Source organism: Nostoc sp., from assembly GCF_036919615.1.
Taxonomy (GTDB): Bacteria; Cyanobacteriota; Cyanobacteriia; order Cyanobacteriales; family Nostocaceae; genus Nostoc.
Window position 1 is genome coordinate 57672 of the sequence record NZ_JBALCN010000084.1, and the last position, 57671, is coordinate 115342.

A 57671-nucleotide genomic window follows, 5' to 3' on the forward strand; every position below is an offset into this window, starting at 1 on the left:
ACTTGTTAGGAATGTACAACCTTACTAGTCTGATAGCTCGACGCATGGCCAGCCAAAGGCAAGGAACAATCGTCAATGTATCGAGTCTGATGGGGAAAGTTGCTGCACCGACGATGGCGACTTACTCAGCTACCAAGTTTGCGATCTTAGGATTTACCCAAGCCTTGCGCCAGGAACTAGCTGAACACAATATTCGAGTGATTGCATTACTACCTTCGCTGACAGACACAGACATGATGCACGACTTAAAATTATTTCGCTGGGTGATCCCCATGACTCCCCAGCAAGTGGCTAAAGCACTCGTCACCGGAATGCAAAATGATTCACCAGAAATTTTAGTTGGATGGCAAAGTCATTTAGCTGTATTGTGTCAACGCCTTGCTCCTTGGTTGCTAGAGCTAATTTTACGAATAGCAACTCCGCCAGCCTCAAGAAGACAACAGCCTCGTGAAAACCTGAGTTTTTTGGCTAAAATTCAGCGTTTTGGCGATTTGTTACTGTTCAGAAAAACTCAATGTCAGGTCAAGTCGCTATAACTATTTATCCCAGCGTTAACACCTTGGATGGTATATCTACCACCAACTGTTGATTTTTGAACGACTGAGAGTTCCTGTCCCACATGGACAGGAATATCAAAATCTTTTCCACCAACTCGTATTTTTCCTAAATAGATATCAAATTCAGATCATTTTTATTTAGGGAATACATTATTTTCTGGAAGTCCCTTAAGTCGTTTAGCTTTACCGTTTTGCAACAAAGTAACGCTCACAGTGCCAAGAAACGCTAATAAGCTGAAAGTCGAAGTAGATTCAGGAACAGACTTGGGATTTTCAATTTTGAGAACTTGTCCAAGTCCACGGCGATCGCCTCGGTTTGTCACATAAATAGCACCATCAGGACCAATAGTCAAAGCAGTAGGAGACTCTAGTCCATTGCCATTAAGAATAGTTGTGCGAGTTCCATCGGCCGCTATTTTAATCACAGAACCATCTAGATTACCTTTCCAGAGTGACTGATTAGCGTACTGCAAAGCATACAAATTACCCTCAGTATCAAAAGTTAAGTCAGTAAGTTGGGTAAAACCATCGCTATAGACTGTTGGTTTACCATCAGAACCAACTCGGTAGATTTTTGCTTTACCTTCAGGAAAAGGAAAACCAGTTAATTGGCTAATATAATAAGCACCATCTGGGCCTTTGGCGACATTTGTCGGTACTGCTTGGATTTGAAATGGCGATGACGATACACCTGTGGGAAAAACTGGATTAGTTAATGTCTGCCGGGGAATTGTGGCGATCGCCTTTAAATTACTCCCATCAGTCCTTACACGGAGTAACTCATTCGCACCCGCATCAACTGCAACAATATTATTTCCATCTAAAAGAAGAGAGAAGGGATTGCTAATTAGATCGCCTTGGTCAGGATTATTTGCAAGTTCATAATTAGCTAAATCAGCAACACTAGTCCAGGAATTTGTCTTAAAATTAGCAGTGATGATTTTTCCTAAATCAGTGTTACCTAATCTGGGGCGAAATGTGGGATTAGAACCATACCCAATCGCAATATAAGGCTTGCCAGTAGCATCAAATTTGATATCATGAGGCCCAGCAGTATCAGTACCATCTGGTAATGCTAAAGAAGGAAGTCCTGTAAGTATACGTTTTTGCATACCATTTGTAATTTTTGTCACTGCACCAGTTGTGCCATAACATAAAGATTGGTTTGCAACGCTCGGTGAAGGAACACAAGCTCCATTTCCGCCTGTTCCTGCCTCTGTGACGTAGAGACTCCCGTCAGGACCAAAAGTTAGACCGCGTGGATTATTAAGACCATCAGCAATTACCGAAAACGATGCCGCCTCTGCTGCTTTCATTCCCGAAAAAGCAGCAACACAAACACTCAAAAATGTAATCCCAAATTGCTTTAGTTTCATTAGACATCTCCAAAAGTTAAATTTGCGTAAAGATAAAGTTTGATATTTTATCTTGATAAATCCTAATATTTGCTGTATGTAGTTTCTGCGGATTTTACAGCATAATAAATCGTGTTGACGCTCAAAATTTAAAAATCCTATTTTTTCTCTCTAAACTATCATCAACTATGCTAAACCCTTATTGCTACGTTGAATGAAGACATATAGTCAACCTTTAAAACCCTTGTACAGACTGAGTTATAAAATTCTGGACAAGTCTATTTGTTGTAAGATTGGCTAATTAGAGAAGTTTGAGAATTTTTTAATTGGTTAAAACTTCTCAAACTTCTCTAAAAGAGGCCAACAGATTCAAACCCAGAGACCCAGATTAAATCTGAATTTCTTAATTTTGAGTTGTATCATACCATTTCCAATAATCTTTGCAACACATGAATCGGCTGTAGGGACGTACAGATAAGTATCTACTCAATGAACTCCAGCGTCTGGAAAAACCTGATCCCACCCTCCAGGGAAAACTCAATTTTCAGCAAGTTGAGGCGATTGACTTACTCAGCTACCAAGTTGGCCATCTTAGAGCTAATTTGTAAACTCAAGTAAAGTACTTGTCTAATAAAGGTTTCAGGAATTTAAGTCAATACAGCACTTATTCGCTGAAACTTAGACATAGCAATGAGTTGAGTACCCTTAAGATTTTCTTTACGAATCAGCTCTTAGGATTTACCCAAGCTTTGTGCCAAGAGCTATAGCATTCCTATCTGATTTCGTTCAAATTCGCGGTGTGCAGATCCCCGACTTTGTAAAAGTTGTCGGGGATCTAACTTTTCACGAATGATTTAGGATTGCTATGGATGAACACAATATCTGAGTGATTGCATTACTGCCTTCCCTGACAGACACATACATGGTGCGCGACTTAAAATTATTTCGCTGGGTGATCCCCATGACTCCCCAGCAAGTGGCTAAAGCACTCGTCACTGCAATGCAAAATGATTCAGTAGAAATTTTAGTCGGATGGCATCATTTAGCCATATGGTGTCAACGCCTTGCTCCTTGGTTGCTAGAGCTAATTTTACGAATAGCAACTCCGCCAGTACCAAGAAAACAACAGCCGAGTCAAAAACTAGTTTTTTAATAAGAATCCATCGTTTTAGTGATTTGTTCTTGTCAATAACATGATTTTTTGCGTGTCTGCGTGTAGTTTCTAAATTTTTTGAGGCTTCTTCGATCAATTGCTTTTATCTTAATGCACCTTGAATCGTTGATGGTGCGTTGCACTGCGCGACAACGCACCAAGGATTTAAATTTCTTAATATTAGCACCGACTTACTTACACTGAACCGTATTGTGTTAGAAACTTGTGCCAATAGGGAACTCTATTATTAGAGATCAATTGTTTGATTTATTTTTTTGTTTGGAATACTCATAAGAGGTAGTTGTTAATGATTAGTATAATTACACCAGTTTTTAACGGGGAGAGATTTATAGAATCTTGCCTTCAAGTTGTTATTGACCAAAACTGTTTAGAAGTGGAGCATATCATTGTAGATGGAGGTTCAAGTGACAAAACAGTAGACATTGTTAAGGATAAAGCCAATCAATATGCCCACATCCGCTGGATTAGTGAAAAGGATCGAGGACAATCTGATGCTATGAATAAAGGAATTGCTATGGCACAAGGACAGATTATTGGTGTTTTAAATGTAGATGATTTTTATGAAATAAATATTCTTAATCGCATCTGTGAAATTTTCAAAACTTTACCAGAGCCTAGCTTTATTGTTGGCAACTGTAATATTTTGAATCAGAAAGATAAATTAATTTCTATTAATAAACCTAACCGATTACGCACGATTGATTTACTCTTAGAAAGACGAGTTAATGATGATGGAATTATCGATGCTTCTTTTCCAGTAAATCCCTCTGCTTACTTCTATCATAAATCATTGCATCAGCAAATCGGACTCTATAAACTAGAAGAGCATTATGCAATGGATGTAGATTTCCTCTTGAAAGCGGTTTGTTCATCTCATGTTAAGTATTTCAATGAGACTTGGGGTAACTATAGATATTATCCAGGAACAAAAACATTTGATGATTCTGCAAGAGAAACCAGCACAGCGCGAATTAAATACTTATTTAATGATTATATTAAAACACTATCCTTGATGGAGCAATGGCAAATTTGGTTAGTTCAGAACATGAATTTTATTTTATTAAAAATCTTTTATTTTTATAAACATCCAGAACGATTGCCTGAATCGATTAGGCAGAGATTAACTAAATATAATCGAACCTAATAAAAAGGATTACAATAAAATTCAAAACTAGAATTTGTGACTACTTGCCCCTACCTGAAAATCTTTCTTTTCGGCTATTGTTTGCGTAAGTCCTGATTGTGTTAAATTTACTATTAAAAAGTCAGGAATCAATTCTACACATTGCTGCCGATAACTTGCCACAGACGCCCAGCTACTCTTGGCAACTTGTCTCTTCAGACATGGATAATCAGCATCCTAATCAACGCCAGCAGCATGGACTAAGTATATTTTGCCAAAAGGGCCAAATCATGCTGTTGTGAAATTTATGACTAAAATCTGACATATTAGCAGATGGTAAACAAACTTCATCAATCAGTAGAACATAAAGATGCGAATATCTGGGTAGACTGCACCGATAATTACTATAGCAATCCGATTTGATCAAATAGGATTGCTATAGACTTGCCTGAGTTCGCAGTTACTGAAAATCACCAAATTAAAAATGTTATGGCTCAAGGTATTTATTGTATTTATACTGAGTCAGGTGCTATTAGATACTCATGCAAGTTTTATAGATATAACTTATTTCGGAGCAATCAGAAATGCTTTCCTTCCCCACGACTCTTACTCCTTTGCCCGAAATCATTGATGGCTTGCCGAATATTTCTGGTTGGGAAACAGAGGTTATCTCTGTAGTTAACCATAATAAACCAGTATTTTTGCCAACAACAAATATCCACTTAGAGGATGTGAATGCTGTGTTTGCGATCGCCTTGCACATGCACCAGCCAACTATACCCGCTGGAAATGATGGTACACTCATCAGCAATCTGCAATATATGTTTGAACATCCTTATGAGGGGGATAACCACAATGCAGATCCTTTTGCTTATTGTTACAGCCGTATGGGAGACTTGATCCCCGAACTTGTAAATCAAGGTTGCAATCCGCGTGTGATGTTGGATTACTCTGGTAATCTTTTGTGGGGACTGCGGCAAATGGGACGCAGTGATGTTCTCGATAATCTCAAACGCATCACTTGCGATCGCACCTATCAACCTTATGTAGAGTGGCTGGGTACAATGTGGAGCCATGCAGTTATTCCTTCCACACCCATACCAGATATTAAATTGCATATCATCGCATGGCAACATCACTTTGCGGCAATTTTTGGCTGGGAAGCACTAGCGCGAGTCAAAGGATTTTCACCCCCAGAAATGCATCTACCAAATCACCCTGATGCTCTGTTTGAATTTGTGAAAGCGTTGAAAGAATGTGGATATCGCTGGCTACTCGTTCAAGAACATTCTGTAGAAACAATTAACGGTCAATCTCTTACTCATAAACATTTACCACATCGTCTGATTGCCCGCAATTCCCAAGGCGAAACAATTAGCATTACAGCCTTAATTAAAACACAAGGTTCGGATACTAAATTAGTCGCGCAAATGCAACCTTATTATGAAGCAAAAACTTTATCTAAACAACAAATTGGTAGTGTTTTTGTCCCACCAATAGTTAGCCAAATTGGCGATGGTGAAAATGGTGGTGTGATGATGAATGAATTTCCTAGCGCTTTTAAACAAGCTTGGTGGGATATGGTCAATAACGGTGGAGGAAAATCAGGTGTTGTTGGGATGTGTGGTACAGAATATTTAGAATTAATAGAAGCTGCTGGATGCAAACCTGAAGACTATCCAACTTGCCAGCCAGTGGGACAACATCAGATATGGGAGCGAGTTTCACTGGATAATTGTCAACCGGAAGCTGTAGAGAATGCGATTCAAGAATTAAAGCAAATAAACTCTAATTTTCACATGGATGGAGCCTCGTGGACAAATCATATTAGTTGGGTGAAAGGATATGAAAATGTGTTGTCTCCCATGTATCAACTAAGTAGTTTATTTCATCAAAAGATTGATCCATTACTGCAAACTGACTCAGCAGAACCTGTTACCAGACAATTTCACTACCGTAACGTTCTCCTACATAACCTTTTGCTGCAAACCAGTTGTTTTCGTTATTGGGGACAAGGTGCTTGGACTGACTATGCCCGGGAAATTTACCAACGTGGCGAAAGCTTGCTAAAAACGATATTTTAATAATAAAGAACCTAGGTGAGGGAATGAAACAGCCCTACTTTTTTAAGAGTGGGGCTGGGGGTATATTGTAGGGGAAAATATCATTAAATAAAGTATATTGTTTTCTAAATAGGCAATATAAATGAAAAATCTTTATGAAACTTTAGAAATGATGAGACCAAGACCACAAATGTTTTTAGGACAGCGTTCCTTAACTGCATTAAGTGGCTTTATTGGTGGCTATTTTTTTGCTATGGAGGAAAATGGGATCTTAATTGAAGAAGAGAATCCTCCCTTTAGCCAGTTCCACGACTGGGTAGCTCGATATTATAAATGGTACGAATCAACAGCAGGATGGAAAAATATTATTCTCCGAGAAGTTGGAGACGAAGCAAAGGCATGTGATGTATTCTTTGAACTCCTTGAATTATTCAAGCAAAGGTTTCCTGTACTCAAGTATCGTGTTTTCTTAAATCCAAACCATAAATCTACTGGAGCTATATATCGACGTATATGTATAGATGGGATATACAAAGACTTAGATCCACCTAAAGAAATTAGGATTGTGCAATATACAACAGATTCTGGCTTTTACCGTTTCGATGTATCACAAGCGGGAGAAATTTCAGAAATTGGCTATTTTGAGACAGAAAAGTTAGCTATGGAAGAAGTTAATAGAGAGTTTGAAGTTTCTTTAGATGAGTGGGAAAACTTAAATACTATCTAGACATCTTAAATTTATAAAAGAATAACTTCAACACGATTTCATGCTGATTTTACCTCGTTACCAGTCTCCGACTGGGAATGCTCGTCGTTGGGGCTGCCGCCTATTGGTGAATCTGAATTCTGTTTCGATAAAAAGTCAGGTGAATTGAGATTTAGTTCAAGTAAGTGGGAAATCTAAGTGTAGGTTGCTGGGTGTTGAGATCCCAATTGGATAATCTACCTGGTCTTTAAACTTACAATGGGGTAGTTGTGTTTCAAGTTGTTGTTGGTCACAGTGACGATCCTGATTCTCAAAATGCGATCGCTGAAGTTCTTCAAGAATGTAGCCGTTCTTTAGCAGGGTCAATTCCTCAGGCTGGACTTTTATTCACTGCTATAGACTTTGACCATGCGTTAATTTCGCAACGCATTCAAGATGCTTTCCCCGGAATTGAGTTGATTGGTGGAACTACAAATGGAGAAATCTCCTCAATTCTGGAGTTTCAGCAAGATTCTCTAACCTTAATGCTGTTTGCTACCGATGAAGTGGAAATTCAGGCAGGTATTGGACGAGGAGCATCTAAAAATCCAGCCCTTGCAGCCCAACAAGCGATCGCACAAGCAAAGGCAAAGAGTGCATCCTTACCGCAATTATGCCTCACCTTTCCCGATAGTCTAACCAGCAATGGGGTCTTGATTTTAGAGGGTTTAAAACAAAGTCTGGGAGAGCATGTTCCCATCATTGGAGGAATGGCTGCCGATGACTATACCTTTAATAAGACCTACCAATTCTTCCAGGGTGAAGTGTTGAGTGATTCAGTGCCAGTGCTGCTGTTCTCTGGACAACTATTATTTTCCCACGGAGTTGCCAGTGGTTGGACTCCTATCAGTCAACGTAGCCGTGTAACTAAAGTTAATGGCAATGTAGTCTATGAAATTGATGGACAGCGTGCCTTAGATTTCTACCAGCACTATCTCGGTGAAGAACGATTTGCGGCCAACTTTGCGATTCATGCCTTGGCGGTTTTTGAAGATCAAGACCATTTTTATATGCGGGCACCCAATGGTTACGATCAACAATCTGGTAGTATGACATTCTTCTCTGATATTCCTGAACAGGCAGTTGTGCAAATCACCGATGCTAGTCGTGACAATATTCTGTCAGCTTCTAAGGTATCCCTGAAGAATGCTCTTGCCGATTATCCCGGTGTCGAGCCAACAGCAGCGTTACTTATTTCCTGTGCAGCCCGTCGGCGAATTCTGGGAACTCTGACTAGACTTGAGTATCAGCTAGTCAAAACTCATTTACCACAGGCATTGCCTTGCTGTGGTTTCTACGCTTATGGTGAAATTGCTCCTTTGGTAAGCAAAGGTCAAACGCAATATCATAACAAAACATTTGTCACACTGCTAATGGGAACAAAATGAGTGGTGTATGGATAACCAAGACGATTCCATGCAGATCCAAGAGTTGGAAAAGACAAACCGTATCTTGCGAAAAAAGCTGGAACGCTGCGAAGCTGAACGCCGCCAGCTAGAAACTGACATTGGTACAAAGGAATTTTTACTAAAGAAAGTCATTTGTGAGTTAGAAGACTCTCGAACAGACTTGCAGTACAGAGGCCAAGAGTTAGAAGCTACGTTAGCTAGTTTGCATAAAATGCAAGCTCAAATGATTCAAAGCGAAAAGATGTCTGCTCTGGGTCAAATGGTGGCAGGCATTGCTCACGAAATCAACAATCCCGTTAGCTTTATTTACGGAAATCTCAGCCATATCAGGCAATACATCCATGACTTACTACAACTGGTCGAGCTTTATCACCATCATTTCCCTAACCCACCTACTGAAATTCAAACCGAACGCAAAACCGTCGATTTAGAGTTTCTAGAAAAAGACGCGATTATGGTATTGAACTCAATGAATATTGGGACGGAGCGTATCCGGGATATTGTGCTGTCACTACGTAACTTCTCGCGCCTAGATGAAAGTGAGTTTAAAGCGGTGGATATTCATGAAGGCATCGACAATACTTTGATGATTTTGCAGCACCGCTTCAAAGCCACTAACAAAAGCCCAGCAATTCAGATCATCAAAAACTACGGCAATTTATCCAATGTAGAATGCTGCGCCGGACAGATCAACCAGGTATTTATGAATATTCTAGTAAATGCGCTCGATGCGCTTGAAGAATTCAATACCAAACGGACTTATCAAGAAATCCGGGATAATCCCAGTCACATCACGATTCATACCTCTATCGTTGATTTGCAATGGGTAAAAATTGCGATCACTGACAATGGCTCTGGGATTCCCGAATCGATTCAAAAAGAGATTTTCAATCCCTTCTTTACAACAAAACCTGTCGGGAAGGGAACAGGAATGGGAATGGCTATCAGTTATCAAATCATCACCGAAAAACATGGTGGCAAGTTAGAATTTTTTTCGACATTTGGAAAAGGAACGCAGTTTGTAGTTCAAATTCCTATGAAGCAGCAAGTTTAGGAAGTAATCTAACGCAACGTTATGATGGGTATTCAAACTCCACCTAACCGAAAATAAATTATTCGTTTCAAGTCAAAGACTAAGAGCAAAATTTTATGAATCTCAAATAAGCCTTTGGGAATGGAGTTTTCTCAAACTAAAGGCAATAAAATTTCAAATTTTGTACCTATACCAATCTGTGAATGGAAATTTAATTTTCCACCATGTCTCACGGTGATAATTCGATAACTTACTGCTAAACTAGTATTCTTACTATTCTTTGTTTCCAGAGAAAAAGACTCCATAATTTGCTGTTGCAATTCTTGAGATATTCCAGAACTATTGTCAGCAATGCGAATTAAGATCCAGCGAGAATCTGGTGCATCTGGGTTGCTTGCTTCCTGGGAAATAACTTCTGTGGTAATCTCAATTCGGGGTTTTTGAACAGTCTTTGTATCATCTAGATGCAACTGCTGTCGGACTGCTTCATTGAGTAAAGTATCTACAACTTCGCTGAAAATATTCATCAAAACCTGATTTAATTGCCCCATAAAGCAATATACTGGAGGTAATTGACCGTAGTATTTTACGATTTCAATTTCTCCTTGAAGACGGCTATTAATTAACAAAATAATACTATCTATGCAGGCATGTAAATCTGCTGGTTTGGGATAAAGTTCATCGATATGACAGAAGTTTTGTAAGCTGGTGACGAGTTTTTTTAATCTTTCCGCTCCAGTGCGGATACTAGCAAGCGATCGCGACAAATCTTGTTCTAAAAAATCAAATTCAATCTCTTCTTTAAGAAGATTAATTGCCTGGGAAACTGATGGTAATTCTTTTTCATAAGCTGCTATCAGCTTGAGTAAATCTTGGCTGTAGTTTGAAACATAAGTTGTATTACCCCAAATAAAACCTACTGGGTCTAAAATTTCGTGCGCTATGCCGTCTACCAAACGTCCCAGATTTGCCATTTTATCATTTTGAATCATTTGGGCTTGGCTGCGTTCATACCGCACCAGATTGTCGATTCCCCGAATTTGCCAAGAAATAATATTCAATTCTTGTACATCTAACAATCTATAAGCACCAGATTCTGTATGTACTACAATTGGTTCTGCTAAGAATTCTGGCGATCGCTTTAAGCTAAGTTGCATCGCAGTTAAAATCGATGTTGTATCAGCAAGCAGCAACATCGGTATCCGCGCATAGCTGTAGAGAACAGCTAATGGTTGCTGAACAAATAACTCTTGTCCAAAGGGACGAATCAAAAATTCCAGCAGTCGTCGCCGCGAAATCATCCCAATAAAGTTTCCCTGTTCTACTAAAATTACTCCTGGTAACAAGGGATATTTTTCCAAAAAATTAGCCACTTCCATACCAGTGCGGTTGATTTCCACTGGGAAGTTGTACATTGGTAGTTCTTGGAGGGTTGACTCTACATCAAGATCGCGATCGCTACCAACAGACAAAAATGGCGGTGAGATTTGGTAACTGAATTCTTCTGGCACTAGACACCCTGATTATTACAAAGACAGGTAAACAATAAGTTAATATTTTACATTCTGCCACCCTCTAAATTCGGTTTCAGTTTAGGTATCTACTAAAACTTGCCTTTCAAGGTGAAAATCGTTTTTATATCTTGGACTAGGGCGTGTTTTTAAACTCAAAAAGTAGGTTGGGTAAAGCGTAGCGCAACCCAACAAAGCAACGCAACGCAACTGTTGGGTTTCGTTCCTCAAACGCCACTTGCTACCCTACAGGAACGCTAAGAGCGAACAAGTCGGGAAACCGCAAGGGCGCAGTGGTTCCCCAACATACATAGGACTTACGCAAACAACCTCTCAAACTCTTATTTTTCTGTGTCGCGCCAGTTGCTTCTCCTATCGGAGACGCTGCGCGAACAAGTCTCTTAACCCGCCCAACGCACTGGCTTCTCTGCGTCCCTTGCGCGTTTGATAGAGGGCGTCACGAGCATCATTAGGAATTACGTAGCTTGCTTCTCGCCGGAGGCGAGTATTACCAGTTAAAAAGGGCTGGTGTAAAAGAGTCATCTGTGGCTTAATTTGTTTAGACACAAATTTTACTGCTACCAGGGTAATCAGATGACAAATAGACCTCCTTCCGAACCAGAGTCATCCCAAAGAACTGCCCTTGGCTTTGATGAATTTATAGCCATTCTCGTTGCCTTCACCACCATCGGAGCGATTCTTTTTTGGTCATTGTCCCGCAGGGATTCTAGCTGGAACTTAAACGGGCTACTGTCACCTTCCTCCACTCCGTCTCCTACTGTTCAACCAAATCAAGTATTGCCCTCCCCTACTCCCAAGGTAGAACCAAATGCAGTCCCTAGATTCAACGTTTTGCCGTCATCTCCACCTGAGGCTGTTGTTGAACCAAAGATACCTTCATTCCCGACTAACAGCGCAACTCCTTACCGCACAGTTTTACCATCTGCTCAGGTAATCCCAACTCAATCCCCACAATCACAGATACCTGTATCCTCTTCAGCAGGACTTGAGTCATCAATTAGATCATCAGCATTGCCTTTAGTAACTCCGGCAAAACAAAAATCAATTATTCCACCGCCAATTGCATTTAACGATGTGCCCAATAACTTCTGGGGTCGGCGTTTTATAGATGTTCTTTCTTCCCGTGGTATTCTCAAGGGGTTTCCTGATTATTCTTTTAGACCAAATCAGCCTGTAAACCGCGCCGAATTTGCTACTATACTGCAAAAAGCCTTTGACCAAGAACCCTCTAAGACTGCGATCGCATTTCAAGATGTACCAGTAAAATTCTGGGCAACTCCAGCAATTGACCAAGCCATCAGTGCCGGATTTCTCAAAGGCTACCCTAAAAAAACCTTCAAACCACAACAAAATATTTCGCGAGTGCAAGTTTTAGTTGCCCTTGTTAGTGGGTTGAATTTGAAAGCATCCACTTCCCCAAATCAGATTTTAAGCGTCTATAAAGATGCTAAAAATATTCCAACCTATGCTAGCAGTAAAATAGCCACTGCTACAGCCAATGGTTTGGTAGTTAACTATCCAAATCCCCAAATTCTTGCTCCCAACAAAGTAGCTAGTCGGGCTGAAGTGGCGGCGATGATTCATCAAGCTTTAGTAAAACGGGGCAAGTTAGAGAGAATCCCATTTCAAAACATTGTGCTTAGGCGTAGCCTGCCGCAGGCACCGCATAGCGTCTCTCCAGAACTTTCGCGCACTCCAAACCAGAACCTAAAAGGTAACTTGTCCGCAGGAGGCTCGTCTCAGTGAGCTTGGTAGGGAAAGTGTTCAACAAACAGGCAGAGGATCTGAGGAGAAAAATTCTTTATTGCTCCCCTGCTTCTTAGTCAAACCCTGTGGGGGAATTCAAAATTCGTCTTGGAAAGTTCTCTACCTTTCTTCTGACAGAGACGTGCAACGGACGGGATGGCGCAGCCAGCCAGACGCTCTCTACCAAATGCTACGCGTAGCTTGCTTCGACCTAAGAGGACGCAGACTCGTTAGCGCAGTCCAAGGTAGAGAAAAGGCTACGTGATCGCCAAAAGCCTGCTTTCAGACTTTCCGCAAAATTATAAATTCAAAAAAAATTCTTAATTTTGAGAAAAGTCTGATCTAAGGCTTCCTTAGATCAGAACAGGGCGTGATTTTGAATTAAAGCATTCGCCTAGCACATCACGGCGTAAATAAACATACCATACCCTCCGGGAAGCCGCTCTGCATCTACAAAATGGCGCAAAAGCCTAGAATGCAACTCTTTTGACTTTTGGCTTTCGCGCAGCGGTACTAGCGTCTTTGCGAGAGAAGCGATAGTCAGATATTAAGCTTCTGGAATTTCTTTACCGACCACTTGTGATTTAAGAGTGGTGATTTCACTAGTTAACTCTTTCCTGGTTGAGGCTTTGAGTAAATAGCGGTAAACAAACCAAGCAGAGTAACCAATACCAATCAACTCAAAAGTAGGTGCTACTAAGGGGATATCATTCAAAGCATCTAATATTGCCAACAGTACTTTAACCCCAACAATTGATCCCACAATTAAACCAACACTCACCAGGGGTTGCTTATATTGATTAAAGAAGCTTCCCAGATATTCTGGCAATGTTGCTAAAAAGCTAGAAATTTGCTCACCGTATTTTAGCCATTCATCTTGAGACTGTGCAGAAGGCTGGAGTTTGGTGATGGTTCCCGTTTGGCTGTTGATCTCTGCGACTGTAGTCTCTTTAGATGCGGTTTCCGTAAATTCTTGTTCTGGCATTTTCAGTCCTATAAATTTGACAGTTGAGTTTTTCTAATCTGGATAATTACAACCAAAAGGCTGTTGATTAGGTAATGCACAAGTGCATCAGTACAATTGGTGAAGGGCACAAAAGGGTTTTGTGTCCTATAACCATAATTGCCCTGTAATATCTACCGCATCAACTACAAGGTAGAAAGTCAGTAGGAGGATAAAACTCAGAAGGTAGCAGGATGTATTATAATCAACCTTCTGAGTTCTTTTTTTTTAATCAACTGGAATCCTTAGGTTGTGATTATCCCATTCCGTGTCATTTGCTTATGATCGTACTAAATCTAAGTACAAATCATCCAAAAATTAGTCCACCTCTCATTTATATAAGCCTAAAAGCCGATTTTATCTGATATTAAAGCTATCTTAAGCCGCCTTCGGCAATTAATGCATTCGTATTGATATTAATACGTAATAAAAGTTTTTCTGTATTCACATAGACTAGACTTTAGAACTATTTTATGATATATGTGCCTGGGGAGCAGGGAAGCAGGGGAGCAAGGGAAAAATAACAATGCCCAATACTTAGACGCCGCTCAATACAAGTGCCCAACGAATGTCAGAGCTTTTATTTTTTTCCTGATTGTATTAATTTTATAAGGAAGCAGTAAGGTAGAGTAGTGGCATACTTGATGGCAAGAACTCATTGCTGTTATCAAGTATATATTGAGGAAAGTAGTGTGGTAACGATAAGACGGTCTCAGGCGGGTCTTTAGTGCAGGAAATTATTCGTTGCTGCTGAAAAAAGTGAATTATGTTCGCTAGCAGTAAGTGTATTTAGCAACATTGCGATCAAAACTACTCATAACTATAAGGTTATGCTAATTATCTAGTAAGCAATGATTTGCTCTTGCTATAAAATAAGATAATGTAGATGTTAATCACCAATTGAAGTGGTTGCACAAGCTAGACTGATTTAGTGATTTTTGTGGGAAGGCAAGGAGGTTTGAGAAATGCCTTCCTCAAAAGCCAACCCTTATCGACAACAGTTCAGAAAGCAAAAAAGTGTCAGCCGAAGAGCCATCGACAGACGAACTCCCGACCATAGAATTTCCGTCACGAGGGAAACTCAAAGCCAGTTCTTGGCGCATCCATCAAAAAATTGGCTACGGGTACTTTGTAGCTATCGGAATTGGCTTTTTTGGCTCACTGACTGGGTTAGTGATCGCCAACTACTACCGGGGAAGGGAAATTAGGCAATTTAATCAAGTCTATGAACAAGGACAACTACTGAGTAATTATAAAGATGCAGTAGTCGGGGCGCAATTGCATAGCTCTAACCTAGTTGCTGTATTGGAAAATTCACAACAACTGCAAAGCAAAAAAGCTGATTTTTTGAAGAATGTTGAAAAAGCCAAGCAACTAGAGTTAGAAATTGCCGGATTTATCGATAGTAAACCTAAAAGACTAGCTGCAACAAGTTCGACTTTACAGACGTTATTGCTGGATTACAAGACTAATTTAAAAGCTTATGTTGACCAAATCGAGGTCGTCTTAAAGAAAATTGACTCCCAACAAGTGCAGCAAAAGCAAATTTCTTCAGCCCGATCGCAGTTATTGACAATTATGCGTGGTGAAACAGCCATGCGGCTAGACCAGCTTTCTCAAAGCTTAACTAACATTCTGCAAACTGCTGAAAATCAAGAGCAAGAAAGGCAAAAAGCTGTTAAGCAGGCAAAAGTAGTTGAGCGATTGATCGTAATCATCAGTATGCTGGTTTCAGTGGCGATCGCAGCCATTGTAGCGTGGCGTACCAGTCGGGCGATCGCGGAACCAGTCATCACTGTCACCCAAGTAGCTGAACAAGTTGCAAGAAAATCTAATTTCGATTTGCGAGCTCCCGTCACCACTGAAGATGAGATTGGCCTACTCGCCAAATCTCTAAATCGTCTGATTGAGCGAGTATCAGAGCGAACAAAAGAACTACAACAAGCTAAAGAATTAGCCGAAGCTGCTAGCAAGGCAAAAAGCGAATTTTTGGCAAATGTCAGCCACGAATTACGCACACCATTAAATGCTGTGATTGGCTTGAGCCAACTTCTAAAAGACGACGCCACCGATCTTGGTTTATCGGGAGATTTTATCACAGATTTAGAAACAATTAACTCTGCTGGTAAGCATTTACTGCACTTGATTAACGAAATCCTCGATTTGTCAAAAATTGAAGCGGGGAAAATGACCCTCTATCCAGAGACATTCGAGATTGCGACGCTGATTCATAACGTCGTCCTCACAGTCAAACCAGCTATAGAAAAAAATGCCAATGTTTTAGAAGTGGATTTTGATCAGCAACTTGGCATAATGTACGCCGATCAGACCAGGATGCGACAGGTGTTGTTAAACTTACTCAGCAACGCCAGTAAATTCACTACAAACGGCAAGGTGACGCTGACAGTCAAGAGAGAAAAGGATGAATTTCGACTAGAGGCTCCTTTGGGCAGCATTACTTTCACCGTTACCGACACAGGTATAGGTATGTCTCACCATCAACAACAGCAGTTATTTCAACCTTTTACACAAGGAGATACCTCGACTACGAAAAAGTATGGAGGTACCGGACTGGGGTTGGCAATTAGCCGCCACTTTTGCCAGATGATGGGTGGTGAGATTATTGTCAAAAGTCAGCCAGGAGTCGGCTCTACTTTCACCATTCGTCTGCCAATGACTGTGCAGGATTGAAGGAGGCAGGAGACCAATACTGCTCGGTTAAGAAATTTATCTGTCGAGGTAAGCTGTTCTTGAGCTGGCGTTGCAGGGGAGGAAAAAATACTTATCCGAGTAGTATTGGGCAGGAGGTAGGGCACAGGGCTTAAGTTTTCAGACAAGGAATTAATATAACTGTTCTCATTTGGATGCAATGTAGGGGCACACAGCTGTGTGCCCCTACGAAGAACCTGTATTTTGTGCAACTGAGAAATGCTATTGATCTGGGCTGATACTGTCTTCAATGCAAGAATTTTGAATTGTTTAAGCGTTGATAATCCTCTGCCAGATTAGGTAATGATATTTACCCTCCCTGTATCCAAGTCATAACGACCCCCGACAATTTTTAATTTGCCTGATTCCACTTGCTTAGTTAAAAGCTGCGATCGCTTCAACCGTTGAAGTTGATATTGTACATTTGCAACCACAGCATTTTCAACCGCGTCACCCGATTGATCCTTGACCTTTTCCACTGCTGGTTTAATTGCCTTCACAAAAGTACCAATATCACCGAGTAACGATTGGTTTTGTACAGCAGCCGTTACTGCCCCACAACGCTCATGACCCATCACCATCAGCAGTGGAGAACCTAACAACACAACCGCATATTCAATACTGCCGATCGCTTCAGACGTGGCAATATTTCCGGCAATCCGAACATCAAAAATGTCCCCAATGCCCTGATCGAAAACAATTTCTGCGGGGACTCGTGAATCCGCACAACTGAGAATAGTTGCAAATGGATGTTGAGCTTGAGCAACTTCCTGCAACCGCAGCGCAGATTGATCGGGGTATTGGGGTTGATGCTGAACAAACCGCTGATTTCCCTCCATCAGCTTTTGCAATGCGGCATCAGGATTGATGGATTCAGGGGAGGTTGAGGGTATTTCGGCAGCTTGAGCCTGTTCCACCCGCCAGAGGAAATCGCTGGCAGTTAGCATCATCCCAAATGTCCCGGTGATTCCTAACTTCAAAAAGTCACGACGTTCCATGAAATGCTTCATTGAATTTATAACTCTCCTAAATCGACGCGACACATCTAACAGAGCGAATCTCCATCACATCGGAAACGTAGCAAGTACCTCCGAACTTATTCAGGAGTGGTCTGATATTTTCGACAACATCCTTGAGTTGTTCTGGCATACAAAACGCGAGGATGTAAACATTATCAAGCATGGTCATGTCTAAATCTTCTGTGGTTCCTCGTAATCCTTTACCAGCAACATCTCTAATGACGGCATGGTTATGTACACCCGACTTGTTTAAACTATCTAAAATTTTGCCCAGCTCAAAGGAGTTGGCGATAATTTCTATCTTTTTAACTACGTGCATATTATTACCTCCAAAATAGGTTGATTCCGTAGAGATATAACGGAATTCCCACAATAATATTGAACGGGAATGTGACTGCTAGAGCCGTAGAAACATACAGGCTGGGATTTGCTTCTGGAACAGTCATCCGCATCGCCGCCGGCACAGCAATGTAAGAAGCACTGGCACACAATACAGCGAATAACAGCGAATTTCCCTGAGGCATATTGATGAATTTGGCAATCACTAACCCAATGCCAGCATTGAGTATTGGAATTAGTATCGCAAATAAAATTAGGAAAACTCCGGTTTTTTGCAAGTCTTTAATTCTTCTAGCAGCGACTAGTCCCATATCCAGTAAAAAGAAGGTAAGAATACCATAAAATAACCCTTGAGTAAAGGGTTCTAATACCTGCCAACCGTGTTGTCCTGTCAAGACGCCGATCAAGAGGCTACCGACTAGGAGAAAAACTGAACTATTAAGAAATGCTTCTTGCAAAACTTCCGACCAAGCAAACTCTCGCTTCTCATCGGCGGTGAATATACTCACCAAGATCAAACCAACAATGATCGCTGGAGATTCCATCAGGGCAAGAGCTGCTACCATGTAGCCATCATACTGAATCCCAAGCTCATTCAGAAAAGCGCCAGCAGTAATGAAAGTGACGGCACTGATAGAACCGTAGGTTGCAGCGATCGCCGCAGCATCGTAAGTATCTAGTTTCCACTTTAGAATAAAAAAGGTGTAAATTGGAACAAAACAAGCCATCAGCATTGCTGCCAAGAGTGTTAGAACTACTTCCTGAGTGAGGCCGCTTTTGATTAGTTCTACCCCTCCTTTAAAACCAATGGCAAACAGCAAATACAACGAAAGCAGTTTGGGCACTGGTGGGGGAATTTCTAGATCAGACTTGACAAATACAGCAGTCATGCCTAAAAAGAAAAACAGGATTGGCGGATTCAAAAAGTTGGATACAATTAAGCTAAAATCCATATCCACCCCTGTTTATACTGGTAAAACCTGCAATTAAAGAAATTTTTCATCTTTAAAAATTTAACGGTTCAATCATGATGTATCGTATATTGCTACCCAATGTCAATTGGGTACTCAATGAGTGAATAGTCCTATTGGTGACTACACTCTCAGTTAGGTATTACAGTATTTTTCCAGCAAATAAACCACGGGCTAGGGAACATTGCCGTATCCCTACGAAAATTTGTAGTTCAATTAACTGAAAATAGCTGTAAGCTCTGTTGACAGGAGAACAAGTCAGAGCTTGCCCAGTATTTTTATGATGTTTTATTCCCCGTCGCTGATTTTACGACAGAACGCGCAGGAATAATTGGTCGCTAACTTATCTACGTAAAAAAGTTAACGTATTGTAGGGACAATTCATAAATTGCTACGACACAAACGTTGTTAAAATCCTAGTATTTTTTGATTTACAACAGTTTGGTAAACCCCACTCGCTGAAAATGACGGTCAGATGTACAGCCTTAGCCCGTTATCTCTTCCTTTTTCTGTGAGCTGTTGATGGTTTAGGTAACAGATTAAACTTCATCAGTATTACTCAATTTCCAAAGTGCGATCGCCAAGGTATGAGCGCTCTGTGCCATCCCTTGCAAGACTATCCGTATTTCCAGGTGCAAGATATGAGAATAATCATTTCTTTCCCTTTTACTTCATCAGTACTAATTACTTATGTTGATCGCCCTGTGACACTTTATGGTGCGGAATGTGGGTTGTAAATTCTGTCAGTAAAAGTTTCTTACTATTAAAATAAACAAGCAACCCACTCAGTACAAAAAGTTAATTCAGCCGCTGATTAACGTTATGAAAGCAATTGTTTTAGAATCTCCTGGTGATCCGACAGCCCTTAAATTACAAGAGATTACAAAACCATCTCCTCAGCCTGGATGGGTGCTAATCAAGGTCAAAGCCTTTGGTCTAAACCGTTCTGAGATGTTCACACGTCAAGGGTATTCTCCCAGCGTTCAACTTCCCCGAATTTTGGGGATTGAGTGCGTTGGTGTTGTCGAAGCTGCCCCTAACACCCCATTTCAGCCTGGTCAGAAGGTAGCAGCGATTATGGGAGGCATGGGACGAGTGTTTGATGGCAGCTATGCCGAATACACCTGTGTCCCGCAAGCCTGCGTATTTCCGATTAAGAGCAAGCTCGACTGGTCAGTCTTAGGAGCGATTCCAGAAATGTTTCAGACGGCTTATGGTTCTCTGATGTCCGGTTTAGGCGTGCAGGCAGGGCAGACACTATTAATTCGGGGGGGTACCTCGTCAGTTGGTATGGCCGCAACACACCTTGCCAAAGAACTGGGGCTAACCGTTGTGGCGACCACTCGCAATTCTTCTAAAGTAGAAGCTTTGCAAGCAAATGGGGTTGATCGGGTTGTAATAGATACAGGAGCGATCGCAACCTCTATCCGTCAGAATTTTCCCAAGGGCGTTGATTGCGTTTTGGAACTGGTAGGAACCTCTACCCTGCTGGATTCCCTGCAATGTGTTGCCCCTGGTGGCATTCTCTGCATGACCGGTATTTTGGGTAACGCCTGGACATTAAACGACTTTTCGCCAATGGATCATATTCCTCATACGGTAAGATTGACTGTTTATACCGGAGGTACTGAAGATTTATCTATTAAACACTTGCAACGATTTATTGATGGTGTAGAAGTGGGGCAAAACCGGGTCAATATAGACCGTGTTTTTCATCTGGACGAGATTGTTGAAGCCCACCAATATATGGAGTCTAATCAAACAACAGGAAAATTAGTGGTATTAGTAAATGAGTCGAATGGCACTAAGAAAAGCCGAAACACTTGAAGTTTAAGCAATTTGCAATTACTTGCTCCCATTCGTGCCGGGATTTTGCCATCAATGGGTACGCTTTTACACGGCCGCTTTGGCATTCCATACAGATAATGGTCATGCGGGTGTCCCAAGTCGCCAATATCTGTATCAATTACACAGACAGTTTTTAATCAACTGCCTCAGTTTATCCCAATCTGAGTCTTCTGGGGTTGCTGGCTAAAGTGTGTGGTTTTCTTTGACAAACACAGATTATAACTTACTGCCCCTCATGCCCTTCAATTGGTTCTTTAGGATGAACCACACCGTTTTGGAATGTGCCTTTGAGTGACAGCATAGCTTTTTCTTGCTTCTACATAAATCATGATAAATACCATTCTGGTTAAAAATATTGCCACACAATCTTTATTGACCAAGTTTCGTTAGGATGTTGTAACCTGGGCAATAGCAACTCTCTATTGATGTGACACCAGGCAATCGCTTTTTCACATCCATGACAACAACCATCGACTTTCTCAGTCACCTTAACCCTAGTCAACGTCAAGCTGTCGAACACTACTGCGGACCGTTGCTAGTTGTTGCTGGCGCAGGTTCCGGAAAAACACGAGCGCTGACTTATCGCATTGCAAATCTGATTCTGAAACACCGTGTTGATCCAGAAAATATTTTGGCGGTTACTTTTACCAATAAAGCCGCACGGGAAATGAAAGACCGGATTCAACGGCTGTTTGCTGAACAATTGGCAATGAAACAACACGGTCAGCGATTGGATTTGTTGACGGAATATCAACAAACGCAATTGCGATCGCAAGTTTATAAAAATACTATCAAAGACTTATGGTGTGGCACTTTCCACAGTCTATTTTCTCGCATTCTCCGCTTTGATATTGAAAAATACGTAGACGAAAAAGGACGCCGTTGGAATCGCAATTTCTCTATATTTGATGAATCAGATGTGATGACTCTGATCAAAGAAATCGTTAATAAACAGTTAAATTTAGACGATAAAAAATTTGACGCCCGTTCTGTCCGCTACGCTATTAGTAACGCTAAAAACCAAGGTTTATCACCCCAAGAATTTGAGCAAGATCAACCAAATTATCGCGGGCGCGTGATTGCCCAAGTCTACAATTTATATCAAGATAAGTTAGCAGAAAACAACGCTCTGGACTTTGATGATCTAATTCTCGTACCAACTAGATTATTTCAGCAAAATGAGCAAGTATTGGGTTACTGGCATCGCAAGTTTCGCCATATCCTCGTAGATGAATATCAAGATACCAACCGCACTCAGTATCAACTCATCCACTTATTAGTTACTAATGGCGAAATTAAAAAGAGCGAATGGGAATGGCAAAATCGCTCAGTTTTCGTTGTCGGCGATGCGGATCAATCCATTTACAGCTTTCGGATGGCAGATTTCACTATCTTGCTGGGATTTCAGGAAGACTTTGGCGATGGTTTGGTAGATGATGACACCCGAACGATGGTTAAGCTGGAGGAAAACTATCGTTCTTGTGAGAACATTCTGGAAGCGGCTAATGAACTGATTGAAAATAACACCCAACGGATTGATAAAATCCTCAAACCAACGCGGGGGCCGGGTGAGCAGATTACTTGTCACAAAGCTGATGAAGAACTCGCAGAAGCGGCATTTGTGATTAATCAAATTCGGACTTTAGAACAGCAAAATCCAGAGTTAAACTGGGGTAGTTTTGCCATACTTTATCGGACAAACGCCCAATCTCGCCCCTTTGAAGAATTGTTGGTGAAATATCAAATTCCTTACACAGTTGTGGGGGGAATGAGATTTTACGATCGCAAAGAAATTAAAGATGTCATTGCTTATTTAAGAGTGATCGCTAACCCATCTGATACAGTCAGTTTATTACGAGTCATTAATACTCCCCGGCGGGGAGTTGGCAAAACCACTATTGATGCTTTGGTGAACGCCTCCCAACAATTAGGGACAACTTTGTGGGAAATACTCAGCGATGAAACATCAGTTAATACATTAGCTGGACGGGCGACAAAAGCTGTAAATAACTTTGCCGCAATGATTAGCCGTTGGCAAGGACAAATCGGCACGCTTCCGGTGACTGAGGTTTTGCAAGGAATACTAGAAGACTCTGGTTACGTCCAAGACTTGATGAGTCAAGGCACAGATGAAGCCACAGATCGGGTACAAAACGTCCAAGAACTTTACAACGCTGCACTGCAATTTCAAGAAGAAAACGAAGAGGTTTCCCTTCAAGACTTTCTGAGTAGTGCCGCCCTCAGTTCCGATTTGGATAATTTAAAAGAAGGACAGACAGCCGTTTCTTTGATGACTTTGCACGCTTCCAAAGGTTTGGAATTTCCTGTAGTATTTTTAGTGGGATTAGAACAAGGGCTATTTCCTGGCTACCGATCGCTGGGTGATCCCGCATCTTTGGAAGAGGAACGCCGCCTGTGTTATGTGGGGATTACTCGCGCCCAAGAGCGGTTATTTTTATCACACGCGCGTGAACGTCGTTTATATGGTTCTCGTGAACCTGCCATGCGATCGCAATTTCTCGATGAATTACCAGAAGAATTATTATCTACCAAACACCTGAGTCGTCAAAGTTATACCAAAAGTGCTTCTACTCCTAGTGGAAAACAAGACGCAACCCAGAATTGGCAAGTGGGCGATAGAGTATTACATAAAACTTTTGGGCTTGGTGAAATCACTCATGTTTTCGGAACAGGTAATAAGATGTCTGTGGCAATTAAATTTTCCAGTTTGGGACAAAAAATTGTTGACCCAAGAGTAGCGCAGTTGCAACGAGTAGAGTGATACAGCCACATATCCCCAATTTTTCAAAAAAGTCGGGGATTTTGTTTTTCATATTTTAATTTCTTCAAAGTGTTCAACAGTAGGAAATGGCTCATAAAAATGATGCAGAAGTTTTTTCCACTCTTGATACTCACCAGAACTTCTAAATCCTACAGTATGAGATTCTAAACTTTCCCATCTGACAAGTAATAAATATTTACCTTGGACTTCTATACATCTATGCAATTCATGGGATAAATATCCGTCCATTGAGGAAATAATTTTAGAAGCTTTTTTGAAAGTAGCTTGAAAATCTGATTCTAAACCAGGTTTAACATGAAGCATCACAGCCTCAAGAATCATATAGTTTTGCGGTGAGAATTAAGCTAATGTTATTTAGTATAAGGTGAATGTGATGTCTACGATGGGCTACGCCTACGTACATATTTTATTAAATCAAAAATAATTCTTGAAAAAATAGCTAATAGCAGCACAGAACGGAGTATATTGACCGTTAGCATCCAGTTCTTCATAACCTTGAGCAAGTAGCTGTATTTCTGCTTCAGTTAAACCGTCAGTAGCAAGCAATGCAGCGTCAATTGCTAGCCTACGCATATTTTGTAGCTTGCTGATATTGAGTGCAAGCTTCTCAATCGTTGTTTCAGCAGCAGCTTTTTTAGCTGGATCATCTGTTGCTTGAATTTCGCCAGAAGTAGGGTATTTAAAAAAATCAGCGCAGGTTATTTCTAGAGGCGAAACCATCAAACTCCCGTCGTACCAGTTATCTTTTCTATGACCACAATGTACTGGTACTCGAGGTTGATCTTCACCTTGACATGACACCATGAGATTTGTGTATTCATAAGTCAAGTGTGTATAAATACTTTTGGGTTTTAAGTGTTCAATATGGCATTCATTCCTTGTGATCGAAGCACCACAGTAGCAACAGATATAACCTTGTTCACAAAGCAATGCCTTAAACACATCATTTTTCACTGATTGTTTGAATTTTATCCAAGGAAGTATCTTACCGCCAAGCTTCTTATTCCATTTAGTTAAGCTAATCGGTTTTGCACCCTTTTTTATGTACTTCATCTATTGAGAATTTCCTTTCGCCGAATGAGTACATCCGCTTTAACAAACTCTGGCTCATCTGCTCCAATTTCATTGGCTAACTGTTGACGTAATTGCCTAGCACCTTCAAGGTTTCCTCCATCAATTAATCGAAAAAGTTCTAAAAGACTTTCTTTAATTTCCTGTGGACGTGCTGGAACACCCATTAAGTCTTCTAGTATTCGATTACTGTCTCTGCCAAAGGAACTTTCTGGTCTTTTAGCAACAACACCTTCGTCTGTTTTTTCTAGAATATAAATTCCTTCCGGCTTAACTTGGCTAATTACTTGAGGCGAATGGGTGGTGACAATAAATTGACAATTGGGGAATGTTCTTGTCAAAGCTGGAATAATTTCTCGTTGCCATTTGGGGTGTAGGTGGAGTTCAATTTCATCAATTAAAACAACACCATTACCTTGCAGTGGATCTGGTAAACTAGGATTAGCGATCGCTAATCGTCTTGCTAAATCTCCCACCATTGCCAGCAAGCATTTCTCACCATCAGATAGCTGATTGACTATAAGTTCCTCACCTTGTTTTTCTACAGTCTATTCGTAAGGGAGAACGCCGTACCCGTAAATTTGAAAAATAGGGAATTAGTGAAGAAATAGCTTGTCTTACGGCTTCTAGTTGGTGGTTTCTATAACTTGAAGTGTCTCGCCTTTTTTCATTTTCTAAATCTTCTAACGTTCTAAACCATTGAAAAAAGGTGCTGAAGCTGATTTCTACACCGTTTAATGCCTGTTCATAGGCATCTGTCTGTTGAAATGAATAATCTTTTGAAATCTCCAGAGATATATCAATAACTGCACGATTTAGTCGGTAATAAACGGCTAGAGGCAAATTAGTTTGAGGATTTGCTTGCCATTTCCGATGAATCTCTTCAACAACTGCTTTTAATTGCTCCTGATAGTTATTTAGATTTTTACCGTTTCCTTTTCGACCATTTTCGAGAAACCAATTTACTGATAAAGAATCGAGTAATATTTTAATTTTGTTGTGTGTTTCCTCGCATCCATTCGTGATATCTTGTTCACTGAAATCACGTATTTTGCTGTTCTGCTCTCCGAACCATCTTGACTGATCACTATTACCAGAGTATAAATTAACGTTACCGTAAATATGCCCTTGAATACTGATTTGACTCCCCAAAATATTTATACTCTGGTTTGCAGGTGTAAATATATCCTCATTCGATGCAATCCTACCTATAAACTGTGACAAAAGAATAGCAAGGCAATCAAGAATACTCGATTTTCCTACACCATTAATACCAATAATTACAGTTGGTTCTGTCTGGTGGAAATCAAGCGTCAAATCACCGATTCCACGGAAGGATTGCATTTGCAAACGCTTGACTTTCATAATAATTATGCTGATTTCAACTGAATAATGCCTTTATCAAAAACGCGATTATCTGTAGCGATCGCACCAACTTCTATTCTATCTGGATACACCTCATAAAAGGCAAAACTTAAATCACTGGTGGAATACTCTGTCCACTCAGAACGTCCTACAGGACGATTGCCTGCACCTGCACCACAAATTAAATAAGTTGTACCATCAATAGCACGAGTGCGTTCATAACTATGTTCGTGGCCATTGATATAAAGTTGAACACCGTATTTTTGAAATAGAGGAGTAAAAGTTTTAATAAAACCTGGATTATTTCCATACTGACCCGATGAATAAATCGGATGATGTCCAAACACCACTTTCCAAGGAGCTTTACTAAGACTTAATTCTTTTTCTAACCAAATTAGCTGGTTTTTCCAATCAGCATTACTATTAGTATCTAAAGCGAAAAATTGTGCTTGATTACGTTTAAATGTATAGTAACGTCCTTTCATATTAAAGCCGGCATACTTGACTTGTGGATCACCATTAGCAGTACGAATATCGTGATTACCTAAACAAGCCTGAAATTTCACATCTTGCTTAAGTAAGACTTTGTAGGGACGCTCAAAAACTTCGCCAATTTTCTCAATTTCGCCGTTATTGTAAATGTTGTCTCCAGCTAAAACTACTAAATCATAAAGATTTTGTTTGTGATAGGCATTCATTGCCCCAGCCACAGCATACTGTCCTTTAGCCCCAGTCCCTGTATCTGCTACAGATACAAAACGTAATAACAAGTCTTTTTTAGCTGGGTTGGTGGCTATAGCTGTTGTTGAATCAGTAATACCAGCACTTTGATTATTTTGATGAGCTAACATCCAGCTTAAAAATCCAGTACTAATGGCGCTGAAGCTACTTAAAAATAAAAATTGACGGCGTTTCAGGTTCATAATTCACCAAATTTAGTAAATAGTCAGTTCAGCGGAAACAATGAGCAATGAAGTGATACATTAAGGCAAAAGAAGGCAGCACCAGTAATAATGTACGTTGTTTGTCTTTAATTCGCTGCTTTTGGTGAAAGTTCCATGTCACAAGACAATCAGTCAAAACCGACGAATAAGCAGGTAACTCAACCTCCCCAAAAACCTTACCAGAGAGTTCAGCCATTTTGGAAGGCTAAAATTATCCAACTTCTCCAAGGGACGATTGGGGTTTTAGAAGTAACAGTGGAGAAACTGGAGACTGCACCCCCACCTGGTACTGAAGAAAAACCCAGTTTTTTCCAGCAGCTTCAGTTGCGCTGGGGTGGACTGTTAAGGACAATCCGCTTGTTTTTACCATCAAATTTGTCAACAAAGTTATCAGATACAGCTTTGACAGGAATTGTTACTGCAATTGCTGTAATTCTCGTTTGGACAACGGCGACTGTCTTTACAGGTAAACCTACTGAAGTAGCAACAGTTCCACCTGTTAAGGAGGTTCCTGTACCTACACCAATAATAACTACTCCACCGGAGTCAGTCGCACCAGAACCACAGCCGCCAGAGGAAATTACACCGCCGCCAGAAGTACAAACTACCCCACCAACGCCGGAACCGAAACCAATTCCTACGCCAACGCCAACCCTGATACCAACCAGAGAATTGACACCAGAACAAGCCTTAATTGCGGCTATTGAAAATCAGGTAGCCGAAATTAGCGATCGCATTGCCTCTGGTCTGATAAAGTCAATTCAAGCCAACTTCCGCACCAGCAATCTTACAGTCAAAATTAGTGAGGATTGGTACACTCTCAAGGAATCTCAGCAGGACACACTAGCTGCAAAGATATTACAACGTTCTCAAGAACTTGATTTTACCCATTTAGAAATTATCGACTCCCAAAATAGGCTGATAGCGCGTAACCCAGTTGTTGGTAATGAGATTGTGATTTTTAAACGGCAAACAGCAAGTTAAAATAATTCGTAATCTAAACACTTTATCAGGACGTTTAACTTCAAGTATTTATGTTAGACAACGTTTCGCTATTGCTCCAAGCTTGTGAAAACTTAAATATCAGCTATGAAATTATTCATCCTGCTGAAAACTTAATCAAAATAAAACTGAATAATAAACCGCATTATTTTTGTAATTATAGCACTCCCTTAATTAATCAAGCAGTAGCACACCTTATAAAAGACAAGGAATACACTTACCATGTTTTAAAAGAAAAAGTTAAACTTCCTCGGACAGTAGGTTTTCTTTCTCCTTTTTGTGATATTCAGTATAAGATTTACTTAAAATTTCCAACTATTCCAGATATCGTATTAAAAATAAAAGAAAATTTTGAAACTCCAGTGATAGTTAAAAGGAATTCCGGTGCAAGGGGACATAACGTCTTTTTATGTCAGAATATACATGAAATTGAAACTGCTTTAAAAAAAATTTTTAATATCAATCTTCAAAAGTATGATTATGTCGCTCTTGCTCAAGAACTTATTCACATTAAATCTGAATATAGAGCAGTTTTCTTAAATAAAGAGTTGGTTTTGCTTTATGAAAAAGATATAACTGATGCAACATTTGCGGGTAATCTCAGTCCTCTGCACTGGGATGGTGCAAAAGCCAAGTATATCAACAATCCACAAATATTGTCAGAGATTGCTAATTTTACTAAACCAGTTTTTGATGAATTAGACCTTGATTATGGTGGTTTAGATATCGTATTAGACCAAGATAACCAATATTGGTTAATTGAAATAAATTCTCACCCCAATTTTAGTGTTTTCATTAGAGATAATGGAGATGAACATGTGTTGAATATTTTTGAAAAAATCCTAATTAGCCTAGCCTCAAAATAAAAAATTTAGTATTTTGGTTAGTTTTTAGGCATCTTTTACTGACTGACAGATATAAACTGCCGGCCCAATTGAGCTTGGAAGTGCTATTATTTCTGGGTTTGGCTGAGTTAAAAGATATTCTAATAACAACAGCAAGAATTTACTTTGGAGCGTGGCATCATTATCTCTAATAATTTGGCGATCGCGTTCGAGATTTTGGTGAGTGGAGGAATCCCACTTAAACAAGTCTCTCAATTCGTAGACAAAGAAAGCGATCGCCTCTAAATTAAATGTCAAACTAGCATTCAGCGCTGAGTAAATTTCCTGCTTCCCTGCTCCCCTTCCTCTAAGTTTTCTCCCAAGAGCGCACTAAACTGCTCAGAAACCGATACTGCGTAGGTTTATTCATAACCGAGCAATATTGGGACTGAATGCAGGGAAAAAAGTTTGTTTTGATTGTGTAATAACCAACAGTTTAAAACGGTAATACAGCATTATGCATCGGATAAGTAGCACATCGGGTGGATGGAATCAGTCAGAGGGTTTAATTTTTCTAGAACAAACTCCAGCGCCTTTCGTGTTGATTACGGCCGCTGATACCGACATTCAAACTTTGGCAGCTGCGCTTGGGAAATTACCTGCAAGCTTTCCGGCATTAAGAGTCGCCAACCTGTTGCAGTTGCAGCAACAATTAAGCATAGATACTTATGGAGAACAAGTTTTGGAACTTGCCCAAGTAATTATTTTGCGCCTGTTAGGAGGACGTTCCTACTGGGGTTATGGCTTAGAAGTAGTGCAGGAAATTGTGCAACGTAATGGTAAAACCCTGATTGTAATGCCAGGAGATGACGCTTTTGATCCCGATTTAATTTCCCAGTCTACCGTGCCCTTGAGTATTGTTAACCAGGTATGGCAGTATTTTAGCGAAGGCGGCGTAGAAAATTTCGTTAATGCTCTCCAATTTATCTCTGACAGTTGCCTGTTAACTGCATATAATCCCCCGCTACCCCGGCCAATTCCGCGTGTGGGATTGTATGAATGGGAAGTGGGGAGTGGGGAGCAGGGAGCAGGGGAGGCAGGGGAGGCAAAGGAGGCAGGGGGAGCAGGGGGAGCAAGGGGAGATTTAGAATCTTATACATCCACCTTTGAACTGGATTCATCCACCTCAGAACCTCAAAGCTTCCAATGCCTTATGCCCAAAGTCGGCATTCTTTTCTACCGCGCTCATTATTTAGCGGGAAATACTAAGGTAATTGATGCTTTATGCGAAGCCTTGGTACAGAAAAATTTACAACCAGTGCCAGTGTTTGTTTCCTCATTGCGTGAACCTGATGTTCAAGTTGAGTTGAGTGAATTTTTCCAACCCAAAGAAGCTGAGTCAATAGCTGTGCTGCTGAATACCACCAGTTTTTCTCTAGCACGCTTGGAAACTGAAACACCTCAAACCGATTTGTGGCAAAAATTAGATGTGCCTGTGTTGCAGGTAATCCTTAGTGGCGGGACAATTGAGCAGTGGGAGTCACAGTTTCAAGGGCTTTCTCCCCGTGATATCGGGATGAATGTAGCGCTACCAGAAGTAGATGGGCGGATTATTACTCGTGCTGTGTCTTTTAAAGCAGTGCAAACTCGTAATCCCCATCTAGAGACAGATGTGGTAATTTATGAACCAGTGAGCGATCGCATCGAGTTCGTTGCTAAACTAGCAGCAAATTGGGCGCGTCTGCGTTCTAAACCCCCCCAAGAGCGGCGAATTGCCCTAATTCTGGCAAACTACCCCAACCGGAATGGACGTCTTGCTAATGGTGTGGGACTGGACACTCCAGCTAGTTGTGTAGAAATCCTGCAAGCTTTACATCTGGCTGGGTATGAAGTAGAAAATCCACCTGCTCAAGGAGATGAGTTGATTCAACGGCTGACAGATGGCGTAACCAATGATCCAGAAGGTCGAGAATGGCGTCCGGTACAGCAAAGTGTTTCTTGGGAAGAGTATCAACAGTATTTCGCTTCTTTGCCGCCAGCAGTGCAGCAGGGTATTAGTCAGCGCTGGGAAATGGGGCAGGGAGCTCTTAGTAGGGGAGAAGAGTTTTCACCTCTGCCCTCTGCACCCCGCCCCTCTGCCTCTTTCCCCGTTCCCGGAATTCAACTCGGCAACGTCTTTGTGGGCATTCAGCCACCAAGAGGTTATGATAATGACCCCAGCTTGAATTATCATGCGCCAGATTTAGAACCAACCCATGCTTATTTAGCTTTCTACTATTGGGTCAGAGAATGTTTTGGTGCTGATGCTGTAGTTCATGTGGGAAAACACGGAAATCTAGAATGGCTACCGGGTAAAAGTGTGGCTTTATCCAGCAATTGTTATCCAGAAGTGGCTCTCGGCGCAGTTCCCCACCTGTACCCGTTTATTGTGAATGACCCTGGTGAAGGTTCCCAAGCCAAACGTCGCGCTCAAGCGGTGATTATAGATCATCTAACGCCACCGATGACTCGTGCCGAACTCTACGGTTCTTTGCAACAGTTAGAAAATTTAATTGATGAGTATTATGAAGCGGAAAGTTTAGATCCTTCGCGTTTGCCAGTGATTCGCGATCGCATCCGCGAACTGGTGATCAAAGAAAATCTCCATCTAGATTTAGGAATCCAAAATGAAACCGAAATTTTTAATTCGGAATTTCTAATTTTGAATTCTATCGGAGGCTATCTTTGTGAATTGAAAGAAGCCCAAATCCGCGATGGCTTGCACATTTTTGGGCAATGTCCCGAAGGACGCCAGCTACGAGATTTAATAGTAGCGATCGCTCGCATACCCAATCGCTATTCTTCAGGTATTACCCGTGCCATAGCTAAAGATTGGGGTCTAGACTTCGATCCCCTGATAGCAGATTTGTCAATGACTAGTGGTGAATACTCAATAGTCAATGGCATAGAATGCCGTACCCTCGGTGATATCGTCGAAGTCCTAGAAGAACACGCCGCCCTTCTAGTAGAAAAATTAATAAATCAGGACTCTTGTACAGACGCCATGAATCGCGTCTCTCCACTCAACACAGACGCCATGAATCGCGTCTCTCCCCCCAGCACAGACGCCATGAATCGCGTCTCTACCTGGATACGCGATCGTCTACTTCCAGCTTTACAACAAACCCACCAAGAAATTACCCACTTATTACACGGACTCGATGGCGGTTACATCCCAAGTGCCCCAGCCGGCGCACCCACGCGCGGCCGCCCAGAAGTTCTACCAACAGGGAGAAACTTTTATTCTGTCGATATTCGCGCCATTCCCACAGAAACAGCTTGGGATATAGGCAGAAAAGCGGCTGAAACCCTCGTGGAATATTACACTCAAGAGCATGGTGAGTATCCCAAAACACTAGGTTTATCTATGTGGGGAACTGCCACCATGAGGACTGGGGGTGATGATATTGCCGAAGCCTTGGCTTTACTTGGAGTCCAACCTGTATGGGATGGTGCAGCCCGGCGAGTAGTGGATTTTGAAATTTTGCCCCTGGCGATTTTGGGGCGTCCCCGTGTAGATGTTACCTTGCGAATTTCCGGATTCTTCCGAGATGCTTTTCCCAACTTGATTGATTTATTCGCTCAAGCAGTGTCAGCAGTAGCAGACTTGGATGAACCGCCAGAACAAAATCCCCTCGCCGATGCAGTTCGCCAAGAAACTGATTTATGGACAAGCCAAGGTTTAACTTTAGAAGCAGCAGTGGTGCGATCGCGCTATCGCATCTTTGGTTCTCGTCCAGGTGCTTACGGCGCCGGACTCCAAGGTTTAATTGAATCGCAAAACTGGACAGATGACCAAGATTTAGCTCGCGCCTACATCAACTGGAGTTCTTACGCCTACTCCTCAGGAAGTGGGGTAGAGGAGCAGGGGAGCAGGGGAGCAGCGGGAGCAGAAGGAGCAGGGGAGGATAAAATCCCTCAGTCGCCAGTCTCTAGTCTCCAGTCTCCAATCCCCAATCCCGAAGCCTTCAAGCAACGCTTGGCACAAATGCAAGTTGTGCTGCACAATCAAGACAACCGTGAACACGATCTGCTCGATTCTGATGATTATTACCAATTTCAGGGTGGCTTAACAGCAGCGGTACGTTCTCTACAGGGAAAAAATCCCCAAACCTATTTTGGTGATAATTCCATACCCGCCCAACCACGAGTTCGCCAACTGAAAGAAGAAATTGCCCGGGTGTATCGTTCTCGCGTAGTTAATCCAAAGTGGATTGCGGGAGTCATGCGCCACGGTTACAAAGGTGCGTTTGAAATGGCAGCGACAGTGGATTATCTATTCGCCTACGATGCTACAGCTAAATGTGTCGAAGATTATATGTATCAAGGCATAGTAGAAGCTTATTTGCTCGATCCACTTGTCTCAGAATTTATTCAGGAAAAGAACCCTTATGCACTGCGTGATATTGCTGAAAGATTATTAGAGGCACATAAGCGCAATTTGTGGGAGGATGTAAATATAGGAACATTAGAAGCTTTGAGGAACCTAGTACATCAAGCTGAAGCAGTTATCGAAGAAAAATCAATGGTGTAGGAAATAAATATGGAGAATCTTGCGTATTTGCACCTAGCTTCCACCTACGAAGACAGCCCACCTAGTGAATTGGTCTCCCTCAGTTCTTTGTTTAACAAAGCAGCTGCACCAGACTGGAAACGGCTTTCTGGTAGGGCTTGGAAGTATATGTTGCCCCTTGCTCTGTCTTTGTCCATTCTTGGCGCTGTCAGTAGTGTCATGGCACTGGAAAAAGGCGATCAAGGCCCTTCTGTCAGAAATCTACAACAAAAGTTGAAAACAGCAGGTTTTTACCAAGCTTCTGTTACCCAAGTATATGACGTATCCACACAAGAAGCTGTGCGGCGCTTCCAAAAGTCCGCTGGTTTACCAGTGGATGGCATTGTTGGAGCAAGCACCCTGCAAAAATTAGAAAGCTGGCAAGCCAAAAAGCCCAGTACTACAACTACACAAGCTAAAAAGCCCAGCACTAGTACTTCAGCTAGTTCAGCTAGTTCAGCTAGTTCAGCAACCAGCAAGCGCCATAATCCCAACTACCTTGCTAAGGGGGATGAAGGTGAAGATGTCAGAGTTTTGCAAGAACGCTTAAGAGTTGCAGGCTTTTATTACGGAAACGCCACAGGAATATTTGGCCCAATTACTGAAGAAGCTGTCCAGCGCTTCCAAGATTCTTACAAATTAAGCGTTGACGGGATTGTTGGCCCAGCAACATTGCGTAAATTGCCGGGAGTTGGCATCGGTGATGGAGAAGAGGCTCCCAAAAAGGTAGTCAATCGAGATAAACTCCGTGTAGGCGATCGCGGTGAGCCAGTTAGAATTGTTCAAGAACAATTGATCCAGGCAGGATATTTAGAGGGAGAGCCTAATGGCTACTATGGTCCCTATACTGCCGATGCTGTAAAGAGATTTCAGGGAGCTAATTTCTTGACAGCAAGTGGTGTTGCTGGCCCAACAACGCGAGCTAAGTTATATAGCTCAGTTAATACTGCTAGCAAAAGCGAATTTAATACCCTAGAAATCCAAACCCGACTACGGGAGCGGGGTTTTTATAAAGGCAAGCTGAACGGTGTGATGGCAGATGACACCAAAAAAGCAATTAAACAAGCCCAGGAATTCTACGGCATCAGTCTCAAGGATCTTAAGAGCGGACGCTTTTAGCATCCGCTTTGGTGTTGTTAGTATCAATCCCCAACTGGTTGCTTGCCTCCAGTAACAGCAAATTACAAACTGCTCAAAATTCCACTTATTTGGTTAATTTGAGTAGTTTTGTCTTGTTATCCACCCAAGTGCTAAAGCGGCATCAGTGCCCGTTGGCACTTGGGACACACTGCATGAATCGTCATTTGACAGTCAAGCAGGTGAAAACCTTCTTTTTGAGCCGTTTTCGCCCCAATTTTTAAAATTGAGTCGTTTTTAAATTCAATGGTTGAGTTGCACCTGACACAAATTAGGTGATGGTGGTGATGGGGATAGGGCTGGTTGATTTCATAATGCTTATGTCCCTCGCCCAGTTCTAGTTCCCGTAAAAGTCCCATCCTTGCCATCAACTTCAAAGTCCGATAAATAGTTGACAGACTGATCCCTTCACCATCAGTTTCTAGCCGATGATAAAGATCTTCCGCACTTAGATGTTCACCTTGCGGAAGTTCTTGAAAAATGTGTAAAATTGTTTCGCGCTGGGGAGTTAAACGCCAACCTCGTTCGTTCAGTTCTGCCTTAAGTGAAGTAGTCGTGTAGACTGTCATACTAATATTTCTCAACAAAGCCTGTTAGTTGAGAATATAACAAATATTTGGAGCAATTTGCAACAATCATTGCTTATTGATAACCTTTACCAAATACTTAAGAACAATTCATAAAATATTAATCAAAATTCAAGTAATAAGCTGTAGTGCATTTAATTTACATACGGCTAATAGTTAGGATACTTGTAACGATTGCATCCCTTGACTTTGAATTTTGAACGAGTGAATTTTGAATTGCTTAGTTGATCCCCACCTTCAAGATATCTGAGCAAAGGTCTGGGGAACCTGTTGTACAATTAAATGCAAATTATTTGCTATAAGCTTTTTAGAGGTTTATAGCAAATAATTCATAATTCATAATTATGTTTCAAGTGGGGATTTAAACCCCACTTGAAACGGGACTGGATGATTAGGCATCAGGGAGAAACCCCCTCTTGTAAAGTTGGAGCGGAGGTTTCCTCCGCTCCAACTTTACGCCTTTTAATTATGAATTATGAATTAGTTTGATCATTGATTAAGTTAGAGACTCCAAATAGTCGCGGATGAGGTTGCGGCGCTTGGGTTGACGTAGCTTTTGCAAAGCCTTGGATTCAATTTGTCGGACTCGTTCCCGCGATAAGTCAAGAGCGCGACCAATTTCTGCTAAAGAATAAGGATGACCATCTGCTAAACCAAACCGCATCAAAATTACATCGCGCTCCCGACTAGTCAAATCTGACAGAAGATGATGCAAATCTCTTTGTAAAGATTCTCGCATTAACATCTCTTCTGGGGTTACACTATCAGTTTCGAGTAATTCTCCTAACTCAGTATCTTTATCCTTGCCTACTTTGGTTTCTAAAGAAACGGAGCGAGGAACCCGCAACAAAACTTCTCGTACTTGAGTCGGTGTCATCTCTAACTCAGTTGCTAAATCTTCTAAAGTTGGGGTGCGACCTTTTTCTTGAGCAATTTTGCGTTGGGCCTTTTTGATTTTGTTTAACTTTTCGGTAATATGAACAGGGAGGCGGATCGTTCGACTAGAAGTAGCGATCGCTCGTGTAATTCCCTGACGAATCCACCAGTAAGCATAGGTACTGAAGCGGTAACCCTTAGTGGGGTCAAATTTTTCTACAGCCCGCTCCAAACCCAGTGTGCCTTCTTGGACTAAATCCAACAATTCCAAACCGCGATTTTGATACTTCTTGGCAACAGACACAACTAGGCGAAGATTAGCCTTAATCATGTGTTCTTTTGCTTGGAGTCCTTGGGACTGAATTTGCTCCAATTCTTCTACTGTCAACTTGGCGATTTCAGCCCAGCGACGTTTGCCATCTGCCAAAGTCGGTCTGAGATCCGATACCATTATGCCAGCAGTGGCAGCCCATCTTTCCAAAGACGGGCGATGTCCTAATTCTGAGGTCAGACGTTCTTGGACTTCAACTAACCTCTGATAGGGCGTAATCACTTCATCCCCTTGCTTGGCGGCGTTAGCAAGCACTATCCGCATCCGCAAGTAGCGCTGGACTTTTTGGGCTTCTGAAACCTCTTCATCACGCCCTAACAAGCGAACTCGACCAATTTCCTGAAGATATAGACGTACTAGGTCAGTACTACGACGGTTAGTGTTAGCAGCAAAGTTAGCATGGTCAACAGAAGCCATCTCTAGCTCCTGTAGGTCATCTACCGATAACTCACTTTCGTCAACCGTGAGATCCGAGTCCAAAGCCTGGCGGGACTTTCTGGTATTGTAGGGGGCATCTGCATAAAAAGATGTTGCTGGCATAAAGATTGTCTCAATGGCTCCAGGTAACAATAGATTACGGTCAGCTTAGATTAGGGTCAGCTATTCAACTGTTGCTATTGTTCCCGTGATTCACGAAAAACTAACACGGTTGAAGGTTCCATTACAATTTTTTTTAGAAATTAACTGTAAAGGTTTTATTGGATACAGTATTACTGAACTTAATCGGCTGCTAAACTTTTGATTGAACCAATAGCTATTCAAATCCGCAGCTAGGTTTTCAATATTTCAACTACTTAGTTAACATTTCAACCTTGAAGGTTACTGATAGTGACTTTTATAACACGGTATAAACCTACTTCAGTGAATATCATGTTTATAATTGGCATAGTCACATTTACATGGCGATAAAAGTAATATCCTGACGATTTACCAATTTTTTCTCAGGATTATTCAGGTATAAGTAGAACTAATAGATATTAGGGAAGTGATTAGGATTAACTACAAAAATTCTATCGATGCAAAGGGTGTGGGACACGGAGAAAATTCTGATGCTGGGAACTTCAAAGCTGTTGACCACGTGTACAAGCGATTCCAAGGCTTTATGATACTGTGTTAGAGCTATCAGCTCTAAACAGTCTTGAATCTAGGGCAATACTCGAATTATTCAGAACCCTAAACGGTTCTAACTGAGGTTTTTTCTATTGATAGGTGGGCAAAATCATTATTTAAGCGATGTCACCCACCTAAACTGGTTTAAAAGAACGATCAATCCTCAGTTCTCAATAAAACGAAGCAATCGTACTCTATCAGTGACCGCTACTCACGAGTATTATCCAAAAGCTTTTGGACTGTCTCATCTAGTTGCTTGTTTGCATTCTCCGAAAGCTTAAAGCAGTAGGCACTAACTGCACCGGATGTGCTTAATCCGGCTATAGTTGCTACTGAAATTTTTCCAACTGCAACTGATAGAGCTAAAGCAATGCTTAATGCTGCTGTCGTCCCTGCTAACCCAACTGCAACATTGAAACTTAATTTAGCTTGACGAGAGCGTTCTTTAAACCATTCTGTTGAGTATCCTTCTGGTACCTGAAGATCGGCAGTTTTTTGATATTGTTGGACTTCTTTACGTTGAAATACAGAGTGTATATGTTCTGTTTTTGGAGAAAATTCAGTAGGATCAGCGTTCTGATCGCTTATGTTTTCGTTGTTCAATGGATCGTGCATAGTTCATTCTCAATTAAATTGAACGGTTGATAGGCGTAGTTTAAAGAGAGCCAAACCACGCCTATTTAACCATTGCTATTGTTCCCGTGATTCCCAATGAACTAACATATAGGACTCCGATTTGATTTCTGAAAACATACTGAGACTGAAAAGCCTGTTTTATCAGGGTTTTATCTTAAATCTTGTTCAAAAATTAGATATGAGTCCTATAGTTGAAGATTCCAGTACCGCGCTCATCCAGATGAGTAACGCTGGCATATCGTTACAGGTAATTCAGAAAATCTCAGGGCATTATTGAGAATATAGTAGTCTTCTTGACATGATGCGTTTGCCCTGCGTTAGTGATATCAGAGATTAGTAGCAACACGTCTGGTCGGGTTGCAAACAAAGGCATGGAAGGACTTGCCATTACTCCCAACGGTAAGACCTTGGTTGGCATTTGCAGAGTTCGCTGCTTCAAGACGGTGGCAGCAATGCTCCTATACTAGAATCGTCAAGATTGACATCGAAAATAGGCGCCACCCAGGAATACTAGATAACATTGGTACGTCGGTTAAACTGAAATACTCCACCGTCAGCGAGATTGTGGCATCAACGATCACGAATTCCTGGTAGATGAACGCGATAGCAAGGGGTTGGGGGACAGTTCCAAGGCTGCCTTCAAGAAGATATACCGTATTGATCTGACAAATGCTCAAGAAGTAAGCAATATCAGTGGGGAAAACAACCTTGTTGGCAAGGCTCTCAGCAAGACCCTGTTCCTCGATGTGGTGGCTGCGCTGACTCAAAACGGTATCAAAGAAGAGGACATTCCAGCCAAGCTTGAAGGTTTGGCCTTCGGAGAGGATAAGGATATTGACGAAAAAATAGGCTCAATTAAAAAACGCTGAAACCCTTGCTATTAAAGGATTATTCTACTTTAGATGCGTTTGCCTTGGGGAGTACAGCCATATATGAAAACAGTGCTTGCTTAACTCAAGGATCTGTCGTGTTATGACGTGACCGTGCTGAAACTACTTCGTGAAAGTGATTTTCTGCCCAACGACAAATAGTAGTCAACGGTTCAATGAGGGTCTCACCTAGCGGTGTCAAAGAATACTCAACCATCGGGGGGACAGCAGGATAGACTTTACGCTCGACAAGACCGTCCTGTTCTAAAGCTCGGAGAGTGCGAGTTAACATTCTTTGAGAAACCCCTTGTATTTCTCGCTGCAACTGTCCATAGCGCAGGGTGCCGCCAGCTAAGGCATAAATCACAAGCGCTGTCCATTTATCTGCAATTAGTGTTAGAACCTGCCGCAGTTCAATATCTTGGCTGAGGATACAAGGTTTTTCAGGAATACCCATAGACTTTATTGACCGTTACATACATTAATGTAGGTATAGCAGGTTCATGTGCCTACTTGCAAACTAGCTTGCAACCTCTTAAGATTAACGTCAATGAATTACTCATTCATCGGTAAAGTGGCTTTAGTCACAGGTGCAACATCAGGAATTAGTCAAGCGGCTCCACTCACTTTTGCTTGTCTTGGAGCCAGCATAGTTGTTGTGGGCAGACGTGCTGAACAAGGTAGTTGACGTTTCATAACTGCTCCACCAAAAATATACTTATCTGCGTTGAAAGGAGAAAGCGATGCCAACAAACACCATGAAGGCGATTCGGCTGCACGAGTTTGGTGGTCCTGAGGTTCTGCGTTACGACGAGGTGCCGAAACCCTCACTGAAGCCGGGTGAGGTGCTCGTTCGCGTTCGTGCGGCGGGTATCAATCCTCCAGACTGGTACCTGCGCGATGGGTATAAGAAATTGCCCCCTGATTGGAGGCCCGAAGTGCCTTTGCCCGTCATTCCGGGGACGGACGTGTCGGGTGTCGTCGAGGCGGTCGCCGCGGATGTGCATGGCTTCTCCGTCGGCGATGAAGTTTTCGGCATGCTTCGCTTTCCTAGCTTCGGGGACAGCAGTGCATATGCGGAGTACGTTGCCGCGCCTGCGTCAGACCTCGCGCTCAAGCTGGCTAGAATTGATCGCGTGCACGCTGCAGGGGTGCCAATGTCGGGACTCACCGCATGGCAGTTCCTCATCGAGGTTGGAAATGATCATCCGAACCCGCTTCAAGCAAAGATGCATCGCCCGGTGCCGCTCAATGGCACGACGGTACTTATTAATGGTGCTGCGGGCGGCGTGGGGCACTTCGCGGTGCAGCTGGCAAAATGGAAGGGTGCGCACGTCATCGCGGTGGCGTCAGGCGAGCATGAGTCGTTCCTGCGTGAACTCGGTGCCGACGAATTCATCGACTACACCAAGAGCGCTCCCGAGGAAGTCGTGCATGACATTGATCTCGTCCTCGATACCCTCGGCGGTCCCACCACTGGTCGCTTCTTGCGCACGCTTAAGCGTGGCGGCGCGTTGTTCCCGGTGCTCTTAGGCTTCTCCGACCCCGAGGAGGCCGCGAAGCTGGGCATCACGGTCTCGATGACTCAAGTGCGCTCGAACGGACCACAGCTCGCAGAACTAGGACGCTTGCTCGATGCAGGTACAGTTCGCGTCGCAGTAGACAGCACGTTTCCGCTTGCGGATGCTCGAAAGGCGCACGAACGAGCTGCCCGTGGGCACATACAAGGCAAAATCGTGCTCACGGTTGCATGAGACCGAAAGCTCGAATAATTCATCCCCCTCCTCAGTTCTTGTCACACTTTGGTGAAGCAAAGTTACGCACCCTACGGGAAGCACAGCTACCGCATTGTCTTTTCTAATCCGACAATCATCTTCTTTTAAAGCAACATCTAATATCCAGTGTCATGAATTCTCAATCCCCCAATAGCTGCGAACAGTATTGGCAAATTGTTCAACATTCTGTTCAAGACTACTGATAAAATAACAAGTTTCAACCGTTGTTTTACCATCTAATGAGCGGACAGATTCTACCATTCCAACGCTATTCATTTTTGACCAAACTGCATCTGGGTCAAGCCGCCTTTGAATATCAGATAACATGAGATAATTGCGAATTTCTTCACGCCCATGCCCTACTTCTTCTGTTTTATATGTACTATATTTAATTCCTTGACTTTGGCGCTCGTTTAACTTTGAGAATGAGAATATCATGGTTGAGCGATCGCACAAGCGGGGATACTCTTGAAGTTGGGCTTTCGTCATCGCTCAACTGATACAAACCGCCATCGTCTCCTGATAACAGTCAAAGTTAGGATGGAATTGCGTAACTATTAGTAAGAGAATTAAAGAATTAACCAGTGGGATTACTTGTGTCGATAATTATCGAGGTAGAGGGCGGTGTCACCCCATCCCGATCTCCCCGCGTCCTCTTCTATGTCAGCATGTCAGTACTAACCCGTCAATTTAAACTTGACAGACTACTAACTAGTAGTTGTATTCTGGCTTGATATCTCGCAGCATCAGTTCATCAAGTGCTTGTCGGGGTGTGACTTCATCTTGAAGTAACCGATAAACTTGCTCGGTAATCGGGACAGCTATGTTTTGTTGCTTGGCTCGTTGCATCAAAACCCGACAAGTGTTCACTCCTTCAGCAGTTCCTTGCAAATTTGTAAGAGTTTCTGTAAGTGACTTACCACCAGCTAGCTGGTAGCCAACTTGGTAATTGCGACTTAAGGGACTATTGCACGTTGCTAACAAATCTCCTAAACCCGATAAACCATAAAATGTTTCCGTCTTTGCACCCCAGTCATTGCCAACGCGAACCATTTCTGTAAGTCCACGGGTGACTAAAGCAGCTTTAGCATTGGTTCCCAGTTGTAAACCATCGCACACACCAGCTGCGATCGCAATCACATTTTTCAGTGTTCCCCCCAGTTCCACCCCTAAGGGATCGGGATTGGTATATACCCGGAAACGTTGAGAAGAAAATACTAACTGCACTACTTGAGCAGCCGTGGGAATATTACTGGCTACCACCGTTGCTGCTGGTAATTCTAGTTGAATTTCTTTAGATAAATTAGGCCCCGACAAAACAACCACTGCATGGTTAGGAAATATTGTCTGCCAAATTTGTGACGGCGTGCAGGTGGTTTGGGGGTCTAAGCCTTTCGTCGCCGTCACAAAAATTGTCTCTGGAGAAAGGGGGAAAGACTGAACTTGGGAAGCAACATCCCTCACACCAATCATTGAGATAGCGGATAGAACTATTTGGATATCTTTTAAAACTGCTTGGAGAGTTTGGGAACCTTGACGCGACCAGACGCGCACCCTATGACCATTTGCAGCGGCGAGATTTGCTAGAGATGCACCCCAAGCACCCGCACCAAGAATTGCTACAGATTTTGAATTAGTCATTAATCAAGAGTCTCCCCATCACCTGATCACACCATCTTCTTAGCAATTTAAAATCTAAAATCTAAAATCTAAAATTGGCTGCGGGGATAACGTTCCATTAATTTCCTAACTTGTCCCGCATGATATGAGCTTCTTGTCAAGGGCGAAGAAACAACTTGTAAAAATCCGATTTCTTCGCCGAATGTTTTCCAAGCAGCAAATTGATCTGGGTTGATAAATTCATTTATCTGCAAGTGTTTTTGACTTGGTTGGAGATATTGCCCGATTGTCAAAATGTCGCAATCTACAGTTCGCAAGTCTTGCATGACTTGGCGGATTTCGGCATCAGTTTCACCGAGTCCAACCATGATCCCAGATTTAGTGTATGTGCGAGGAGAAACTTGGCGAGAGCGCTGTAATAATTCTAATGTGCGATCGTAGTTTCCTTGGGGACGCACTCGACGATACAGGCGTGGAACAGTTTCCGTATTGTGGTTTAATACCTCTGGCGCAGCTTGTAGAATCATCTTTAGAGCATTCCAATTACCGCATAAGTCGGGAATTAGCACCTCAATTGTCGTATTGGGTGAAACAGAGCGAACCGCATCAATACACGCCACAAACTGAGATGCACCACCATCAAACAAGTCATCTCGGTTTACAGAAGTGATTACCACATGATTAAGTTTCATGCGGCGAACAGCTTCCGCTAGTCGTGAAGGTTCCGTGAGGTCTAGTGGTTTGGGTTTTTTCTCAAAATCAATATCGCAGTAAGGACAAGCGCGTGTACAAGCCGGGCCCATAATCAAAAACGTGGCAGTCCCAGCGTTGAAGCATTCACCAATATTCGGACAGGACGCTTCCTCACAAACTGTATTGAGGGCTAAATCCCGCAAAATTTCTTTAACGTTACCGATGCGCTCACGCTGAGGTGCTTTCACCCGCAACCAGTCTGGTTTTACAGTCACAATCCGCTTTTACCCCAAAGTTATACAAATTTAATCGTAGCAAGCAAAGCCTTGGGTGAAGTGATCATATATAGATGTAATTCTGTCGTTTGGCACGGGTTGTGATATTCTTAATTTATAATGCCATTTTTATGGCGGGATGTGGCGCAGCTTGGTAGCGCACTTCGTTCGGGACGAAGGGGCCGCTGGTTCGAATCCAGTCATCCCGATTGTACATTCGCAAACTAAATGTCGCAATTCGCAAAGTGATGTTGTTTCTTGCAAACTAATGTCGCGACTTTGATGAGGTGGAGTTGATTTCACCACATTTCATATACTGAAAAAATTCAGAATAATCCCGAACGAAGTGCGTCTTTCAACCCTCTATTGAAAAATCTATCTGTAAGTATCAACAACAAAAGCAGCTAAGGAGGCGATCATCGCATGATTACTCTTGAAACCCTTGAAAAATGGCTGCTTGTACCCACAGAGACAGAACATCTTGAATTTAAAGAAGCCAAACAATAGTTTGATTCGACTAAACTGCTGAAGTATTGTGTAGCACTAGCGAATGAAGGAGGTGGTTATATTGTTTTGGGCGTTACCGATAAGCGACCTCGCCAAATAGTAGGCTCCATAGCTTACTCAAAAGCAGGAGAACTGAACGGTATTAAGTCAAGAATAGTTAATGAACTTAGATTTCGGGTAGAAGTTACAGAATTAGAACATGAAAAGGGTCGAGTGCTAGTTTTTGAAGTGCCTACCTGTCCCGTAGGTCGTGCATTGGACTATGAGGGAGCCTACCTGATGAGAGTTGGTGAAGAACTGCGACCAATGACTCCTGATATGCTGAAGCGGATTTTTGCAGAAGACCAACAAGATTGGTTTTCCCAACCCGCTCGATGTGACGCAAGTCCTGATGATGTAATCGCCCTCCTAGATACTCAAACCTACTTTGAACTGCTAAAAATCTCCTATCCGACTAGCCGCGATGCTGTCCTAGAATGATTGCAGAGCCAAGATTTAATCAAACAGACAGCACAGGGTTGGACAATCAGCAACCTAGCCGCCATCCTTTTGGCGAAAAAACTGGATGCTTTTTCCCCTGCATTGGCTCGTAAAGCACCCCGTGTTGTTATATCTGACGGTATCAATAAGCTAAAAACTCGTGACGACAACACAGGCAACCGAGGATATGCCGTTGCTTTTTACAGATTAGTAGATTTTGTTCACTTAGCAGCACCGCAAAATAGCTTTATCGAGGAAGTTGTGCGAGAAGAAGTAAAAATGTTCCCGGAACAGGCTTTACGGGAACTTATTGCTAATGCTTTGGTGCATCAGGATTTTTTAGCAACAGGTACTTCAGTAATGATCGAGATGTATAGCGATTGCATTGAGATATCTAATCCCGGCATCCCGCCTATTAAGGTGGAGCGATTTATTGATGAGAATCGCTCCCGCAACGAACAACTCGCCAAGCTAATGCGACTTTTCGGTATATGTGAAGAAAAAGGCAGTGGCATTGACAAAGTTGTAAGCGCAGCTGAAAAGTTTCAACTACCTGCACCAGATTTTCGAGTAGGTGACACACGCACTACAGCAGTGCTGTTTGCCCATCAAGATTTTGCAGATATGAGCAAAACAGACCGTATTCGAGCCTGCTACCAACATTGCTGTCTGCTGTATGTCAGCAATCAACGGATGTCTAACCAAACCCTACGGGATCGGTTTCGTCTAAGTGAGTCACAGGCAGCAACAGTATCTCAGATTATTGCATATACAAAAGAAGCTGGATTAATCAAAGCAGACCAATCAGAATCAACCTCTACGCGCTATGCCAGATATCTACCCTTTTGGGCGTAGATAGTGTTTTAGAGCAAATCGAGATTAGTAGCCCTCGAATCCTCGAACCCTTGCAGAATCAACAAAAAAGTGTTTTATCGCAAATCGAGATGAGTCACTCCCAAATCCTCGAACCCTGGTAGAACAAACAAAAAAGTGTTTTATCGCAAATCGAGATTAGTAGCCCTCAAATCCTGAAAGCCTTACAGAATCAATAAAAAAGTGTTTTATCGCAAATCGAGATGAGCGAAATATGAACGAAGCCGAAACCCGTGCTGAACTAATTGACCCCGCACTCAAAGCCGCAGGTTGGGGAGTTATTGAAGGTAGTCGCATCCGCCGCGAAGTTATTGCCCCTGGTCGCTTAGTTGGTAATGGTAAATGCGCCCAATCTGATATCGCCGATTACGTGCTGGTCTATAGTGGTAGAAAAACTCGCTGTCATCAAAGCCAAAAAACGCGACCTGCCTGACACCAAAGGCTTAGAACAAGCCAAAAAATACACAAATTAAATGCCGCGATTTGCAAAGTCATGTCTTTATTGCCTAACATGATAGCGATCGCAAAATCAGTGAATTATCTTTAGTCTACAAGAGGCGATGTCTCCGACGGGCTACGCCTACGCCTTTCTTACCTAGCGTTGTGTGAAATAAGTCTCAAGATAGTGTCTACCTCACCACAGAATAACTTAAGCTTGGTGTATAAGTTTGGGGAAATAGTGATGAATAAGGAAACAGTTCCTAGTCAAGCAGAAAAGTCGAATCCAGAAGGCGATCCATTGCAACTAAGTCCAGAGGTACTCGACAAAATCAAACACCCTGCAAGAATAGACGATGTTATCCGGGAGCAATCACCACAAGAACGTAGGAGTAACCCAGCTTTAGTACCGGAAATGATTGATGAACCAAATGAGGAATTGAGCGGATTCACGGAAGAGTAATCGAAAGGCTGAGATTCCCGACTTTTCTAAAAAGTTGGGAATTTTGTTATTCATGAATTATTAATTAGAGCGATCTAGGTAGCTTGCTAATAGTAAAATATGAGTATCTAAGAGAATTTTTATCTGCTCTAAAATGCATTTAGAATCTTCTCAGGCAAAGATGCATCAAAATCATCAGGCAGTATGAATTCTCTAGCACATAAACTAAATGGGCATTGCTGTTTGTTGGTGGATGTAATTGGTTTTAATTCAGCAATTAGCTTATCTGCCTGGACAATAAGAAAGCTTTCACCTGCCTCAAGTTGATTAAGGTACTTCAAAAAATATCGTTGGATATCATCAACTGCGACTCTCTGCATTTGAGTGTTTTGGCATAGTGGTATGGTGATAGTAGATTACTTGACTCAATTGTAGTGCGATCGCTTCTCATCTAGGTTGGCTGAAGCGATTGCAAAACCAAACAATTGATTATATTGGTTTCGCTACTTTTCATGCAACCTACGAATCACTATTTAGTCTGGTTTGATCCAGCCTTTGATGATTGCTTTACCAATGTTGATATAGGAATTATCCAAAAACTCTTCAATTGCAGCTTCACTAAGTCCCTGTAATGCGCCAATAATGCGACGCTTCAAGCTAGGAGTAGTTTCATCATTTACATAAGCAATCTTCTCAGTTTCATTAGCCGTAGGATTATGTTGCTCTAACTGTTTTATAAGCCGTTGTATTTCAGCTAATTCATCAGCAAGAGTTTGTTTTTGTTCAGATGGGTAGATGTTTTGGTTTACTTGTTGCCGTGCATTATCTGCAATTTCGTTAGCAAAATTGCTAATATTTGGTTTCTGGAAATTATTGTTATATGTGTCTGACATAATCTTCTCCACATTAATAGGTCTTGTTGCTTGCAGCTTAACAATTTCTAATATATTCGTATTTTACTGACGGTAGAAAGTAATTTCATCATCTTTTGCTTGAAGCTCTCTCCGATATTGAGCTTCTAAGAACTTAACATTAGTTTCATAAAATTCTTTAAAGCCAGTTTCAATAGCACCTTTAATTACATCAGTGTTGATAGCTGATTCAATGTTCACATCTAGCCGGACAATTGAACCTATTTCCCTTTATTTCAGTTATTCCAAATCATTCAATCCTGTCATCTTTGGTACTAGCAGGACGGAAGCTAGATTTCAACCCGAAAAGGGCGAACAGCTGGAAGTGGGACTAAAAGCAGACCTAATTCCTGACAAACTATCTGCAACCTTAGCGTTTTATGATTTGGCAAAGCAGAATGTATTGGTAACTGATCCTGAGGATTCGCGATTTAGCATTCAAACAGGTGAGCAAAAAAGCCGAGGCGTTGAATTCAGTCTGACTGGTAGCCCAGTTAAAGGTTGGAATATTGCAGTGGGTTACGCTTATAGAGACCCCGCCACAAAACTTGTCGCTTATTGCGGAGGACTTAAACCCACAGAATTGGTTAAGGTAATAGATGCATTTGCGGAGCGTCTCATTGACGCAGCCTCTTTTAGAGAATAGAAGCAGCTTGCCGCAAAGTTCTTGCGTAAGTCCAAATATTGTGAAACCATAGCTTGTAACTTGCTGATTCAACTGCAACCAGCCTGTCTTTAAGCTCACTCCAGAAAAAAGTACTGGTAATGATTATGAAGCGATCGCCAAATTCAGAAAATAACCAGAAACCATCTAATCCTCGTTTATGGCTCCTCATCTTAGGACGTACCAGTTTGGCTGTGGGTGGGGTTTTACTGGTTGGAATTGCAGTTGGTGCTTGGTGGGCTAGAAACTATGTATATAAAGATTTAGCACCGTTAGTGCAGCAAAATCTTCAGCAATTGCTTGGGCGTCCTGTAAAAGTAGGGAATGTTGAACGTTTTTCGCTTTCTAGTCTGAGATTTAGCTCTCTATCGATACCAGCAACTCCTAATGATCAAGATCAGGTGGTAGCAAAAGCTTTGGAGGTAGAGTTCTCGCCGTTGCAACTTCTCCTCAGCCGAAAACTGGTATTAAATGTCACGCTAGTTCAGCCCAATGTCTACATTCAACAGGATCAGGATGGTCGTTGGGTTACAGCCCAAGTTAAGGCTGGGGAGGGACAAGGCTTCATCCAAACTCAGTTGGAGACACTTCAAATTCAAGATGGCAATGTAGAGTTAATGCCATTCGCCGCACCAACTAAACCGAAAGGCTCAGTAATATTAGATCAAGTTGGTGGTGTTGCCCGATTTTCAGATCGAAATCAAAGGATCGGTTATGACATCAATGCTCAACTCACTAGGGGAGGCGCTGTTAAAATTGTTGGCGAAACACAAGTAAAAGCTCAACAAACTAACCTCAAGCTGCAAGCACAAAATTTACAAGTATCAGAGGTCAGTCGATTAATTCAATTGCCAATTGCCTTGCAAGCAGGGCGTTTAGATGCTGACTTAGGGGTTCAGATTCCACCCAAACTGTCAGAAATAGCGATTACAGGAACAGCTACAGCTAATCAAATCACTGCTAAAATTCAAAATATTCCTCAGCAGGTTTCTAATCTTAATGGGAGATTTCTATTTCAAGGTCAGACAGTTGCTTTAGAGAATCTGAGTACGAACTTTGGCAAAGTTCCGATTCTGGCAAATGGAACAATTAATAGCCAAACAGGTTTTAATGTCTCTGCTCAGATAAAACCAGTTAGTGCAAAAAATATCTTAGACACATTGAAAGTGAATTCGTCAGTTCCAGCTACTGGCGAAATTCAAGCAAATATTCAAGTACTAGGCGCACTTGAGCAACCAGTCCTCAGCGGTACAGTAAGTAACACAAAACCTATTCAAGTTGACCGTGTTCAATTCAAAGCCGTCAATACTGACTTCCGCTTGAATGTATCTAAAACTGCATCTCAACTTGCCGTTTCCAATCTGAAAATAGTCCCCGCAGCTGGTGGTGAAATCACAGGCGGTGGTCAAGCTCAACTGGGAGCTAAAAATGAGGCAAGATTTAATGCTCAAGTTGATGGTGTATCAGGGGATATACTAGCACGGGGTTATGGCGTTACTCTACCGATCGCAGTTGGAAATGTTTCAGCAAAAGCACAAATTTCTAGTTCATTTGGCAAACAGCCGTTGAAACTTGATATTACTAGTGTTAAAGTGACGCCGCCAGCCGGGGGGCAAATTACAGCCAGTGGTCAAATTCAACTGGCTCCCCGAGGTCAAGTAAATATAGGTATTCAAGCTCAAGGTTTACCAGGAAATGCGATCGCTCAAGGTTACGGCATCTCAACTCCAATTAATGTTGGTGGTATATCTGCAAACGCCAAAATTTCTGGTTCTCTGGGCACACCATTAAACGTCAATGTTGTTCGCGTTCAAGCAAATCCAGAAGTGGGAGGGCAAGTGACAGCCAACGGTCAACTTCAGCTTGCACTTAAAGGGAGGGTGGCGTTGAATGTGCAAGCAAAAAATTTACCAGGGGATGCGATCGCTAAAGCATACAACTCCTCATCCTCAATCATTATTGGGAATGTATCGGCAAATAGCAGGATTTCTGGCTCACTTGGCAACCTGCAAGCAGTAACGCAAGTGCAAGCGCCCACAGCCGCCTATCCCATTACAGGTGAAGCTGTTGTTAGTCAACAAGGACAGAATATCCTCTTGCCAAATGCTGTGTTGAACGTGGCAGGCGGTACAATTAGGGCTAGAGGTCAAGTTGTACAACAACGCTGGCAGGCTTTTGTGAATGCCCAACAACTGCAATTGAGCCGTTTTGGACAGATACCACCCCAATTCCAGGGAGTTTTAAGCAATGTCGCCTTGAATTTGTCAGGAAGCACTGCTTCTTTCCAACCCTCAACCATTCAAGCCACAGGACAAGCAAGGCTGAATATAGCAGGAGGTACGGTTAATCTTAGGAATGTTAGCTTTAATGGTGGTCGCTGGCAAGTGCTTGCCAACACTTCCCAAATTCAACTAAACCGTTTCTCACCACAATTAGAAGGACGGCTCAATAGTAATATCCAATTCGCAGGCACAGCAAAATCTTTCCAGCTTGCAGATATTCGAGCCGCCGGACAAATCCGCGTTTCCCAAGGGTTAGCGCTACTAGCACAACCGCTGACAGCACAAGTGCAGTGGAATGGACAGCAGATTATCGTTGAAAACGCAACCACTGCAGGACTGAGTGCTAATGGGGCGATCGCTGTTCAAACTCCACCAACTGGCGCACCTGAAATTACGGGATTTAATCTGAATGTACTGGCGCAGAATTTCAACCTCAAAAATACTGGCTTTAAAGTTCCTGGTGACGTAGCGGTAGCGGGGCTACTTGATTTTAAGGGAAAAGTCATAGGTACTCCAGATGTTCCGCAAGCTAATGGCAATATTCGACTGCGGAATTTCCAGGTTAGTAATTTGGCGTTTGACCCACTTTTAACTGGAAATGTGAATTTTCAAGGGGGACAGGGGGCAAGTCTGCGATTAGCCGGGAAGCAAGATAGGATTGCGCTTAACCTGGGTGCAGATTATCGTCCAACTTCATTTTTAGTCCGGCGGGATGACGCAGTTACCACAGGTAGAACCGAGGGAGATAACTTGCTCATCAACGCCCAACAGTTTCCCATAGCTCTGATTGGGGGCTTTTTACCTAACAATCAACTGAAACCTTTGGCGGGGCAATTATCAGGAAATTTAGTTGTTAATTTGAATAATTATGCAGTTGCGGGAGACGTTGCGATCGCAAGGCCTCGTGTTGCTAGAGTTGCAGCAGATGAATTTCGCGGCACCATTAATTATGCTGATGGTACTGCTAGTTTAGCCAATGGTCAATTGCGGATTGGAGATAGCAATATCGCCCTGAGTGGAAATGTGCAAACAGGAAATGACCCGCAATTTCAATTTCAAGCTAATTTAAACCAAACCAGAATTGAGAAACTCTTACAAGCGTTTAATATCTTTGATTTTAAAGACTTTGGTACCGGGTTGCAGCCTCCAAAGCTGGCTGGAGCAGAGGTACTTAATACTGAGCCTGTCAGTTTGCCCAATGCAGATCTGAAAACACAATTAGCATATTTCTCTAATATTGCAACATCGGTAGCAAAACGACAGCAGGTAGAAACAAAAAAAGCCGCATCTTTGCCCACCCTTGCAGAATTAACGGGTGCTTTGAGCGGAGGAATTACAGCTAATGGCTCGTTGAAGTCTGGGTTAAATGTCGGCTTTAATTTTCAAGGTGCTAATTGGCAATGGGGTGAATACTCAATTAATCAAGTCGTTGCTCAAGGTACTTTTGCTGATGGGATCGTCACACTTTCGCCGTTAAGTGTTGGAATCAATCAAGGACTGGTGGCTTTTTCAGGACAGTTAGGAACTGAGCAACTATCTGGAAAGTTGAATGTAGCAAGTCTACCTCTATCACTTTTAGAGCCTTTTATCCAAAAATACCCCATAGATATTACTGGTAATGTAAATGCTGATGCCACCTTGGAAGGTAGTTTAAAAGACCCCAGAGTCCAAGGGAAAGTGGCGCTGGCGAATGCAACTCTCAACAAGCAACCTGTGCAAACAGGACAGGTGAACTTTGACTACAACAAAGCTCGCTTGAATTTTGACAGTACTTTGCTAGTCACAGGAACGCAGCCACTTGCAATTACAGGTAGTGTACCTGCTCCATTACCTTCTGCCGCAGTGCAGCCAGATAGTAATCAAATTAGCATCAACGCCAATCTGCAAAATGAAGGATTGGCACTGTTAAACGTGTTTACCAATAATCAAGTCGCTTGGGTAGACGGTCAAGGAAAAGTAGATTTAAACGTTCAGGGTACTTTAAAGGAACCAATTATTAATGGAAATGCCACACTTAATAATGCAACTTTTCGCACTCAAGCCTTATCAGATCCCCTAACAAATGTCACAGGAACAGCGCGATTTAATGGTAATACGGTGAGTGTTGAAGGTATCCAAGGCACGTACAATAAAGGGCAAGTGATAGCGTCAGGCATCCTACCAATTTTTGATCCGCAGCAAGCCGCAGCGAATCCTTTAACAGTATCAATAGCAGACAAACTCAATTTTAAGCTTGCAGGACTGTATGAAGGCGGTGTTGGCGGTGATGTCGTAATTCGCGGAACAGCCCTAAAACCTGTAATTGGTGGAGAGATTAAACTGAGTAATGGTCAGGTGATTATTGGAAACTCGGCTGCTGCGAAGAAAAAATCAGCAGCGACAGCAGAGGCTAACGCTAACGTCATAAATAGAGAAGAGCTTAATGCTAACGTCACACCTACACCAGAGAGTAACGCTAACCCAGTAGCGACACCAGAGAATAGCACTAACCCAGTGATTACAGCAAAGAGTAGCACTAGCGCAGTCACTCCACCCAATTTACCTATAGAGTTTGCAGATTTAAAGTTGACTTTAGACAAAGGTGTTCGTGTTACCACTCAGTCTTTACTGAGCTTTGTACCAGGAGGAGCGGCATTGAGTCAGCCCCTATTGAGCTTTGACGCCAAAGGCGACTTGACCATTAATGGTACATTCGCCAAGCCGCTTCCTGAAGGAGTTATTCGTTTGACAGGAGGACGACTGAGCGTATTTTCCACTCAGTTCACCTTGGCGCGGGGTTATGAACAAACTGCGAGCTTTACTCCTAGTCAAGGACTTGACCCGACCCTAGATGTGCGACTTACCGCAATTGTACCGGAAGCATCGGCAAGGAACAGTCAAATTTTGGAATCACCATTGTCTTCTGAAGTCAGCGATGTTTCTGCAAACAATTTTGGGACTTTAAATACCATTACCGTTCAAGCCAGCGTAAACGGGCCAGCTAGTGAATTGAGCGAGAATCTAGAACTGACGAGTGAACCTAGCCGTAGTAAGGGAGAAATAGTTGCTTTGCTAGGTGGCTCGATTCTGAGTTCTTTCGGTCAAACAAATGCAGGACAAGGACTGACTGGTTTCGCTAGTTCGACCATTTTAGGTGGTTTACAAGGAACTATCACTGCGATCGGACAGGCTATTGGTTTCAGTGAGTTTCGGGTATTTCCTACCCCTACTACTAGCAATGAAGTATCAAGAGGTTCAGTTCTTAATTTATCAGCAGAAGGTGTGTTTGACATCAATAGAAACGCATCTGTTTCTTTATCACACGCTCTTTCTAACAATAATGACTCTTTCCGTTACAATGTGCTCTATCGACTCAATGACGAAATCTTGATGCGAGGCTCAACTAATTTGGGGGATGAAAATCAATTCCAAGTTGAGTATGAAAGCCGATTTTAGATAAATACGGTTGAGTTAAGTATTTCTTCTTTGCTCAAACAGTACCGGGCAATCGCCACTCCTGGAAGCCTCTGCCATGTGGTATGGAATGCGTTCTTGGATAGAGTGCTGTTTCAAAGATACTAAACGTGGTGGAAAACATTGGCATCTTACAAAAATGACTGACCCCAAACGTGCTCAACCACATTGGTTAGCCATTGCCTAGTTTACTGCCGTAGGCATCGCCATTTTATGGTTGGTCAGTGTTGGTGGTGCGGCTGATGTTACTAACACTCTTCTGTAGTTATGATGATTTACCCGCAAATCATGTGGCACATAAGTTACCGCCTGCTTTCCAACCCAGACACACTCTCAGTTGTTTTCGTCGTGGTTTCATCAAGCTGATCGTTGCCTTGTTATTGGGTCAGCCTCTTCCTTTTGGTCACTTTTCCCTTGAACCTTGGACTACTCATCTCAACTTCTCTTCTGCCTAAAAAAACCTGCCCTTGAAAGAGAGGGGGATGAGGGAGCAGAGAAGAATGATTTTAACTGTAATTTGGTAGAAATTAAAATTTGGGAACGAGTATTTGATACTCGTGAATGAGTCTTTGAACTCCTGCCCCTTGTGCTCCCTGATCCCCTTCATCTCCCCACTCCCTACGGCGCTTTTGGCTGTTGCTCAATCTCCTTACTTGGCGGAATCTCTTCAAGAGGAATCAGTGCTTCGATTACCGATTTCACAATTGGTGCTGCGACGGTAGAACCATAGGCACTTTCTCCTTTTGGCTCATCCACCAGTGCGAACACTACATAGCGAGGTGATTCCACTGGCAAAATAGCTACGAAGCTGGTCATTCTAGCACCCTTGATGTAGCCACCATTAGGACTAGCTTTTTGGGCTGTACCAGTTTTACCAGCAATGCGATATCCCGGAATTTGTGCCGCCTTCCCGCTGCCCTCAGTAACAACAGTTTCCATCATTTGCACAACCTTTTGGGTTGTTGCGGCTGAGAAAATTTGGCGTGGGATGGTGCGAGTGGGTGAATCATGCATCTGCCCTTTGCTATCAATCAGCCCTCGAACTACATGGGGTGTAACCAACTTACCGCCATTGGCTAAAGCACCGTGCATTTGCACTAGCTGTAACGGTGTCATGGAAAAGCCTTGTCCAAAGGAAGTAGTAGCTGCCTCAATTGGCGAAGCGATAAATTCCTCTTGACTTTTGAGCCTACCGCCAACTTCAAAAGGTAAATCTGTATCAACTTTTTGTCCTAGCCCCAAGCGTTCTAGCCAGTTGTAGTAGATTGAAGGCTTTAAGCGTTGGATAATTTGCACCATGCCAATGTTGCTGGAATATTGCAAAATCTGAGCGATGCTGATTCGCCCATTAGCATTATTCATCGCATTTTTGATGGTGTAATTAGCTACTCGAATAGAACCGGGGTCATTAAACATATCATCTGGTTTGATGACGCCATTTTCCAGAGCGATCGCCACATTCAAAGGCTTAAAAGTCGATCCCGGTTCATAAAGATCCGCCACTGTCCAGTTTTTAAATAGCGAAATATTAGCTTTAGCGTATTCATTAGGGTTATAGGTAGGTTGAGAAACGAGGGCGAGTAAAGAACCATCCAACGCATCCATGACAATTACCGCCCCACGTTTGGCGTCAAACTTTTCCATTTGTTGTTTGAGTGCAACGCGAGCAATTCGTTGCAGACGGCTATCGATTGTGAGTTGCAGTTGCAAATCATCAAAATGCAGAAAACCCTCGGGCGCATGATCCGGCATCAGGGCCCCATTACCCGACCGACTGAGCCGCACAGTTTGCACAGGACGTTCTAGCAACTTCTCTTGAGAGTATTCCACACCTGCTTGACCACGACGGTCAACATTCACGTAGCCCACCACATCAGCAACTAAATCGTCTGGCGGATAAAATCGGGAGTATTTTTGAATCCACTCCAAGCCATTTAAGCGCAAAGAGATGACGCGATCAATCATTTCTTCCGGTAGGGCTGGGGCAAGTATAATTCCGCTTCTTTTGCTTTGAAAAGTTTTCACCAATTCAGCAGTATCTTTTGCCAATATTGGGGCAAGTCGCTCTGCCATATCTTCATTAGACTTCTCAAACAGCTTGGGATGAGCGTATAAAGTATATACAGGACGGTCAATCGCCAACAAATTAGTATTGCGATCTACCACCGGGCGGCGGGGCATAAAAGGTCGCAAATTCACCATTTGCTGGTTTCGCGCCTGCTCTGTTAACTTTGTCCCCTTGACAATTTGTAGGTTATACAAGTTGACACCCAACCCTAACCCTGATGCCATTAATACGCCCCATACTATGAATAGTCGGGACTTAGTGTTGGATGTTTGGTCTTGGATATTAGAGGCTAATTTTCCCAAAAGCCCTCGTTTATAACCCTTTTGTCGCCTTGTGAATGCTGCATTCCCAAACTTTCGGAATTTTATTCTGCTTCGTGATTTTTGCATTGCCCTACTCAGTAGCAAATTGCTTTTCGGAATCAAGAGTCAAAAGTGAAAGTTAATTACTCTGAACTTTGAGCTTTGACTCCTAACTCTGCCAATTTTAGATTTTGAATTTTGGATTGAAAGAAAAATCTAAAGTCTAAAATCTAAAATCTAAAATTGAATGACTCCTAACCTTAATACCCCAGTGGCGAGAGTGTTTGCTGTTGCATTTCAGAATTTGGCGTTGTGTTAGACGATACTGGCTTAGGACTATGAGATGCTGGAGGCAAGAAAATCATCCCTTGAGGAGTCGGCGATACCAGCCCTGCTGCTGGTTGTTCTGCTTCCTCAGCCATTTTATTTGTCAGCGTTGCGTTGGTTGTCGTTAGTAGCCGCTCATGACGTTGGAGGTTTTGCAGTCGGCGATATGACTGACTCCAAAGCTCTTGGGAATATACCGTCCAGCCATACACAGCAAGTGTCGATGCCACTAACAAGAACGCCAAAACTGTCGAATAACGATGAAAGGTATACAAGTCCAGCAACCACAAAGGTGCGGCTCCAGAATTAGGCATTATCGGAAGGCGAAGAAAACCTACCTTCGGAGTCTTCTGGTTCACACTTGACTGCTGATTGAGATTTGGCAGTTGTTGTCTACCCAACTCTTTGACTGATTTGGCTATAACTGCCTCATTTGTAGGAGAAACCGCTAAATTTTTCGAGGAACGCTGTTGTGTTTGAGAGGATACTGGTGCGGCTTGGGTAGCTGGTGTAGAAGCGCTCCGTGCTGCTGACTCCATACGCGCAGAGCGTCGCCTCCCTAAAGAAAGGATAGAATCTCGCCAGAACCAATTACGCCTTGTAGAAACAGCAGATTTACGAGCAACTACCATAATTTTTTTTAGATGGGAAATACCGTACTTTAGATGGATTTTCTTGATTGTCTGTTTTTGCTAACCTTAAAATTGCCTTCTGTGCAGCAAGCACACGTAATAGACTACACCCTTTTAACTGTTCTGATAGATAGCTGTACCAATATTTGCATCCCATAGATATTGCAATGTTTGCAATTAGTGATTAGCAACTGGACAGCTTGCTTTTTAGGTATCGCACCTAAAGTATGGCAACGTCGGGTAGCAAGGTGCAATACTCTGTGGAAAAAATAAAATTTTTTGCTATGATATCTCGGTTTGCTAGAAAACTTGGTAATTTCCGTTTTGCTCTTGAGTTAAGAGAAACTAATCAGTTGGCTGTATGGTATGTAATCCAAAAAGAATACCCCAAAGGATTGTTTTTTTGAGTATGTAATCTCGCAGCATAAAAAAAAAGCAATAAATACGGTATCGTATTCAACAGGTGAAAAATTGTTCTAGCCACAATTGGTGAAAGAGGAGTTATGAAAACAAAAATCTTTGGTTTGGCTCTAATGTTAAGTCTGGCTGCAATTCTCGGAGCCTGTGAAGGTGGTGGTGGTGGTACAACCACTACTACTCCAGCTGCTACAGGTGAACCAACTGATGCACCTGCTGCTGGGTCTAGCCCTAGCCCTGCTACTACACCAACTACTTCTGCAACTACTCCTGCAGCTAATCCCACTGCTACTTCTAAGTAAGGCATCTATCAGCTTTAGTTTAAATCATGCTCAAAACAGCTTACTAACAACGCTCGTCACCACATAGCTTGAATTAATTAGGTTAACCTAAAAACCTGCATCTTTCTGTTGGTGTATTAGAGCTTAGAGTTTGCTCAAATATCAGCTAAATAGGGCAGTAAGTAGAGGACACTGATGATGAGGATTATGTCCTCAACCAAGTGTCCGCCTGAAATTCTCGTCTGACCGAACCCTGTTCCAAGTCCAAGGGAGTTGAGTTCTGTAAATCTAAGCCATCTTGTGACCCAGGTACTTCCCTCGTTTGGTGTTTGAAATGGCTTAGATTCCTGAGTTTTGAGAGGGCAAAACAATTCATCGCGATCGCTGGCAATTGCTCAAGAGCATTCCCTGTAGTCTATTCCGTATCAGGAGAGACCTGGTAATGTCCCTTGATATTGC

At 42.3% G+C, this 57671-nt stretch carries 49 protein-coding genes, 1 tRNA gene and 2 pseudogenes (1 of these 52 only partly in view); 27 read left to right on the plus strand and 25 right to left on the minus strand.

Annotated elements, in window-relative coordinates; genetic code table 11:
• Nucleotides 1-536, plus strand: the 3' portion of a protein-coding gene (locus tag V7K48_RS23595) for an SDR family NAD(P)-dependent oxidoreductase (protein ID WP_335075895.1). 340 nt of this gene lie to the left of the window's left edge; only the last 536 of its 876 coding nucleotides appear in the window; the start codon falls outside the window, past its left edge; its stop codon occupies nt 534-536.
• A gap of 155 nt (nt 537-691) precedes the next feature.
• Here the strand turns inward: V7K48_RS23595 and V7K48_RS23600 are convergent, their stop codons facing one another.
• Nucleotides 692-1933 (minus strand): ScyD/ScyE family protein, encoded by a 1242-nt coding sequence (locus tag V7K48_RS23600; protein ID WP_335075897.1) that lies wholly within the window; start codon nt 1931-1933, stop codon nt 692-694.
• 865 nt (nt 1934-2798) lie between these two features.
• On the opposite strand from V7K48_RS23600, the pseudogene V7K48_RS23605 reads away from it, so the two are divergent.
• The 6 genes and pseudogenes from V7K48_RS23605 to V7K48_RS23630 all read left to right on the plus strand — a co-directional run.
• Nucleotides 2799-3109 (plus strand): annotated as a pseudogene (locus tag V7K48_RS23605) (SDR family NAD(P)-dependent oxidoreductase); the annotation flags it as partial.
• A gap of 263 nt (nt 3110-3372) precedes the next feature.
• The gene (locus V7K48_RS23610) at nt 3373-4230 is read left to right on the plus strand and encodes a glycosyltransferase family 2 protein (RefSeq protein WP_335075899.1); all 858 of its coding nucleotides are present in this window, start codon (nt 3373-3375) and stop codon (nt 4228-4230) included.
• A gap of 563 nt (nt 4231-4793) precedes the next feature.
• Nucleotides 4794-6293, plus strand: a complete 1500-nt coding sequence (locus V7K48_RS23615; RefSeq protein WP_335075901.1) for a glycosyl hydrolase family 57 — start codon at nt 4794-4796, stop codon at nt 6291-6293.
• A 121-nt stretch (nt 6294-6414) separates the two neighbouring features.
• Complete coding sequence (locus V7K48_RS23620; protein ID WP_335075903.1) at nt 6415-6999, plus strand: hypothetical protein; 585 nt, start codon at nt 6415-6417, stop codon at nt 6997-6999.
• A gap of 248 nt (nt 7000-7247) precedes the next feature.
• Nucleotides 7248-8405, plus strand: coding sequence for an FIST signal transduction protein (locus V7K48_RS23625; RefSeq protein ID WP_335075905.1), 1158 nt, complete (start codon nt 7248-7250; stop codon nt 8403-8405).
• A 7-nt stretch (nt 8406-8412) separates the two neighbouring features.
• Complete coding sequence (locus tag V7K48_RS23630) at nt 8413-9480, plus strand: sensor histidine kinase (RefSeq protein ID WP_335075907.1); 1068 nt, start codon at nt 8413-8415, stop codon at nt 9478-9480.
• Between the two features lie 131 nt (nt 9481-9611).
• On the opposite strand, the gene V7K48_RS23635 is transcribed toward V7K48_RS23630, so the two are convergent.
• Together V7K48_RS23635 and V7K48_RS23640 are read right to left on the minus strand one after the other, a co-directional pair.
• Nucleotides 9612-10970, minus strand: coding sequence for a sensor histidine kinase (locus tag V7K48_RS23635; RefSeq protein WP_335075909.1), 1359 nt, complete (start codon nt 10968-10970; stop codon nt 9612-9614).
• A 372-nt stretch (nt 10971-11342) separates the two neighbouring features.
• Nucleotides 11343-11537: a hypothetical protein gene (locus V7K48_RS23640; protein ID WP_335075911.1), complete on the minus strand. Its 195-nt coding sequence runs from the start codon at nt 11535-11537 to the stop codon at nt 11343-11345.
• Between the two features lie 27 nt (nt 11538-11564).
• On the opposite strand from V7K48_RS23640, the gene V7K48_RS23645 reads away from it, so the two are divergent.
• Nucleotides 11565-12737, plus strand: coding sequence for an S-layer homology domain-containing protein (locus V7K48_RS23645; RefSeq protein WP_335075913.1), 1173 nt, complete (start codon nt 11565-11567; stop codon nt 12735-12737).
• 547 nt (nt 12738-13284) lie between these two features.
• Here V7K48_RS23645 and V7K48_RS23650 read toward each other — a convergent pair.
• The gene (locus V7K48_RS23650; protein ID WP_334977956.1) at nt 13285-13722 is read right to left on the minus strand and encodes a CAAD domain-containing protein; all 438 of its coding nucleotides are present in this window, start codon (nt 13720-13722) and stop codon (nt 13285-13287) included.
• A 1035-nt stretch (nt 13723-14757) separates the two neighbouring features.
• On the opposite strand from V7K48_RS23650, the gene V7K48_RS23655 reads away from it, so the two are divergent.
• Nucleotides 14758-16431: a sensor histidine kinase gene (locus V7K48_RS23655; protein ID WP_335075916.1), complete on the plus strand. Its 1674-nt coding sequence runs from the start codon at nt 14758-14760 to the stop codon at nt 16429-16431.
• A gap of 314 nt (nt 16432-16745) precedes the next feature.
• Here V7K48_RS23655 and V7K48_RS23660 read toward each other — a convergent pair whose 3' ends face one another.
• The 3 genes from V7K48_RS23660 to V7K48_RS23670 are packed head-to-tail and all read right to left on the minus strand — an operon-like array spanning nt 16746 to nt 18760.
• On the minus strand, nt 16746-17447 hold the full coding sequence (locus V7K48_RS23660; protein WP_335075993.1) for a carbonic anhydrase: 702 nt from the start codon (nt 17445-17447) through the stop codon (nt 16746-16748).
• Between the two features lie 28 nt (nt 17448-17475).
• Nucleotides 17476-17787, minus strand: a complete 312-nt coding sequence (locus V7K48_RS23665; RefSeq protein WP_335075918.1) for a P-II family nitrogen regulator — start codon at nt 17785-17787, stop codon at nt 17476-17478.
• A gap of 4 nt (nt 17788-17791) precedes the next feature.
• A complete protein-coding gene (locus V7K48_RS23670; protein ID WP_335075920.1) occupies nt 17792-18760 on the minus strand; it encodes a sodium-dependent bicarbonate transport family permease in 969 nt (322 codons plus the stop codon).
• Between the two features lie 840 nt (nt 18761-19600).
• Here V7K48_RS23670 and V7K48_RS23675 point away from each other — a divergent pair.
• Nucleotides 19601-20605 (plus strand): zinc-binding alcohol dehydrogenase family protein, encoded by a 1005-nt coding sequence (locus V7K48_RS23675; protein ID WP_335075922.1) that lies wholly within the window; start codon nt 19601-19603, stop codon nt 20603-20605.
• Nucleotides 20606-21083: 478 nt separating this feature from the next.
• Complete coding sequence (gene pcrA, locus V7K48_RS23680; RefSeq protein WP_335075924.1) at nt 21084-23408, plus strand: DNA helicase PcrA; 2325 nt, start codon at nt 21084-21086, stop codon at nt 23406-23408.
• 48 nt (nt 23409-23456) lie between these two features.
• On the opposite strand, the gene V7K48_RS23685 is transcribed toward pcrA, so the two are convergent.
• From V7K48_RS23685 to V7K48_RS23700, 5 genes are all read right to left on the minus strand, one after another.
• Nucleotides 23457-23750 carry an antibiotic biosynthesis monooxygenase family protein gene (locus tag V7K48_RS23685; protein ID WP_335075926.1) on the minus strand — a complete coding sequence of 98 codons (294 nt, stop codon included), beginning with the start codon at nt 23748-23750 and terminating at the stop codon, nt 23457-23459.
• 93 nt (nt 23751-23843) lie between these two features.
• Nucleotides 23844-24482: a retron system putative HNH endonuclease gene (locus V7K48_RS23690; RefSeq protein ID WP_335075928.1), complete on the minus strand. Its 639-nt coding sequence runs from the start codon at nt 24480-24482 to the stop codon at nt 23844-23846.
• On the minus strand, nt 24479-24988 hold the full coding sequence (locus V7K48_RS35130; protein WP_442949463.1) for an AAA family ATPase: 510 nt from the start codon (nt 24986-24988) through the stop codon (nt 24479-24481). Before V7K48_RS35130 ends, V7K48_RS23690 begins: the two co-directional genes overlap by 4 nt.
• Nucleotides 24989-25028: 40 nt before the next feature.
• Nucleotides 25029-25865, minus strand: coding sequence for an AAA family ATPase (locus V7K48_RS35135; protein ID WP_442949464.1), 837 nt, complete (start codon nt 25863-25865; stop codon nt 25029-25031).
• A gap of 5 nt (nt 25866-25870) precedes the next feature.
• Nucleotides 25871-26788 (minus strand): metallophosphoesterase family protein, encoded by a 918-nt coding sequence (locus V7K48_RS23700; protein ID WP_335075931.1) that lies wholly within the window; start codon nt 26786-26788, stop codon nt 25871-25873.
• 135 nt (nt 26789-26923) lie between these two features.
• Between V7K48_RS23700 and V7K48_RS23705 the strand changes: the two genes are divergently transcribed.
• Nucleotides 26924-27793: a hypothetical protein gene (locus V7K48_RS23705; protein WP_335075934.1), complete on the plus strand. Its 870-nt coding sequence runs from the start codon at nt 26924-26926 to the stop codon at nt 27791-27793.
• Nucleotides 27794-27843: 50 nt separating this feature from the next.
• Complete coding sequence (locus tag V7K48_RS23710) at nt 27844-28677, plus strand: ATP-grasp domain-containing protein (protein WP_335075936.1); 834 nt, start codon at nt 27844-27846, stop codon at nt 28675-28677.
• A gap of 24 nt (nt 28678-28701) precedes the next feature.
• On the opposite strand, the gene V7K48_RS23715 is transcribed toward V7K48_RS23710, so the two are convergent.
• Nucleotides 28702-28953, minus strand: coding sequence for a hypothetical protein (locus tag V7K48_RS23715; RefSeq protein WP_335075938.1), 252 nt, complete (start codon nt 28951-28953; stop codon nt 28702-28704).
• Nucleotides 28954-29152: 199 nt separating this feature from the next.
• On the opposite strand from V7K48_RS23715, the gene cobN reads away from it, so the two are divergent.
• On the plus strand, nt 29153-33208 hold the full coding sequence (cobN, locus tag V7K48_RS23720) for a cobaltochelatase subunit CobN (protein WP_335075940.1): 4056 nt from the start codon (nt 29153-29155) through the stop codon (nt 33206-33208).
• Nucleotides 33209-33217: 9 nt separating this feature from the next.
• Entirely contained in the window at nt 33218-34345 is a 1128-nt protein-coding gene (locus tag V7K48_RS23725; RefSeq protein WP_335075942.1) for a peptidoglycan-binding domain-containing protein, read from the plus strand.
• A 131-nt stretch (nt 34346-34476) separates the two neighbouring features.
• Here the strand turns inward: V7K48_RS23725 and V7K48_RS23730 are convergent, their stop codons facing one another.
• From V7K48_RS23730 to V7K48_RS23740, 3 genes are all read right to left on the minus strand, one after another.
• The gene (locus V7K48_RS23730; RefSeq protein WP_334997093.1) at nt 34477-34932 is read right to left on the minus strand and encodes a Fur family transcriptional regulator; all 456 of its coding nucleotides are present in this window, start codon (nt 34930-34932) and stop codon (nt 34477-34479) included.
• 514 nt (nt 34933-35446) lie between these two features.
• A complete protein-coding gene (gene sigC, locus V7K48_RS23735) occupies nt 35447-36697 on the minus strand; it encodes an RNA polymerase sigma factor SigC (RefSeq protein ID WP_334977918.1) in 1251 nt (416 codons plus the stop codon).
• A 777-nt stretch (nt 36698-37474) separates the two neighbouring features.
• On the minus strand, nt 37475-37882 hold the full coding sequence (locus V7K48_RS23740) for a TRADD-N-associated membrane domain-containing protein (RefSeq protein ID WP_335075945.1): 408 nt from the start codon (nt 37880-37882) through the stop codon (nt 37475-37477).
• A 590-nt stretch (nt 37883-38472) separates the two neighbouring features.
• On the opposite strand from V7K48_RS23740, the gene V7K48_RS23745 reads away from it, so the two are divergent.
• Complete coding sequence (locus V7K48_RS23745; RefSeq protein ID WP_335075995.1) at nt 38473-38772, plus strand: esterase-like activity of phytase family protein; 300 nt, start codon at nt 38473-38475, stop codon at nt 38770-38772.
• 85 nt (nt 38773-38857) lie between these two features.
• Here the strand turns inward: V7K48_RS23745 and V7K48_RS23750 are convergent, their stop codons facing one another.
• The gene (locus V7K48_RS23750) at nt 38858-39229 is read right to left on the minus strand and encodes a winged helix-turn-helix transcriptional regulator (protein WP_335075947.1); all 372 of its coding nucleotides are present in this window, start codon (nt 39227-39229) and stop codon (nt 38858-38860) included.
• Nucleotides 39230-39322: 93 nt separating this feature from the next.
• Between V7K48_RS23750 and V7K48_RS23755 the strand changes: the two genes are divergently transcribed.
• Both V7K48_RS23755 and V7K48_RS23760 read left to right on the plus strand, forming a co-directional pair.
• On the plus strand, nt 39323-39460 hold the full coding sequence (locus tag V7K48_RS23755) for a hypothetical protein (RefSeq protein ID WP_335075949.1): 138 nt from the start codon (nt 39323-39325) through the stop codon (nt 39458-39460).
• 55 nt (nt 39461-39515) lie between these two features.
• A complete protein-coding gene (locus V7K48_RS23760) occupies nt 39516-40526 on the plus strand; it encodes an NADP-dependent oxidoreductase (protein WP_335075951.1) in 1011 nt (336 codons plus the stop codon).
• Between the two features lie 150 nt (nt 40527-40676).
• Here V7K48_RS23760 and V7K48_RS23765 read toward each other — a convergent pair whose 3' ends face one another.
• The 3 genes from V7K48_RS23765 to lipA all read right to left on the minus strand — a co-directional run bounded on the left by V7K48_RS23765 (nt 40677) and on the right by lipA (nt 43135).
• Nucleotides 40677-41036 (minus strand): ISAs1 family transposase, encoded by a 360-nt coding sequence (locus tag V7K48_RS23765; protein WP_442949465.1) that lies wholly within the window; start codon nt 41034-41036, stop codon nt 40677-40679.
• 222 nt (nt 41037-41258) lie between these two features.
• Entirely contained in the window at nt 41259-42188 is a 930-nt protein-coding gene (locus tag V7K48_RS23770) for an NAD(P)H-dependent glycerol-3-phosphate dehydrogenase (protein ID WP_335075953.1), read from the minus strand.
• A gap of 68 nt (nt 42189-42256) precedes the next feature.
• Nucleotides 42257-43135, minus strand: a complete 879-nt coding sequence (lipA, locus tag V7K48_RS23775) for a lipoyl synthase (protein ID WP_335075955.1) — start codon at nt 43133-43135, stop codon at nt 42257-42259.
• A gap of 135 nt (nt 43136-43270) precedes the next feature.
• On the opposite strand from lipA, the gene V7K48_RS23780 reads away from it, so the two are divergent.
• The 5 genes and pseudogenes from V7K48_RS23780 (at nt 43271) to V7K48_RS23800 (ending at nt 45896) form a co-directional block, all read left to right on the plus strand.
• A tRNA-Pro gene (locus V7K48_RS23780) sits at nt 43271-43344 on the plus strand.
• A gap of 316 nt (nt 43345-43660) precedes the next feature.
• The gene (locus V7K48_RS23785; RefSeq protein ID WP_335075997.1) at nt 43661-44122 is read left to right on the plus strand and encodes an AlbA family DNA-binding domain-containing protein; all 462 of its coding nucleotides are present in this window, start codon (nt 43661-43663) and stop codon (nt 44120-44122) included.
• On the plus strand, nt 44123-44977 hold the full coding sequence (locus V7K48_RS23790) for an ATP-binding protein (protein ID WP_335075957.1): 855 nt from the start codon (nt 44123-44125) through the stop codon (nt 44975-44977).
• Nucleotides 44978-45209: 232 nt separating this feature from the next.
• Nucleotides 45210-45459: pseudogene (locus V7K48_RS23795) on the plus strand (type I restriction endonuclease subunit R); the annotation flags it as partial.
• Between the two features lie 218 nt (nt 45460-45677).
• A complete protein-coding gene (locus V7K48_RS23800; protein ID WP_335075999.1) occupies nt 45678-45896 on the plus strand; it encodes a hypothetical protein in 219 nt (72 codons plus the stop codon).
• A gap of 128 nt (nt 45897-46024) precedes the next feature.
• Here V7K48_RS23800 and V7K48_RS23805 read toward each other — a convergent pair whose 3' ends face one another.
• The 3 genes from V7K48_RS23805 to V7K48_RS23815 all read right to left on the minus strand — a co-directional run bounded on the left by V7K48_RS23805 (nt 46025) and on the right by V7K48_RS23815 (nt 46987).
• On the minus strand, nt 46025-46255 hold the full coding sequence (locus V7K48_RS23805) for a type II toxin-antitoxin system Phd/YefM family antitoxin (protein WP_335075961.1): 231 nt from the start codon (nt 46253-46255) through the stop codon (nt 46025-46027).
• 153 nt (nt 46256-46408) lie between these two features.
• The gene (locus V7K48_RS23810; RefSeq protein WP_335075963.1) at nt 46409-46768 is read right to left on the minus strand and encodes a hypothetical protein; all 360 of its coding nucleotides are present in this window, start codon (nt 46766-46768) and stop codon (nt 46409-46411) included.
• A 63-nt stretch (nt 46769-46831) separates the two neighbouring features.
• A complete protein-coding gene (locus V7K48_RS23815) occupies nt 46832-46987 on the minus strand; it encodes a hypothetical protein (RefSeq protein ID WP_335075965.1) in 156 nt (51 codons plus the stop codon).
• Here V7K48_RS23815 and V7K48_RS23820 point away from each other — a divergent pair.
• The 3 genes from V7K48_RS23820 (at nt 46980) to V7K48_RS23830 (ending at nt 53640) form a co-directional block, all read left to right on the plus strand.
• Nucleotides 46980-47432 carry a TonB-dependent receptor domain-containing protein gene (locus tag V7K48_RS23820; RefSeq protein ID WP_335075967.1) on the plus strand — a complete coding sequence of 151 codons (453 nt, stop codon included), beginning with the start codon at nt 46980-46982 and terminating at the stop codon, nt 47430-47432. The two genes, V7K48_RS23815 and V7K48_RS23820, sit on opposite strands and share 8 nt — an antisense overlap.
• Nucleotides 47433-47557: 125 nt before the next feature.
• Nucleotides 47558-53167, plus strand: coding sequence for a translocation/assembly module TamB domain-containing protein (locus V7K48_RS23825; protein ID WP_335075969.1), 5610 nt, complete (start codon nt 47558-47560; stop codon nt 53165-53167).
• 260 nt (nt 53168-53427) lie between these two features.
• Complete coding sequence (locus V7K48_RS23830; protein ID WP_335075972.1) at nt 53428-53640, plus strand: hypothetical protein; 213 nt, start codon at nt 53428-53430, stop codon at nt 53638-53640.
• Between the two features lie 163 nt (nt 53641-53803).
• Here V7K48_RS23830 and V7K48_RS23835 read toward each other — a convergent pair whose 3' ends face one another.
• On the minus strand, nt 53804-55642 hold the full coding sequence (locus tag V7K48_RS23835) for a peptidoglycan D,D-transpeptidase FtsI family protein (RefSeq protein WP_335075975.1): 1839 nt from the start codon (nt 55640-55642) through the stop codon (nt 53804-53806).
• Between the two features lie 173 nt (nt 55643-55815).
• Entirely contained in the window at nt 55816-56514 is a 699-nt protein-coding gene (locus tag V7K48_RS23840; protein WP_335075977.1) for a hypothetical protein, read from the minus strand.
• Nucleotides 56515-57017: 503 nt separating this feature from the next.
• Between V7K48_RS23840 and V7K48_RS23845 the strand changes: the two genes are divergently transcribed.
• A complete protein-coding gene (locus V7K48_RS23845) occupies nt 57018-57233 on the plus strand; it encodes a hypothetical protein (RefSeq protein WP_335075979.1) in 216 nt (71 codons plus the stop codon).
• The last annotated feature ends 438 nt before the right edge of the window (nt 57234-57671 follow it).

Bases quoted from the DNA above. Each gene is read 5' to 3' on its own strand.
- V7K48_RS23750 (WP_335075947.1), bottom strand. From the start codon at position 39,229: ATGGGTATTCCTGAAAAACCTTGTATCCTCAGCCAAGATATTGAACTG.
- V7K48_RS23770 (WP_335075953.1), bottom strand. From the start codon at position 42,188: ATGACTAATTCAAAATCTGTAGCAATTCTTGGTGCGGGTGCTTGGGGT.
- V7K48_RS23660 (WP_335075993.1), bottom strand. From the start codon at position 17,447: ATGGAACGTCGTGACTTTTTGAAGTTAGGAATCACCGGGACATTTGGG.
- V7K48_RS23800 (WP_335075999.1), top strand. From the start codon at position 45,678: ATGAATAAGGAAACAGTTCCTAGTCAAGCAGAAAAGTCGAATCCAGAA.
- V7K48_RS23675 (WP_335075922.1), top strand. From the start codon at position 19,601: ATGAAAGCAATTGTTTTAGAATCTCCTGGTGATCCGACAGCCCTTAAA.
- V7K48_RS23670 (WP_335075920.1), bottom strand. From the start codon at position 18,760: ATGGATTTTAGCTTAATTGTATCCAACTTTTTGAATCCGCCAATCCTG.
- V7K48_RS23700 (WP_335075931.1), bottom strand. From the start codon at position 26,788: ATGAACCTGAAACGCCGTCAATTTTTATTTTTAAGTAGCTTCAGCGCC.
- V7K48_RS23840 (WP_335075977.1), bottom strand. From the start codon at position 56,514: ATGGTAGTTGCTCGTAAATCTGCTGTTTCTACAAGGCGTAATTGGTTC.
- V7K48_RS23805 (WP_335075961.1), bottom strand. From the start codon at position 46,255: ATGCAGAGAGTCGCAGTTGATGATATCCAACGATATTTTTTGAAGTAC.
- pcrA (WP_335075924.1), top strand. From the start codon at position 21,084: ATGACAACAACCATCGACTTTCTCAGTCACCTTAACCCTAGTCAACGT.
- V7K48_RS23740 (WP_335075945.1), bottom strand. From the start codon at position 37,882: ATGCACGATCCATTGAACAACGAAAACATAAGCGATCAGAACGCTGAT.
- V7K48_RS23685 (WP_335075926.1), bottom strand. From the start codon at position 23,750: ATGATTCTTGAGGCTGTGATGCTTCATGTTAAACCTGGTTTAGAATCA.
- V7K48_RS23755 (WP_335075949.1), top strand. From the start codon at position 39,323: ATGAATTACTCATTCATCGGTAAAGTGGCTTTAGTCACAGGTGCAACA.
- V7K48_RS23690 (WP_335075928.1), bottom strand. From the start codon at position 24,482: ATGAAGTACATAAAAAAGGGTGCAAAACCGATTAGCTTAACTAAATGG.
- V7K48_RS23610 (WP_335075899.1), top strand. From the start codon at position 3,373: ATGATTAGTATAATTACACCAGTTTTTAACGGGGAGAGATTTATAGAA.
- V7K48_RS23730 (WP_334997093.1), bottom strand. From the start codon at position 34,932: ATGACAGTCTACACGACTACTTCACTTAAGGCAGAACTGAACGAACGA.
- V7K48_RS23630 (WP_335075907.1), top strand. From the start codon at position 8,413: ATGGATAACCAAGACGATTCCATGCAGATCCAAGAGTTGGAAAAGACA.
- V7K48_RS23760 (WP_335075951.1), top strand. From the start codon at position 39,516: ATGCCAACAAACACCATGAAGGCGATTCGGCTGCACGAGTTTGGTGGT.
- sigC (WP_334977918.1), bottom strand. From the start codon at position 36,697: ATGCCAGCAACATCTTTTTATGCAGATGCCCCCTACAATACCAGAAAG.
- V7K48_RS23615 (WP_335075901.1), top strand. From the start codon at position 4,794: ATGCTTTCCTTCCCCACGACTCTTACTCCTTTGCCCGAAATCATTGAT.
- cobN (WP_335075940.1), top strand. From the start codon at position 29,153: ATGCATCGGATAAGTAGCACATCGGGTGGATGGAATCAGTCAGAGGGT.
- V7K48_RS23820 (WP_335075967.1), top strand. From the start codon at position 46,980: ATGTTCACATCTAGCCGGACAATTGAACCTATTTCCCTTTATTTCAGT.
- V7K48_RS23825 (WP_335075969.1), top strand. From the start codon at position 47,558: ATGAAGCGATCGCCAAATTCAGAAAATAACCAGAAACCATCTAATCCT.
- V7K48_RS23765 (WP_442949465.1), bottom strand. From the start codon at position 41,036: ATGACGAAAGCCCAACTTCAAGAGTATCCCCGCTTGTGCGATCGCTCA.
- V7K48_RS23810 (WP_335075963.1), bottom strand. From the start codon at position 46,768: ATGTCAGACACATATAACAATAATTTCCAGAAACCAAATATTAGCAAT.
- V7K48_RS23650 (WP_334977956.1), bottom strand. From the start codon at position 13,722: ATGCCAGAACAAGAATTTACGGAAACCGCATCTAAAGAGACTACAGTC.
- V7K48_RS23665 (WP_335075918.1), bottom strand. From the start codon at position 17,787: ATGCACGTAGTTAAAAAGATAGAAATTATCGCCAACTCCTTTGAGCTG.
- V7K48_RS23710 (WP_335075936.1), top strand. From the start codon at position 27,844: ATGTTAGACAACGTTTCGCTATTGCTCCAAGCTTGTGAAAACTTAAAT.
- V7K48_RS23725 (WP_335075942.1), top strand. From the start codon at position 33,218: ATGGAGAATCTTGCGTATTTGCACCTAGCTTCCACCTACGAAGACAGC.
- V7K48_RS23600 (WP_335075897.1), bottom strand. From the start codon at position 1,933: ATGAAACTAAAGCAATTTGGGATTACATTTTTGAGTGTTTGTGTTGCT.
- V7K48_RS35135 (WP_442949464.1), bottom strand. From the start codon at position 25,865: ATGAAAGTCAAGCGTTTGCAAATGCAATCCTTCCGTGGAATCGGTGAT.
- V7K48_RS23705 (WP_335075934.1), top strand. From the start codon at position 26,924: ATGTCACAAGACAATCAGTCAAAACCGACGAATAAGCAGGTAACTCAA.
- V7K48_RS23835 (WP_335075975.1), bottom strand. From the start codon at position 55,642: ATGCAAAAATCACGAAGCAGAATAAAATTCCGAAAGTTTGGGAATGCA.
- V7K48_RS23645 (WP_335075913.1), top strand. From the start codon at position 11,565: ATGACAAATAGACCTCCTTCCGAACCAGAGTCATCCCAAAGAACTGCC.
- V7K48_RS23830 (WP_335075972.1), top strand. From the start codon at position 53,428: ATGTTACTAACACTCTTCTGTAGTTATGATGATTTACCCGCAAATCAT.
- V7K48_RS23845 (WP_335075979.1), top strand. From the start codon at position 57,018: ATGAAAACAAAAATCTTTGGTTTGGCTCTAATGTTAAGTCTGGCTGCA.
- V7K48_RS23620 (WP_335075903.1), top strand. From the start codon at position 6,415: ATGAAAAATCTTTATGAAACTTTAGAAATGATGAGACCAAGACCACAA.